The organism is Capnocytophaga sp. oral taxon 336 str. F0502, assembly GCF_000411575.1.
GTDB classification, from domain to species: Bacteria; Bacteroidota; Bacteroidia; order Flavobacteriales; family Flavobacteriaceae; genus Capnocytophaga; species Capnocytophaga ochracea.
The window spans coordinates 223623-281293 of the sequence record NZ_KE150491.1; the positions used below are offsets into that span (position 1 = coordinate 223623).

The 57671-nt window shown below is 38.0% G+C and carries 56 protein-coding genes (1 of these 56 only partly in view); 32 read left to right on the forward strand and 24 right to left on the reverse strand.

Translation table 11 applies throughout. The annotated features are described in order from the left end of the window. Positions 1-250: 250 nt before the first annotated feature. The gene (locus HMPREF1528_RS08900; protein ID WP_016479490.1) at positions 251-2374 is read left to right on the forward strand and encodes a Tex family protein; all 2124 of its coding nucleotides are present in this window, start codon (positions 251-253) and stop codon (positions 2372-2374) included. Positions 2375-2526: 152 nt separating this feature from the next. On the opposite strand, the gene gltX is transcribed toward HMPREF1528_RS08900, so the two are convergent. The 4 genes from gltX to gyrA form a co-directional block, all read right to left on the reverse strand. Further along, complete coding sequence (gene gltX / locus HMPREF1528_RS08905) at positions 2527-4029, reverse strand: glutamate--tRNA ligase (RefSeq protein WP_016479491.1); 1503 nt, start codon at positions 4027-4029, stop codon at positions 2527-2529. 6 nt (positions 4030-4035) lie between these two features. Beyond that, positions 4036-4698 carry a hypothetical protein gene (locus HMPREF1528_RS08910; protein ID WP_009411092.1) on the reverse strand — a complete coding sequence of 221 codons (663 nt, stop codon included), beginning with the start codon at positions 4696-4698 and terminating at the stop codon, positions 4036-4038. Between the two features lie 50 nt (positions 4699-4748). Next, positions 4749-5108 carry a YraN family protein gene (locus HMPREF1528_RS08915; RefSeq protein WP_016479492.1) on the reverse strand — a complete coding sequence of 120 codons (360 nt, stop codon included), beginning with the start codon at positions 5106-5108 and terminating at the stop codon, positions 4749-4751. Positions 5109-5514: 406 nt separating this feature from the next. Further along, the gene (gyrA, locus tag HMPREF1528_RS08920; RefSeq protein WP_016479493.1) at positions 5515-8040 is read right to left on the reverse strand and encodes a DNA gyrase subunit A; all 2526 of its coding nucleotides are present in this window, start codon (positions 8038-8040) and stop codon (positions 5515-5517) included. Positions 8041-8395: 355 nt separating this feature from the next. Between gyrA and HMPREF1528_RS08925 the strand changes: the two genes are divergently transcribed. The 3 genes from HMPREF1528_RS08925 (at position 8396) to nagB (ending at position 13046) form a co-directional block, all read left to right on the forward strand. Further along, positions 8396-9340, forward strand: a complete 945-nt coding sequence (locus HMPREF1528_RS08925; RefSeq protein ID WP_016479494.1) for a glycosyltransferase family 2 protein — start codon at positions 8396-8398, stop codon at positions 9338-9340. Between the two features lie 33 nt (positions 9341-9373). Beyond that, positions 9374-10852 (forward strand): cysteine--tRNA ligase, encoded by a 1479-nt coding sequence (gene cysS, locus HMPREF1528_RS08930; RefSeq protein ID WP_016479495.1) that lies wholly within the window; start codon positions 9374-9376, stop codon positions 10850-10852. Positions 10853-11102: 250 nt separating this feature from the next. After that, positions 11103-13046 (forward strand): glucosamine-6-phosphate deaminase, encoded by a 1944-nt coding sequence (gene nagB, locus HMPREF1528_RS08935; RefSeq protein WP_016479496.1) that lies wholly within the window; start codon positions 11103-11105, stop codon positions 13044-13046. A 160-nt stretch (positions 13047-13206) separates the two neighbouring features. Here the strand turns inward: nagB and HMPREF1528_RS08940 are convergent, their stop codons facing one another. The 8 genes from HMPREF1528_RS08940 to gltS all read right to left on the reverse strand — a co-directional run bounded on the left by HMPREF1528_RS08940 (position 13207) and on the right by gltS (position 18505). Continuing rightward, entirely contained in the window at positions 13207-13605 is a 399-nt protein-coding gene (locus tag HMPREF1528_RS08940; protein WP_016479497.1) for an immunity 53 family protein, read from the reverse strand. A 155-nt stretch (positions 13606-13760) separates the two neighbouring features. Beyond that, positions 13761-14195, reverse strand: coding sequence for a hypothetical protein (locus HMPREF1528_RS08945; RefSeq protein ID WP_016479499.1), 435 nt, complete (start codon positions 14193-14195; stop codon positions 13761-13763). A 100-nt stretch (positions 14196-14295) separates the two neighbouring features. After that, positions 14296-14538, reverse strand: a complete 243-nt coding sequence (locus HMPREF1528_RS08950; protein ID WP_002672242.1) for a hypothetical protein — start codon at positions 14536-14538, stop codon at positions 14296-14298. A gap of 82 nt (positions 14539-14620) precedes the next feature. After that, on the reverse strand, positions 14621-15343 hold the full coding sequence (locus HMPREF1528_RS12970) for an RHS repeat-associated core domain-containing protein (RefSeq protein WP_232211470.1): 723 nt from the start codon (positions 15341-15343) through the stop codon (positions 14621-14623). A 66-nt stretch (positions 15344-15409) separates the two neighbouring features. Beyond that, the gene (locus HMPREF1528_RS08965; RefSeq protein WP_016479501.1) at positions 15410-15826 is read right to left on the reverse strand and encodes a hypothetical protein; all 417 of its coding nucleotides are present in this window, start codon (positions 15824-15826) and stop codon (positions 15410-15412) included. 3 nt (positions 15827-15829) lie between these two features. After that, positions 15830-16390 carry an RHS repeat-associated core domain-containing protein gene (locus HMPREF1528_RS12435; protein ID WP_232211471.1) on the reverse strand — a complete coding sequence of 187 codons (561 nt, stop codon included), beginning with the start codon at positions 16388-16390 and terminating at the stop codon, positions 15830-15832. 295 nt (positions 16391-16685) lie between these two features. Then, positions 16686-17165, reverse strand: coding sequence for a hypothetical protein (locus tag HMPREF1528_RS08975; protein WP_016479503.1), 480 nt, complete (start codon positions 17163-17165; stop codon positions 16686-16688). 101 nt (positions 17166-17266) lie between these two features. Then, entirely contained in the window at positions 17267-18505 is a 1239-nt protein-coding gene (gltS, locus tag HMPREF1528_RS08980) for a sodium/glutamate symporter (RefSeq protein WP_016479504.1), read from the reverse strand. 281 nt (positions 18506-18786) lie between these two features. Between gltS and HMPREF1528_RS08985 the strand changes: the two genes are divergently transcribed. The 5 genes from HMPREF1528_RS08985 (at position 18787) to HMPREF1528_RS09005 (ending at position 26121) form a co-directional block, all read left to right on the forward strand. Continuing rightward, entirely contained in the window at positions 18787-19749 is a 963-nt protein-coding gene (locus HMPREF1528_RS08985) for a transketolase family protein (RefSeq protein WP_034567997.1), read from the forward strand. Between the two features lie 54 nt (positions 19750-19803). Continuing rightward, a complete protein-coding gene (locus tag HMPREF1528_RS08990) occupies positions 19804-20658 on the forward strand; it encodes a hypothetical protein (protein ID WP_016479506.1) in 855 nt (284 codons plus the stop codon). A gap of 331 nt (positions 20659-20989) precedes the next feature. After that, complete coding sequence (locus tag HMPREF1528_RS08995; RefSeq protein ID WP_016479507.1) at positions 20990-22435, forward strand: SWIM zinc finger family protein; 1446 nt, start codon at positions 20990-20992, stop codon at positions 22433-22435. Positions 22436-22445: 10 nt separating this feature from the next. Then, positions 22446-24272 carry a HEAT repeat domain-containing protein gene (locus tag HMPREF1528_RS09000; RefSeq protein WP_016479508.1) on the forward strand — a complete coding sequence of 609 codons (1827 nt, stop codon included), beginning with the start codon at positions 22446-22448 and terminating at the stop codon, positions 24270-24272. Between the two features lie 355 nt (positions 24273-24627). Then, positions 24628-26121 carry a sulfatase gene (locus tag HMPREF1528_RS09005; RefSeq protein WP_016479509.1) on the forward strand — a complete coding sequence of 498 codons (1494 nt, stop codon included), beginning with the start codon at positions 24628-24630 and terminating at the stop codon, positions 26119-26121. Here HMPREF1528_RS09005 and HMPREF1528_RS09010 read toward each other — a convergent pair. The 7 genes from HMPREF1528_RS09010 to tig form a co-directional block, all read right to left on the reverse strand. Continuing rightward, the gene (locus HMPREF1528_RS09010; RefSeq protein WP_016479510.1) at positions 26118-27746 is read right to left on the reverse strand and encodes an AMP-binding protein; all 1629 of its coding nucleotides are present in this window, start codon (positions 27744-27746) and stop codon (positions 26118-26120) included. The two genes, HMPREF1528_RS09005 and HMPREF1528_RS09010, sit on opposite strands and share 4 nt — an antisense overlap. Positions 27747-27772: 26 nt before the next feature. After that, positions 27773-28447, reverse strand: a complete 675-nt coding sequence (trmD, locus tag HMPREF1528_RS09015; protein WP_016479511.1) for a tRNA (guanosine(37)-N1)-methyltransferase TrmD — start codon at positions 28445-28447, stop codon at positions 27773-27775. Positions 28448-28451: 4 nt separating this feature from the next. Then, on the reverse strand, positions 28452-29090 hold the full coding sequence (locus HMPREF1528_RS09020; protein ID WP_016479512.1) for a hypothetical protein: 639 nt from the start codon (positions 29088-29090) through the stop codon (positions 28452-28454). Between the two features lie 30 nt (positions 29091-29120). Then, complete coding sequence (locus HMPREF1528_RS09025) at positions 29121-29723, reverse strand: thioredoxin family protein (RefSeq protein WP_016479513.1); 603 nt, start codon at positions 29721-29723, stop codon at positions 29121-29123. Between the two features lie 63 nt (positions 29724-29786). After that, complete coding sequence (gene clpX, locus HMPREF1528_RS09030) at positions 29787-31019, reverse strand: ATP-dependent Clp protease ATP-binding subunit ClpX (protein ID WP_002672217.1); 1233 nt, start codon at positions 31017-31019, stop codon at positions 29787-29789. Next, positions 31019-31678: an ATP-dependent Clp endopeptidase proteolytic subunit ClpP gene (gene clpP, locus HMPREF1528_RS09035; RefSeq protein WP_016479514.1), complete on the reverse strand. Its 660-nt coding sequence runs from the start codon at positions 31676-31678 to the stop codon at positions 31019-31021. The genes clpX and clpP overlap by 1 nt, the downstream gene beginning before the upstream one ends. A 233-nt stretch (positions 31679-31911) precedes the next feature. Beyond that, positions 31912-33240 (reverse strand): trigger factor, encoded by a 1329-nt coding sequence (gene tig / locus HMPREF1528_RS09040; RefSeq protein WP_016479515.1) that lies wholly within the window; start codon positions 33238-33240, stop codon positions 31912-31914. A gap of 526 nt (positions 33241-33766) precedes the next feature. Here tig and HMPREF1528_RS09045 point away from each other — a divergent pair. The 12 genes from HMPREF1528_RS09045 (at position 33767) to HMPREF1528_RS09100 (ending at position 43330) form a co-directional block, all read left to right on the forward strand. Beyond that, the gene (locus HMPREF1528_RS09045; RefSeq protein WP_016479516.1) at positions 33767-34612 is read left to right on the forward strand and encodes an NADAR family protein; all 846 of its coding nucleotides are present in this window, start codon (positions 33767-33769) and stop codon (positions 34610-34612) included. A 103-nt stretch (positions 34613-34715) separates the two neighbouring features. After that, positions 34716-35330: a uridine kinase gene (gene udk, locus HMPREF1528_RS09050; protein WP_002672209.1), complete on the forward strand. Its 615-nt coding sequence runs from the start codon at positions 34716-34718 to the stop codon at positions 35328-35330. Further along, positions 35330-35638 carry a septum formation initiator family protein gene (locus tag HMPREF1528_RS09055; RefSeq protein WP_002672207.1) on the forward strand — a complete coding sequence of 103 codons (309 nt, stop codon included), beginning with the start codon at positions 35330-35332 and terminating at the stop codon, positions 35636-35638. Before udk ends, HMPREF1528_RS09055 begins: the two co-directional genes overlap by 1 nt. Before the next feature lie 30 nt (positions 35639-35668). Continuing rightward, the gene (locus HMPREF1528_RS09060; RefSeq protein ID WP_002672205.1) at positions 35669-35986 is read left to right on the forward strand and encodes a DUF4298 domain-containing protein; all 318 of its coding nucleotides are present in this window, start codon (positions 35669-35671) and stop codon (positions 35984-35986) included. Positions 35987-36036: 50 nt separating this feature from the next. After that, the gene (locus HMPREF1528_RS09065) at positions 36037-36453 is read left to right on the forward strand and encodes a PaaI family thioesterase (RefSeq protein WP_009419677.1); all 417 of its coding nucleotides are present in this window, start codon (positions 36037-36039) and stop codon (positions 36451-36453) included. A gap of 17 nt (positions 36454-36470) precedes the next feature. Continuing rightward, positions 36471-37091 (forward strand): L-threonylcarbamoyladenylate synthase, encoded by a 621-nt coding sequence (locus HMPREF1528_RS09070; RefSeq protein WP_016479517.1) that lies wholly within the window; start codon positions 36471-36473, stop codon positions 37089-37091. A 12-nt stretch (positions 37092-37103) separates the two neighbouring features. Beyond that, the gene (gene ettA / locus HMPREF1528_RS09075; protein WP_016479518.1) at positions 37104-38795 is read left to right on the forward strand and encodes an energy-dependent translational throttle protein EttA; all 1692 of its coding nucleotides are present in this window, start codon (positions 37104-37106) and stop codon (positions 38793-38795) included. 86 nt (positions 38796-38881) lie between these two features. Continuing rightward, the gene (locus HMPREF1528_RS09080) at positions 38882-39460 is read left to right on the forward strand and encodes a flavin reductase family protein (protein ID WP_009412825.1); all 579 of its coding nucleotides are present in this window, start codon (positions 38882-38884) and stop codon (positions 39458-39460) included. Positions 39461-39648: 188 nt separating this feature from the next. After that, complete coding sequence (locus HMPREF1528_RS09085) at positions 39649-40188, forward strand: RNA polymerase sigma factor (RefSeq protein ID WP_016479519.1); 540 nt, start codon at positions 39649-39651, stop codon at positions 40186-40188. A 5-nt stretch (positions 40189-40193) separates the two neighbouring features. Then, positions 40194-40526 (forward strand): hypothetical protein, encoded by a 333-nt coding sequence (locus HMPREF1528_RS09090; protein WP_009750552.1) that lies wholly within the window; start codon positions 40194-40196, stop codon positions 40524-40526. 13 nt (positions 40527-40539) lie between these two features. After that, positions 40540-41130 (forward strand): hypothetical protein, encoded by a 591-nt coding sequence (locus HMPREF1528_RS09095; RefSeq protein WP_016479520.1) that lies wholly within the window; start codon positions 40540-40542, stop codon positions 41128-41130. 136 nt (positions 41131-41266) lie between these two features. Continuing rightward, positions 41267-43330, forward strand: a complete 2064-nt coding sequence (locus tag HMPREF1528_RS09100; RefSeq protein ID WP_016479521.1) for a M13 family metallopeptidase — start codon at positions 41267-41269, stop codon at positions 43328-43330. On the opposite strand, the gene HMPREF1528_RS09105 is transcribed toward HMPREF1528_RS09100, so the two are convergent. From HMPREF1528_RS09105 to prmA, 3 genes are read right to left on the reverse strand one after another with little or no spacing between them, the layout of a single operon-like run. Next, the gene (locus HMPREF1528_RS09105; RefSeq protein WP_016479522.1) at positions 43294-44793 is read right to left on the reverse strand and encodes a phytoene desaturase family protein; all 1500 of its coding nucleotides are present in this window, start codon (positions 44791-44793) and stop codon (positions 43294-43296) included. The two genes, HMPREF1528_RS09100 and HMPREF1528_RS09105, sit on opposite strands and share 37 nt — an antisense overlap. Positions 44794-44796: 3 nt before the next feature. Next, complete coding sequence (locus HMPREF1528_RS09110) at positions 44797-45483, reverse strand: SMUG2 DNA glycosylase family protein (protein ID WP_016479523.1); 687 nt, start codon at positions 45481-45483, stop codon at positions 44797-44799. Further along, positions 45483-46319, reverse strand: coding sequence for a 50S ribosomal protein L11 methyltransferase (prmA, locus tag HMPREF1528_RS09115; RefSeq protein WP_016479524.1), 837 nt, complete (start codon positions 46317-46319; stop codon positions 45483-45485). Before prmA ends, HMPREF1528_RS09110 begins: the two co-directional genes overlap by 1 nt. Before the next feature lie 498 nt (positions 46320-46817). Between prmA and HMPREF1528_RS09120 the strand changes: the two genes are divergently transcribed. The 4 genes from HMPREF1528_RS09120 (at position 46818) to HMPREF1528_RS09135 (ending at position 49957) form a co-directional block, all read left to right on the forward strand. Continuing rightward, positions 46818-47468 (forward strand): phosphatidylserine decarboxylase family protein, encoded by a 651-nt coding sequence (locus HMPREF1528_RS09120; RefSeq protein ID WP_009422183.1) that lies wholly within the window; start codon positions 46818-46820, stop codon positions 47466-47468. An 8-nt stretch (positions 47469-47476) separates the two neighbouring features. After that, the gene (locus HMPREF1528_RS09125; protein ID WP_016479525.1) at positions 47477-48589 is read left to right on the forward strand and encodes a CapA family protein; all 1113 of its coding nucleotides are present in this window, start codon (positions 47477-47479) and stop codon (positions 48587-48589) included. Between the two features lie 7 nt (positions 48590-48596). Next, the gene (locus HMPREF1528_RS09130) at positions 48597-49316 is read left to right on the forward strand and encodes a YebC/PmpR family DNA-binding transcriptional regulator (protein ID WP_016479526.1); all 720 of its coding nucleotides are present in this window, start codon (positions 48597-48599) and stop codon (positions 49314-49316) included. 92 nt (positions 49317-49408) lie between these two features. After that, on the forward strand, positions 49409-49957 hold the full coding sequence (locus tag HMPREF1528_RS09135) for an RsmD family RNA methyltransferase (RefSeq protein WP_015782985.1): 549 nt from the start codon (positions 49409-49411) through the stop codon (positions 49955-49957). Here the strand turns inward: HMPREF1528_RS09135 and HMPREF1528_RS09140 are convergent. Together HMPREF1528_RS09140 and HMPREF1528_RS09145 are read right to left on the reverse strand one after the other, a co-directional pair. Beyond that, a complete protein-coding gene (locus tag HMPREF1528_RS09140) occupies positions 49954-50643 on the reverse strand; it encodes a DNA alkylation repair protein (protein WP_016479527.1) in 690 nt (229 codons plus the stop codon). The two genes, HMPREF1528_RS09135 and HMPREF1528_RS09140, sit on opposite strands and share 4 nt — an antisense overlap. Before the next feature lie 19 nt (positions 50644-50662). After that, entirely contained in the window at positions 50663-51154 is a 492-nt protein-coding gene (locus HMPREF1528_RS09145; protein ID WP_016479528.1) for a DUF2271 domain-containing protein, read from the reverse strand. A 145-nt stretch (positions 51155-51299) separates the two neighbouring features. Here HMPREF1528_RS09145 and HMPREF1528_RS09150 point away from each other — a divergent pair, with 145 nt between their 5' ends. From HMPREF1528_RS09150 to mgtE, 7 genes are all read left to right on the forward strand, one after another. Then, positions 51300-52337, forward strand: coding sequence for a DUF445 domain-containing protein (locus HMPREF1528_RS09150; RefSeq protein ID WP_016479529.1), 1038 nt, complete (start codon positions 51300-51302; stop codon positions 52335-52337). 85 nt (positions 52338-52422) lie between these two features. After that, positions 52423-53553: a tRNA guanosine(34) transglycosylase Tgt gene (gene tgt, locus HMPREF1528_RS09155; RefSeq protein WP_016479530.1), complete on the forward strand. Its 1131-nt coding sequence runs from the start codon at positions 52423-52425 to the stop codon at positions 53551-53553. A 97-nt stretch (positions 53554-53650) separates the two neighbouring features. Beyond that, entirely contained in the window at positions 53651-54727 is a 1077-nt protein-coding gene (locus HMPREF1528_RS09160; protein ID WP_015782981.1) for an LptF/LptG family permease, read from the forward strand. A 350-nt stretch (positions 54728-55077) separates the two neighbouring features. Continuing rightward, positions 55078-55731: a hypothetical protein gene (locus HMPREF1528_RS09165; protein ID WP_016479531.1), complete on the forward strand. Its 654-nt coding sequence runs from the start codon at positions 55078-55080 to the stop codon at positions 55729-55731. Positions 55732-55877: 146 nt separating this feature from the next. Continuing rightward, the gene (locus HMPREF1528_RS09170; protein WP_016479532.1) at positions 55878-56321 is read left to right on the forward strand and encodes a hypothetical protein; all 444 of its coding nucleotides are present in this window, start codon (positions 55878-55880) and stop codon (positions 56319-56321) included. A 23-nt stretch (positions 56322-56344) separates the two neighbouring features. Beyond that, positions 56345-57118, forward strand: coding sequence for a 16S rRNA (adenine(1518)-N(6)/adenine(1519)-N(6))-dimethyltransferase RsmA (gene rsmA, locus HMPREF1528_RS09175; protein ID WP_016479533.1), 774 nt, complete (start codon positions 56345-56347; stop codon positions 57116-57118). Positions 57119-57145: 27 nt separating this feature from the next. Then, positions 57146-57671, forward strand: the beginning of a protein-coding gene (gene mgtE, locus HMPREF1528_RS09180; protein WP_016479534.1) for a magnesium transporter. It continues 830 nt past the right edge of the window; 526 of the gene's 1356 nt are visible here — the first part of the coding sequence; the start codon lies at positions 57146-57148; its stop codon lies beyond the right edge, outside the window.

Genomic DNA, 57671 nt, shown 5'->3' on the forward strand with positions numbered 1-57671 from the left:
TTTGTTCGTCATTTGTTCGTCATTTGTTCGTCATTTGTTCGTCATTTGTTCGTCATTTGTTCGTCATTTGTTCGTCTTTTGTTCGTTAATTGTTTATATGCCTGTCGTGCTACGACCTCGCACTGTCATTGATTTAGTATTATTGGCATTATTGACATTGTGGTATTAAAAGACATTTGCTAATCTGCTAATTCTTCAATATCTTTGCACCTTCAATTTAAAAACACTGTTAAATCGATAACACATTAGTATGACAAACATTCAATATATAAAAGCCCAAACACAACTACCTGAAAAAGCTATTGAAAACACACTTTCACTATTAACCGAAGGCTGTACTATTCCTTTCATTGCACGCTATCGAAAAGATAGCACTCAGAATTTAGATGAAGTAGCCATTGAGCATATAGCCAAATCCCAAGCTGATTACGACAATATCTGTAAGCGCAAAGAAACAATTCTCTCTTCTATTGAAGAACAAGGAAAGCTTACAGACGAATTGCGCAAACGTATTGAGAACTCTTTTGAGCTCAATGAATTAGAAGACCTATACCTGCCTTACAAAAAACGGCGTAAAACAAAAGCCGATGTAGCCAAAGAAAACGGCTTAGAGCCTCTTGCAAAACAGATAATGAGTCAGCGTGTAACCGACTTGGAACTATTAGCAGGGCGTTATCTTTCCGATAAAGTACCTACTGAAGAAGAAGCTTTACAAGGGGCTTCGGATATTATAGCTGAATGGATTAACGAGAATACGTTTATACGTCGCACTCTTCGCCGAATATTCCAGCGCAAAGCAATCATCAGTAGCGAAGTAGCCAAAGGTAAAAACGAAGAGGAAGAAGCTCAGAAATACGCTCAGTATTTCGATTGGGAAGAAGCCCTTAACAAAGCGCCCTCTCACCGTGTATTAGCAATGTTGCGTGCTGAAAAAGAAGGATTTGTAAAACTAAAAGTACAAGTAGATAGTGAAGAAACCTTACCTTTTATGGAAGAGAACATCATAAAGAGTAGGGGAGAAGTAGCCGATTTCTTGAAGAAGACGGTAAAAGACAGCTACAAACGCTTATTAGAGCCTTCTATTTCCAACGAAACACTACAAGAGGCAAAAGATAAAGCCGATGCGAAAGCTATCAGTGTGTTTGCCGAGAACCTCTCACAGTTGTTATTAGCGTCTCCTTTGGGTGAAAAGCGCATTTTGGCTATTGATCCAGGATATCGTACAGGTTGTAAGGTAGTGTGTTTAGATGAAAAGGGCGACCTTTTGCATCACGATGTTATCTACCCTCACGCTCCCCAAAATGATATGACTATGGCTACCAAAAAGCTCAGCACAATGGTCTCTCAATACAATATCCAAGCTATTAGTATAGGCAATGGTACTGCTTCTCGTGAAACAGAGTCGTTTGTAAGAAGTATTGCTTTCCCTAAAAAGGTAGAAGTATTTGTGGTGAGTGAAGCAGGAGCATCGGTTTATTCAGCTTCTAAAATAGCTCGCGATGAGTTCCCCGATTATGATGTAACCGTACGTGGGGCAGTATCCATAGGCAGGCGTCTTGCCGACCCATTGGCTGAATTAGTGAAGATAGACCCTAAGAGCATAGGAGTAGGTCAATACCAACACGATGTAAACCAGTCGTTATTGAAAGAGGAGCTCGATGCAACCGTAGTGCGTTGCGTGAACAAAGTAGGGGTAAACCTCAACACAGCAAGCAAATCACTACTCAGTTATGTATCAGGAATAGGAGAGAAGATGGCTGAAAACATAGTAGCTTACCGCTCGGCTAATGGTGCTTTTAGTAAGCGAGAAGACTTAAAAAAGGTACCTCGTTTGGGTGATAAAGTATACCAGCAGGCAGTAGCTTTCTTACGTGTACATAATAGTGAGAACCCGCTCGACAATTCAGCAGTACACCCTGAAGCCTATCCTATCATCAAACAAATGGCAAAGGACACGGGTATCTCAGTTGCACAACTTATAGGTAACAAGCAAGCTATTGCCACTATTGATATTCAAAAGTACAAAACAGATAAGGTGGGTGAACTTTATTTGAAGGACGTATTAAAGGAATTAGAAAAACCAGGGCTCGACCCTCGTACTACTGCTAAAGCCTTTGCCTTCGACCCTAATGTAAAAACCTTTGATGATGTACGTATAGGAATGATATTACCTGGTATAGTAAACAATATTACTGCCTTTGGTTGCTTTGTGGATATCGGTGTTAAAGAAAGTGGATTAGTACACATCTCTCAACTGAAAGATAGTTATGTCTCTGATGTAAATGAAGTAGTTAAACTCCACCAACAAGTGCAAGTAAAAGTTATAGAGAAAGACGAAGTGCGCAAACGTATTTCATTAAGTATGGTGTGGTAATGATTAACAATGGGAACACTCACAATTTGCAGTAGATACAAACGCTATAAAGTACCTCATCAAACACGGTTCGTATTATCAGAATAAAATAAGCCTGTATGAAAAACTTTTCATACAGGCTTATTTCAAATTGCTATTCTGCTCTATATATGTTACTTTTCAGCTGAAAGAAGTGTGTCTAAACGGCGTAGTGTTTCCTCTTTGCCAATCACTTCTATAATATCGAATACGTGAGGTCCTTTGAGTTCACCTACTAAGGCTAAACGCAACGGAGGCATCACTTGTCCGAAGCCTAAGCTTTTAGTTTCCATATATTGTTTTACTGCTTCTTCTAAGGCTACTGAGGTGAAGTTAGATGTGTTTTTAAGTACCTCATTTACTTCTTTTACGATTTCAGGAGTTTGCTCTTTCCATTGTTTTTTGAGTACCTTTTCGTCGTACTGAGCAGGAGCTTCAAAAAAGAATTTGCTAAGTTCCCAAAAATCACTCACAAAGGTAGCACGCTCTTTGATAAGACCAACTACTTTCTCTATCGTAGCCATCGGAACTGTAATGCCTCTTTGGGTAAGGTCTTTTTGGAAAAGGATAGCTAATTCTGCATTAGGCTTCATTTGTAGGTATTGGTGGTTGAACCACTTTATCTTTTCAGGGTCAAAGCGAGCACCTGCCTTATGTACTTTTTCCAAATCGAAGAGTTGCACGAGTTGCTCGATAGTGAAGATTTCTTCATCGGTACCAGGATTCCACCCCAAGAGTGCTAAAAAATTGATAAGTGCTTCGGGGAAATACCCTTCTCCACTAAAACCTTTGAGGGTTTCGCCATTCTCTGTCCAATCCATTGGGAAGACAGGGAAGCCTAATTTGATACCGTCACGCTTGCTGAGCTTACCATTACCCACCGGTTTGAGGATAAGAGGTAAGTGTGCAAAAGCAGGGGCTTGCCAACCAAAAGCACGATAGAGCAAAAGGTGCAATGCCATAGAAGGCAGCCACTCTTCACCGCGTATCACGTGAGTGATTTCCATTAAGTGATCGTCTACGATATTTGCCAAGTGGTAAGTGGGCATTCCGTCGCTTTTAAAGAGCACTTTATCGTCTAAGGTACTTGTATCAATAGTTACTTCACCACGAATCATATCGTTCATTTTTAGCTGTTCGTTATGTGGCATTTTAAAGCGAATCACATACTCATCGCCACGCTCTAAGCGTTGTTGTACTTCTTCTTTGCTAAGTGAAAGTGAGTTTTGCAATGCATCACGTGTAGCCCAATTGTATATAAAGGTCTCTCCTTTGGCTTCTGCTTCCTTGCGAGCTGTATCTAATGCCTCAGCAGTATCAAAAGCGTAGTATGCCCAACCGTTATTGATAAGGGTATCGGCATATTGTTTGTATAACGGTTTACGTTCACTTTGGCGATAAGGGGCGTGTTTGCCTTCTTTGCCTACTCCCTCGTCGTAAGTAAGACCTAACCAATTGAGGGAATTTATGATGTACTGTTCTGCGCCTTCAACATAGCGATTTTGGTCGGTATCTTCTATGCGAAGTAAAAAATCACCGCCGTGCTTTTTGGCGAACAAATAATTAAATAGGGCGGTACGTACGCCTCCGATATGCAATGCTCCCGTAGGACTGGGAGCAAATCTAACTCTAACCATTTATTTTTATAATAATTTTAAATCTTTAATTACTTTGAAAGCTATATCGATGTGGTTTTCGGGGATTACGATAGTAAATTCGTTGGCGGTAGAAATCACCTCGTTCATATTCACTCCCTCCCAAGCCAAACGTTGAAATATAAAATAATAAATGCCCGATACTGAGACGTTTTCTTCGGGAAGTTTTACACTGATAGCTCCTAAATCGGTGAATTTGTGCAAAATGCGTTCCTTCTTAAAGATATTCTCAACAATAGACTCCATTGAGTTACTGACAATAATATTTGCTTCATTTACCCCACGAGTAGTAGCGTAGAAGATATCTCTATTATTTTTGATTTTATTGAGTAGCTGAGCCTGAGCATTCATAAAGGTTTCAGAGGTTAAGAAAGTATAGTCGGTTAAATTTGAACGAACAATAATATCGCCTATATTCTTCAATACTTTTACAATACGATGAGTAGAGCGAAACTCCATATCTACTGAAAGGCGTTTGAGAGCCATAACAATAGCTCCATTGCGCACTTCACGCTGAGTAGTTTCAGCTTGTATATCCTTACGTATGATACGAGCTAAAGAAGTAAGGTTAATAATCCCTTCTGAAAGAGCGGTTTGTAAGAAAGGTTTTGATTTGATATAGTGCTCGACGGCTGATGCTATTGTTTTCATTTGCATTGGATATTATAAATTTATTTAAAAGTGATTGGGGGCATAAATCATTAAAAAGGATAAAAAGCGTCTTCTATGTAGTTTAAGCTAAATTCTGCATTGTTTTTTACGATGGATATAATATCGAATTGTATTTCTACATCTAAGTCTTTTTTCTTTATATAAAAATCGGTAGCTTTCACTAATAGTTCTATCTTTTGCTGATTTACAAAGCTCTCGGGTTCACCATAAGCACTTGAGCTACGTGTTTTTACTTCTGTGATATGCAAAATATTTCCTTTTTGCGAAATGATATCAATCTCGGCGTGTTCAAACCTAAAATTGCGTTCTAAAATAGTATGACCTTTTTCTATTAGGAAGTTTACGGCATCTTGTTCTCCTTCATTTCCTAAATCGTTGTGCATTGCCATAATAAGCGTTGGTTTTATAATTTAACGCCAAAAGTACAAAATATTAATATATGTAACAAAAAAATATTAGTTTTTTTTCATTTCTATAAGTTGAGAGGGACTAAGCTATTTGATATCACAATACTAATTATAGGTAAAAGGTAAAAGGTAAAAGGTAAAACAATGCGAGGTCGTAGCACAACAGGTAGATGAACAAACAAAAGACGGTGCGAGCCGCACGGGCAGATAAAGAAATGACGAACAAAAGACGAACAAAAGACGGTGCGAGCCGCACGAGCAGATAAAGAAAAGACGAACAGTGGTTAAAGGAATAGCGGAGGTAAGGTGGGTAGATTAGGGTAGAAAAAAAGCCCGTAATATGCAGTATTACGGGCTTTTTTAATTTAATTAATTATGAACACAAATTTTATTCCTGAGTATTTAAAGGTTCATTATCATTAGTAGGAACTTCTTCAGTGCTCTCATCGTCATCTTCTTTCATTACCTTAGTAACGGCGGCAATAGAGTCTTTACCTTTGATATTGATGAGTTTTACGCCTTGAGTAGCACGTCCTAAAATACGAAGGGTATCGATTGATAAACGAATAGCAATACCTGATTTATTGATAATCATCAAATCTTCACCTTCTAAAACGCTTTTAATGGCTACTAACTGACCTGTTTTCTCGGTAATAGAAATGGTTTTTACCCCTTTACCACCGCGGTTAGTAATACGATATACGGCTTCGTGTGTTTCGGGGTCATCAATATAGGAACGTTTACCATAACCGTTTTCTGATACTACCAATACAGTCTCTTCGCGTGGGTTTTCAATAGCAATCATACCTACTACCTCATCATTTTCAGTATCTAAGTCGATACCACGAACCCCTTGCGAATTACGCCCTACGGCACGCACTTTGTCTTCGGCAAAACGAATCGCACGACCTGATTTCACGGCTAACATCAACTGGCTACTGCCTGAGGTAAGTTTTGCTTCGATAAGTTCGTCACCTTCTTTAATAGTGATGGCATTGATACCATTCTGGCGTGGACGAGAGTATTCTTTGAGAAGCGTTTTCTTAACAATACCCTTTTTAGTAGCCATAATAAGGTAATTGTTGCTGATGTAGTCTTCATCTTTGAGGTTTTGTACACTCACGAAAGCCTTAATCTTATCATCGGATTCGATATTGATAAGGTTTTGTATAGCACGACCTTTGGCAGTTTTGCTACCTTCTGGTATTTCGTATACACGCATCCAGAAACACTTACCTTTTTGAGTAAAGAATAATAAATATTGGTGATTAGAACTTACAAAGAGGTGTTCTAAGAAATCTTGGTCGCGTGTGGTAGAGGCTTTTTGTCCTACACCGCCACGGCTTTGGGTCTTATATTCACTAAGCTGAGTCCGTTTGATATAGCCTGCGTGTGAAATGGTAATTACCATTTTATCATCAGGAATCATATCTTCTACACTGAATTCGCCCCCTGCGTATTCAATGGTAGAACGACGCTCATCGCCATACTTCTCTTTTATTTCTAGTAGTTCTTCCTTAATAATTTCGGTACGACGTTCTTTGCGAGCTAAGATATCTTCTAAATTGCGTATTTCAGCTAGCTTTTCTTCGTATTCTTCTTTTGTTTGTTGGATAAGAACCTTATTGATACGACGTAGTGCTAACGCCAAGATAGCTTCGGCTTGTACATCGGTAAGGTCGAATTCGGCAATTAAATCTTCTTTAGGTTTATCGTGGAAACGGATAATCTCAATAGCTTTACCCATAGTGTCCTCGGTTGCCATCACCTTCATATACCCTTCTAAAATATGAATACGCTCTTTGGCTTTGCGAAGTTCATAGTCGGTACGCCTATACACTACGTCATAACGGTGTTCTACGAAGTGAAAGATAAGGTCTTTAAGGTTTAACAACTGAGGGCGCCCTTTTACTAAGGCGATGTTATTAACACTAAATGAGGTTTGTAGCTCGGTATGCTTAAAGAGATTGTTGAGCACTACATTAGGCACTGCATCGCGTTTGAGAATATAAACGATATGTATTTTACCACGAGCTGATTCATCGCGTACATCGGTGATACCCTCTAACCTACCTTCTTTTACGAGGTCAGATGTTTTTTTCAAAAGCACAGATGTATCGACTTGATAAGGGACTTCGGTTACTACAATACAATCTTTACCTTTTATTTCTTGAAACTCAGCTTTGGCACGAATGATTACTCGTCCGCGTCCTGTTTTGAAGGCTTCTTTTACGCCTTCATAGCCATAGATAATACCTCCCGTAGGAAAATCAGGAGCTTTGATGTATTTAATGAGTTCATCGATTTCAATATCGTTATTGTCGATATAAGCAATAGTTCCATCGATAACTTCATTAAGGTTATGAGGAGCCATATTGGTAGCCATACCTACTGCGATACCTGCTGAACCGTTCACCAATAGGTTAGGGATGCGTGTAGGGAGTACGATAGGCTCTTCACGAGAGTCGTCATAAGTAAGTTGGTGGTCAACTGTCTCCTTGTCGATATCTGAGAGCATTTCTTCGGAGAATTTACGCATACGGGCTTCGGTATAACGCATTGCGGCAGGGGGGTCACCACCCATTGAACCGAAGTTACCTTGTCCGTCTACAAGCATATAGCGTAAACTCCAATATTGTGCCATACGCACCATAGTATCGTAAACAGCTGTATCGCCGTGAGGGTGGTATTTACCGAGAACCTCACCCACAATAGCAGCCGACTTTTTATAAGGGCGATTGCTGAGCACTCCCATATCGTACATACCGTAAAGTACACGGCGGTGTACAGGTTTTAAACCATCACGAACATCGGGCAATGCACGTGAAACGATTACCGACATCGAATAATCGATATAGGCAGATTTCATTTCATCGCTGATGTCTACAGGAATCAGTTTTTCTCCTTCTGTCATAATATATTAATAGGTATCTGTTATATAAATTAGCGTGCTAAGATACAACCTTTTTTTATATTGGCAATAAAAAAATGTTTGTTTTTTCATCATTAAACTGTAAGTGTTTGATAGTAAGTGTAAAAATAACTTATAAAAAATTAATAGGAAAGAAGAAAAATAGTGCTATAGATTAAGTAAAAGAGCCTCTGATAGGTGAAAATGCGGTGTTATTATCTATGAAATAGTATTTTAAAGTGATTAACTTTATATCATTCATATAAACAAGTTATATGGTGATAAAAATGAATTTATTTGCTACATTTATTGGTATTCATTATTAATTTATTACTTTTGCACTTCAAATTGTTATAAGATGCAAATATCAATCGTTATACCGCTTCTCAACGAACAAGAATCGCTACCTGAACTTTATCAGTGGCTACACAAAGTACTCACTGAACACCGTTATTCTTATGAAATTATCTTTGTAGACGATGGTAGTATTGATAATTCTTGGCAGGTAATCAAAGAGTTATCGGGTAAAGATACTAATGTACAGGGTATTCGTTTTTTACGCAATTATGGCAAATCACAAGCACTGCACGCAGGATTCAGACAAGCACAAGGTGAAGTGGTGATTACTATGGACGCCGACCTGCAAGACAGTCCAGATGAGATTCCTGCTCTTTATAATATGATTACCCAAGAGGGGTATGACCTTGTATCGGGTTGGAAGAAAAAACGTTATGATTCGGTATTGGCAAAAAATCTGCCTTCTAAACTCTTCAACTGGGCAGCGCGCAAAACCTCTGGTCTCACCCTCCACGATTTCAACTGCGGACTTAAAGCCTACAAACAAGAGGTTGTAAAGAATGTTGAAGTATCAGGTGAGATGCATCGCTATATTCCTGTATTGGCAAAGAACGCTGGTTTCAACCGCATTACCGAGAAAGTTGTACAACACCAAGCCCGCAAATACGGTGTGACTAAATTCGGTATGAATAGGTTTATCAATGGTTTTTTAGACCTTATCACCATTAGTTTTCTATCCCATTTCGGTAAACGCCCGATGCACTTCTTTGGAGCATTGGGAGTACTGATGTTTTTTATAGGTTTTTTGTTTTCGGCTTACCTTGGTATTGATAAATTATTTATCAATCCACACGGTCGCCTTATTGCTGATAGACCTCAGTTTTACCTTGCCCTTACCACTATGATTATCGGCACACAACTATTTATTGCAGGCTTTCTGGGAGAAATTATTTTAAAGACTAAAAGTAACGAAGAGAGATATAAAATTAGGGAATTAACAAATTAGTAAATTAGCAAATTAGTAGATAATATAACAGTAATGGAACATCAATTAAAAATATTTAATTCCTTAACAGGAGAAAAAGAAGTGTTTGTACCCTTACACGAAAACAATGTAGGAATGTACGTATGTGGCCCTACTGTATACAGCAATGTGCATTTAGGCAATGTGCGCACCTTTATGTCGTTTGATTTTGTGTATCGTGCGCTTAAATTCTTAGGTTACAAAGTGCGCTATGTACGCAATATTACCGATGCAGGTCACCTTACAGATGATGGTGATGTGAACAACGACCGCTTTGTAAAACAATCACGTCTCGAAAAACTCGAACCTATGGAAATTGTACAGAAATACACTGTAGATTTCCACAAAGTATTAGAGATATTTAATTTACTGCCTCCTACTATTGAGCCTACCGCTACAGGGCATATATTGGAGCAAATACAGCTTACCGAAAAACTCTTAAAAGACGGATTCGCTTATGAAAGCAATGGTTCTGTATACTTCGATGTACTTGAATACAACAAACGCGGGCTCAATTATGGGGAGCTCTCTCGACGCAATATAGAAGAGCTCTTTGCCAATACTCGTGATTTAGATGGGCAAGGTGAAAAACGCAATCCTCAGGACTTTGCGCTCTGGAAGAAAGCTTCTCCTGCCCACATTATGCGTTGGGCATCACCTTGGGGCGACGGCTTCCCAGGTTGGCACTTAGAATGTACGGTGATGAGTACCAAATACCTCGGTAACCAATTTGACATTCACGGAGGCGGTATGGACTTAAAGTTTCCACACCACGAATGCGAAATTGCACAAGGTAAAGCAGGTCATGGCGAAAGTCCAGTACGCTACTGGATGCACGCCAATATGCTCACAATGAACGGGCAACGTATGAGTAAATCTACTGGTAACTATATATTGCCTATGCAACTCATCAGCGGAGAGAATACTTTTTTTGAGAAACCTTTTGCTCCTGCTGTTATTCGCTTTTGCTTTATGCAAGCACACTACCGTAGTGTACTTGACATTTCTAACGAAGCTATGCTCGCTGCCGAAAAAGGCTTTAATAGACTTATGGAAGCGATGAAGATATTGAATGAACTTACTACTGATACAGAGCTCCCAACTTCGCTCCCTATAGCCGAATGGAAACAAAAATGCTACGATGCATTGTTAGACGATTTCAATTCACCTATACTCATAGCCCATCTTTTTGAAGCTGTAAAGTGGATATTCCAAGTAAAAAACGGCGAAGAAAAGATTTCAGTAACAGAACTCAAGGAATTGAAAGAACTGATGAATGCTTTTGTTTTTGATGTATTGGGGTTACAAAGTGAGCAACAAACGGCTAATAACAACGACAAGCTCGACGGCGTGCTCCAGTTGCTTATCAATATGCGAATGGAAGCTCGTGCCAATAAAGACTGGGTGCTTTCTGATAAAATTCGTGATGAACTCCTTGCATTGGGTATTCAGCTCAAAGACGGTAAGGAAGGAACGAGTTATAGTGTAAATTAAAACAACTGTTGCGGTTCAAACAAAGAGCTTAGTAGTACTTAATTCAGAGAATGTAGAGATTCGTCTTTATGGTGATTATTAGGTGTTTAATAATTTGATTTATGAACCAAATTATCTATGCTTTTAAGTTCTTAGAATGCTGTATAAAAAGGTACTATAAAGAAATGTTAAATTTATTTGTGTAATTTGTAAAAAAGAAATACTTTTGCAGGGTCAAAACTGAAATTATAATAATTATTCATTAACAAAAATGAGAACACATATCAGAAAAGAAGTTTCATCAATCGCTCATCAGCCTGCTGGCTCCGTTGAGGAAACCCGTTTCGAGAAAATCCACAACATCGTTTTCTCGAACTCCGTAACCGCTTCAATTAGTGTGGCACACGAAATCGCCGACCTTATCAAAAAGAAACAAGCCGAAGGCAAAAAATGCATATTAGGCTTAGCCACTGGCTCCTCTCCAGTAAAAGTTTACGACGAACTCGTGCGTATGCACAAAGAAGAAGGTCTTAGCTTCAAAAACGTAATTACCTTCAACTTAGACGAGTATTATCCAATGGAAAAACAGGATATACAAAGTTATTGGTACTTTATGCACGAGCACCTCTTCAACCATATTGATATTCCTAAGGAAAATATCAATATCCCTGACGGAACAGTACCTCACGACGAATTAGAAGCTTATTGTGCTAATTACGACAAAAAAATCGAAGAATGTGGCGGACTTGATTTCCAACTACTCGGTATCGGTCGTACCGGTCACATCGGCTTCAACGAACCTGGTTCTAACCGCAATTCTGGTACCCGCATCATCACTCTAGACCACATCACTCGTTCCGATGCTGCCGAAACCTTCCACGGTATCGATAATGTGCCTCGCCAAGCCATTACAATGGGTATCCGCACAGTGTTAAAAGCACACCGCATCGTATTGCTCGCTTGGGGTAGCAGTAAAGCCTCTATCGTAGCCAAAGCTGTAGAAGGCGATATCACTGCCGAAGTACCTTCAAGCTACCTCCAACTTCACGAAAACGCTACTTTTGTATTAGACGAAGAAGCTTCTGCCGATCTTACTCGTATCAAAACCCCTTGGCTCGTTACCGATGTTCAATGGGATGAAGACCTCAAAGCTAAAGCTATTGTTTGGCTTTGCGAACACTTGGGTAAAACAATCCTCAAACTTACAGATTCTGATTACAACGAGTACGGTATGTCCAAACTCTTGGCAGAATCAGGTCCTGCTTACGATTTGAACATTGCTATGTTCAACCGCTTGCAACACACCATTACTGGATGGCCAGGAGGTAAACCTAATGCCGATGATACAAACCGCCCCGAACGTGAACATCCTCATAAAAAACGCGTGATCATCTTCAGTCCTCACCCCGATGACGACGTGATTTCTATGGGAGGTACTTTCGACCGCTTAGTTTCTCAAGGTCACGAAGTACATATTGCTTACCAAACTTCCGGTAACTTTGCCGTATCTGACCACGAAGCGCTTAAATTCGCCGAAGTATTCAAAGATATAGCCAAAGAAAATAAAACTGAAGTAGCTGTAATCAACGAGATTATTAGCAACATCACCAACAAAAAATCCAACGAAATTGATAGTCTTCTCGTACGCCAACTCAAAGGTAACATCCGTCGCCACGAATCATTGGCAGCTACACGCTACGAAGGTGTGCCTGATAAACACGTACACTTCCTCAACTTACCTTTCTACGAAACAGGTGGTGTGAAAAAGAACCCTATAGGCGAAGCCGATATCAAAATCATTATGGATTTGATTGAAGAAGTAAAACCTCACCAAATCTATGCTGCTGGTGACCTCGCCGATCCTCACGGAACTCACAAAGTATGTCTCGATGCTATCTTTGCTGCTTTGAAAAACTTAAAACACAAAGATTATATGAAAGACTGCTGGGTATGGTTGTACCGCGGTGCTTGGCACGAATGGGATATCCACGAAATAGAAATGGCTGTACCTATGAGCCCCGCACAAGTACTCAAAAAACGTCAAGCCATCTTCTTCCACCAATCTCAAAAAGACGGTGCTATGTTTCAAGGAGATGACTTGCGCGAATTCTGGCAACGCGCAGAAGCTCGTAACAGCGAAACCGCTCGTCGCTACCGCAATTTAGGCTTCGCTGACTATGCCGCTATCGAGGCTTTCAAACGTTACTTCTTCTAAGAATTTGATAGGTTTTTATAGAAGTAACTTTTCTAAAAAGTTTTAAAAGATTGTTATCAATCTAAAAAATAATGAGGCTATCTGACAGATAGCCTCATTTTATTCGGTGTTTTATCACAAATCTTGATATAATGGACAAAATTGAAATTGGAAAATCCCATCAACTTTTATTTTCCAATGATTTTGATACAGAATCTATTATTTCTTTTATTCTTTGAGATGAAAGTATTCCTTTTCCTTTTTTCTCCATTTCTTCTAATTCTTCGATAATTGCTTTAAAAGAGTGAAGTATTTGATTCAGCTTGTTAATATCCCCAAAAATTTCAATGTATACATAAGTTTTAGCAATTATTCTTATTTCAAAATCTATCCAATCCTCATCATTATCTCTGCCCAAAGGCTCGCTTGCTTTTAAAAAATCGCCATAATTACTTATATCAGCCCTTAAAATCCAGCCAGGATTATCTAACATACCAATAGAAATACCCTGCTCGTGTTCCCAGTCGCCGTCAATTTGAGTTTTTGTCCAGTCTTGTAACCAATCTACTATACTGTGCATATCTTATTCTTTACAACTATTTCTATTTTTAAATCGTTCATTATTTGGAAATTCATCATCATTAGGTTCTCGAACATCTCCATTTTTAAAATTTACGTGAGGAGTAGAAATTATCCGTTACACAACTTGCTTAATAATATTTCTTCTTTTATACATCACCTCATTATTTCAATAATTTGAAGCTGCTTGAAATCTATAGTTACTTTTTGACCGTTTGCAAAAACAAATTCATATGTATATATTTCTTTTGATTTAAATAAAAATTGATGAATAATCAGATCATTATTTTTAAATGTTTTGTCATCTGTTTTAAAGCTGATATTTATAATATTCTTAAACATAAATTTATAACACCTGTCTCGGTAAGGAGATAAAAAACTTATAAGCAGTTTATCTTTATTCTTTGATATATTAAATTTAAATTCGGTCAAAACAGCATCGTGAAGAGTTTCTTGTGTGTTAAATAAATATCTTTTAGAATCCAATACAAAATGTTTTATCGATTCTGGTATTTCTTTTTCTTTTTTATGAAGAAATTCAAAATAATCGTCAAAATACCATATATTCTTTTTCTTTTTTATCTTTGCCATAATCATTTATTACATAGTTTTTTCACCTTTTTCATAACTGCTGCAGGTAATTCCGGTGAAGAAGTATGACCTCTAATTCACTATCTCTAATACATTACTTTTATCTGATTAACCATTTTATACCCTTGGTTAATTCTATTATTTGAATTGCAACGTTTTTTTTCTCTGCCATAGTAAGATTTATATTTTTATTGATGTTTACTATATCCTCAACATATATTACCATATCGTAATCTTTTGATGCAAGCATTTCCGTATTGACTTTAAATATATTTCCACTTTCGTCAGTATAGAGAAGCCCTGCACGCCCAGTAAACTGTATTGTTCTTTTATTTTTATTCACTTTTTATCATCCTTATGATTTGCACTTGACTCTATGATACTTGATTGGAACTCCATTTTCTTTTAAAATTTTCATTTCCAAGCTATTCCAAATACTTTTTTTTCTTCTGATATTTAGAACTATCTATAAAAACATCTACGTGTGTTATTTTACCTAATTTATAATCCTTTACCGCATTATAAGCAAAATCACTTGATGCTTGTTTCCAAACGGGTTTTCCTTTTGTTTCCCAATTTGCATTTGTCCACTCTCCAGATGAGAATTTTTCATTAGTCAAATCTTCCAATAAATATCCCCTGGGAGTCATTTCTAATGTAGTTCGTCCATGATTATTTTTGGCAAACTGTTCAGCCGCAATTTTAGCATTACTACCACCAGACCAAAATACATTTAAGCCAAAAACGTCCACCCAACTATTACTATCGTGAACGTAGGCATATAGCGTCGGGTTATTTCCCGCCAACCCTATCGGGTCTTGGCTGATGTAACAGCCTGTCTCTGAATTATACCATCTGTACCTGTTGTAGTAAAGTCCTTCTAATTCACTATCTTCTATCTGCCCAACTTGCCTGAACGGTATGAAAGTCCGTTCGCCTTTTACATTTTTCAGCCTGCCGTAAATGTCATAATCGGCACTCCAAACAAGTTCGCCATTGTCATCTATCGAACGTATAGGTCTACCTATATGGTCGGTTATTATGCTGTACGATTTACCGTTTGCAAGCTTCGCCGTCGGGGTAAATCCTTCAAATATCCACATCGTTATTTCATCTCCTCGTTTTCCCTCCCTTTTTATTTCGTGCAAAGGTACGTTTTTATCCCAAATGTACAAAAATTCCCGGCTGCCGTAGCTCTTACAGATACGTCTGCCTTACTCCTCTTGCTTCCATAAAGATTCTATGGTATACAATTTAGCTACTTCAGGATAGATATCATAACAAGAGTTTATAAATTCTTCAATTTTTGAGGTTACCTCTTTAATAGTTCCAATCAAAGCAAATTCTCGGAAGACTTTACCATCAGAGGGATATAGCCATCCTTCTATATTTATTATCTCTTTATTAACGGTATACATTAATTCAATATCTATTAAGTCAACATCTTTTTCATTGAGATAAGTATTGTATAGAAGAAATTCTAGATATTTAACCTGTATTGTTCGTCCTTTTTCATCTATCTCTTCCCTATTTATAATTTCAATATTTTTAATTTCCTTATTAAATTTGAATTTCTCTATACCTTTTCTAAAAAATTCTTCTAATAATAGGTCTAATTTATTTATAATCATTGATTATTTCCTTTTAATACATGATTTTGCTACTTTCTTAAGAGTCTTAGTATATTCGTGTTCTTTTTCAGAACCTCTTGTTTCTGCCCATTCGGTTAGTTTTGTATAGTCTGTATCATTTTCAGGCCTTATAGAAACATGTTTACCATAATCATTTACAGCTTCTAAACCTGTTCCCTCTAACTTACTTACATCAATAGATAAATATTTAGTATCTACTGGTACTTCTAAAGAAGCTGATAGTCCTGACGATGTATCTTTTTTAGGACGAGGTGTGAGATTATTTCCAGTAAGTGAACCTGTCCTATAAACTGTCCCTTCTGTAAGTTTAACTTCATCTAGCCCAAATACATCAACTTCCGTATTCAAATTTTTTACGAAAGCGTATAATGTAGGATTATTTCCCGCCAACCCTATCGGGTCTTGACTTATGTAGCAGCCTGTCTCTGAATTATACCATCTGTACCTATTATAATATAATTTTTCTATTATAAGTTCTTCTTGATACCCTCTGGACTTCAATTCTACCCCTCCAAACCTCAATTTTACTCCTTTGGACTTCAATTTTACTCCTTCGGACTTCAATTTTACCTCTCCAGACTTCAATTCTACCTCTCCGAACCTCAAATGCACCACAACGGAGCATTACAAGACTGCAACGGAGCATTACAAGACCGCAACGGAGTATTACAAGACTGCGACGGAGGGCTTCTGAAGTGGTAATTTGGTGTAAAATTATCCTATGGAGGACTAAAAAACACCTACGGAGGGCTAAAAAAGAGGTTCGTACTACTAAAAAACTCCATCGGAGTTGTTTTATAGCGGTTCCGATGGAGAGCAAAAAAAGAAAACAAATACTTTATACTTCTTTAGAGGAGTCTTTATCTCTATTTTTGGTAAAAAACTGCTTGAGGTCTTTATACTTCTTTTCAAAATTAGGGTCGAGAGTACCTGCTTTGTAAGAAGCGAACGAATAATCGGTGAGGGCTGCCTGATAATTGTCGTTGTCGTGCATTATCTTGGCGTTATAAAGCCCGATGTTTAGCCTTTCTAAAACGGCAACAATGGCTTCCAACCGCTGGCGTGAAACATAGTCCTTTTCGAACTCTTCCCAGTTCACTTCGGGGGCTTGCAGTTCGGGCTGATTCTTGTGATAATCGTATGTTTTATTCACAAGTAGCTTGTTTTGCTCGTTTACCCTGCCATACTTTTTTCTTTCTTCAGGAGAAAGATTCTTCAAGTATTTTTCACAGATTTGCTTCATAGAAGTGAGAGCCTCTTGAATTTTTGTGTACTCCTCATCAGTGAGGTGCTGATTATTATAATTAGTAACAGACATAGTTATATAATTTTAAAAATTTATGCGACAAAGATAGAGAATTATTTTTAGCTCGCCAAAAAAAGTATAAAAATATTTATTCTTTGAGAAAAAGAATTTTGTTAAGTTAGTATGCTAATAAAGGTAGTTAAAATAAAAGCATTGATGAAGTCGATAAAGAAAGCCCCTACCATTGGCACTATCAAGAAGGCTTTGTGTGAAGGTCCAAAACGCTCGGTTACCGACTGCATATTGGCGACTGCCGTAGGGGTGGCACCCATACCAAAACCACAGTGTCCTGCTGAGAGTACAGCAGCATCGTAGTTGCTACCCATCAGGCGAAAAGTAACAAAATAGGCATAAGAGCACATCACAAAGGTTTGCACTGCCAAAATAATGAGCATCGGGAGGGCTAAATCAAGCAATTGCCACAGTTTGAGGTTTAAGAGTGCAATGCCTAAAAACAAACTCAGAGAAGCGTTACCAAACACATCGATAGCGCGGTCGAACATATTTACACTAAAGCCTCTGGTAAGCACATTGCGCAAGAGTACCCCAAAGAACAATGCCCATACAAACTGAGGAATAGTGAATCTCTCTGGAAAGAAGGCAGTTACTGTGGGTGATACCATTATAGCTGAAAACGATAGGCAAGCGGCAAATAGTGCCATTGTTTCTATCGCTGATTTAGAAGTGATGAGGCGTTGTTTAATTGCATTTTCAAAAACTTCTACTACGTTATCGGCTACGGTGTCAGTACTTTGTTTTTCAGTAATAGGCTTTTTTCCTATATTGTTCACTAACTTGCGTGCTATGGGACCACCAATAAGTCCGCCGAGTACCAACCCGAAGGTAGCCGAAGCCATTCCTAGGTCAGTAGCTCCCTTTATACCGTAGTCGGTTTCTAATATTTTACCCCAAGCACCTGCCGTTCCGTGTCCGCCAGTAAGTGTTATAGAGCCCGTGATGAGTCCCATAACAGGGTTTTGCCCCAAGGCACTTGCTAAGCCCACCCCCACAGAGTTCTGTACTACAATAAAGAGGGCGACCACCCCCAGGAAAATAATCAGCCCTCTACCACCAGCTTTTAGTCGAGAGAAATCGGCACTCAAACCTATGGACGAAAAGAAAAATAGCATAAAAGCATCTTGCAAGCTGTTATTGAACTCTAAGGAAATGCCTGTGGTAGTATACAGCAGATAGATAAATACTGCTGCTAACAATCCGCCCGCTACAGGTTCGGGTATATTGAAGTTTCTTAAAAATTTGATTTTATGCACTAATAGTCGCCCTACGAGCAACACTATTGTAGCGACTATCAGGGTGTAATAAGGGTTGATGATAATGGTTTTCATATCCATAATAAGCGAGATATAGATTTAATGAGGGGCTAAAAGTACAAAAGATTATTTTACTGAAGAAATAAATAAACAAAAAAAACTGTAAGTAATGAATGTTTACTATCTTTACTCTTAATTTAAAACGATAGCTTGTGATAGAACTAATTAGTTTTCTTCTTATGCTTATAGAGGCGTTTCTGCTATTCATTTATTTTGTTTATGTAGAAATAGATAGTTTTGTTAGGAAGAAAAGATAAAAAGTATTACTTTTGTCGCTCAAAAAGAATAACACTCATTTACCGATGAAAAAATATATTGATACAGGAAAAAAAGACACCCGAAGTGGTTTCGGGGCAGGACTTGCTGAGTTAGGACGCAACAACCCTAATGTAGTTGCTCTTTGTGCCGATTTGATTGGCTCATTGAAGATGGAAAAATTTATCGAGGAGAACCCTACGCGCTTCTTTCAAATAGGTATTGCTGAGGCAAATATGATGGGTATTGCCGCTGGGCTTGCTATTGGGGGTAAAATACCTTTTACAGGCACCTTTGCAGCTTTCTCTACAGGGCGTGTGTATGACCAAATACGTCAATCGATAGCTTATTCAAATAAAAACGTAAAAATTTGTGCCTCTCACGCTGGGCTTACTCTCGGAGAAGATGGAGCTACCCATCAAATATTAGAAGATATTGGTTTGATGAAAATGCTTCCTAATATGGTAGTTATCAATCCTTGTGATTACAATCAAACGAAAGCTGCTACTATTGCTATTGCTGATTATGTAGGTCCTGTTTACCTGCGTTTCGGTCGTCCTACGGTAGCAAATTTTACTCCTGAAGACCAAACCTTTGAAATAGGAAAAGGTATTTTGTTAAACGAAGGGAAGGACGTTACTATTATCGCTACAGGGCATTTGGTATGGGAAGCTCTTTTGGCTTGTGAGGAATTGGAGCAAAAAGGTATTTCAGCAGAAGTTATCGATATCCACACTATTAAACCGTTAGACGAAGAGCTTATTCTTACTTCAGTAAAGAAGACTAAAGCAGTAGTAACTTGTGAAGAGCATAATTACTATGGTGGATTAGGTGAGAGCATAGCTCGTGTGCTTACACAGCGTTATCCTGTTCCACAGGAATTTGTGGCTGTAAACGACACTTTTGGTGAAAGTGGAACTCCCGCTCAGCTAATGCAAAAGTACGGTTTAGACAAAGAAGGTATTTTGAAAGCTGTTGAGAAGGTACTCAAAAGAAAAATGACCCATTAAGTAAAAGTTAAACTTCAATACATTATTTATAAAACTAATAAAAGCAAATTATTTATGATAGATTATTTACAAACCAAGAATCCTTATTTTAATGCTTCTGGACTTACCTCATCAGAGGCTAACTATGTATGTGAGCGTATCAAAGAACGACTTAAACCCATTCAAGACCTTGTTAATACTATTGAAACTCATACTTCAAGTATTGATGGGGAACCTTTGGATAACTTTGAGAAGGTAGATGATATCGGAGAAAAGCTCACTGAAATAGGGTCGCTATATGCAATCTCAGCTTATTTGCGTACGGCAATTAAGGAGAAGGAAGCCCGATTAGATGTGCTAGCAAAAAAGCTAACCAATATACAACTTGAAGCAGAAGCTGAAGTAAAACCAATTGACTATGAACACCTCAATCGGCTTAGAGAGGTTACCATAGAGGATTACCTCAAAACTTTATCACTTGAAGAAGTAGTACGATATAAGGAAGCTGAAGCTAAAGCAGCCCACATCGGGAAGTATATTCATAATTTTGATGAAGTACGAGCAAATCTCACTAAGAAAGAACTTATTACCTTAAAACAAGTAGGTGAGCAGGTATTTAAAGTAAAGAATGTACCCTTGTATGACCTCGCTGATCTACAAGAATTGCAAGAACAGCTATTAGCTCAGCATCGCGAGGTTGAAAGTGAAGTAAACTTTTATAAGGCTCAGTTTCGTACGTTCCAGAATAACGCTCAATTGCAATATGAACAAGAACTTCAAAAGTTGCAACAAGAACGTCAGAAAAAGGTAACTGCTCTGGTTGTAGAAAAAACATCCGAATTGATGAAAATAAAGGAAACGGTTGCAGGTTTTAGAATCGTAGTGCCTAACAGTTATAAAAGTACTATTGAACACCTTTTAAAGAAATAGGGGTTGGTGCGGTGTAAAATAGTTGACCTATAACAGATTTACATCATACCAATTTAGAAAGCTACAAAACGGATTTTTCATTAGATAGCAAACACACTCATTGACATTTCGCTCTATACCCAAACAGTTTTTAATAAGGGGAATGTGTGTTACCCCCGCTGATGTTTATCACATCATAATTAAAACTTTGCTATAGTCTTTGCCTTTGTGGGTATAGAGGTCTTGAACTTAAACATTGCCATCGACTGCGTTCCGTTTTGTAGCTTTCACTTTTATAAAAGGATAATAAGTTGTTTATGTTTCGATAAAACCATATAATTCACAATACAATATGATAGAAGTAACACAACAAAAGATTGAAGAACTCGCTCCTAATGCCGAAGCAGCTAAAAAAGGGCGAGATTTACAAAAGAAAGGAAAATTTACTAATCTAAAAATCAATGCTGAAAAGAACCTTATATGGGGTGAATGTGCAGGAAGTGGTAAAAATCCCTATTATTGCTCAGCTGACTATATAGATAGCCATAACCCAGTGTTTCGTTGCAATTGTCCTAGTCGTCAGTTTCCTTGCAAACACGCTATTGGTTTATTGTATTGCTTTGAGGCAGATAAGAGTCAATTTAGTGAAGGTGAGGTGCCAGAAGATATTACTACTAAGCGTGAAAAGATAGAGAAAAGACAGGAAAAGAAAACTCAAGAAAAAGAGTCTATCAAAGAGAAAGCTGATAAACCTAAGAAGGTAAATAAAACGGCTTTTGTTAAGAAAGTAGACACTCAGCTTATAGGTATTGATACAGCTCAGAAACTTTTGCGCGATATAGTCAGTACAGGACTTTCTTCAATAGATGCTAAATTACGCGCCACCCTTAGAACTCAAATAAAAGAATTAGGCAATTACTATATAGGCGGTATACAAACAGCTTTCAATAACCTACTTTTGTCACTTGAAGAAGTAGAAGAGGAAGAATATACAGAGGTAGTAAATAACTTAAATTATCTTTCAGCTTTACTGAAAAAAGCCTCTGAATATCTAAAAGTCCGCAAAGAGGATCCAGAAGGATTGCCTGAACTATCCTCAGCTATTGAAGAGCAAATAGGCTATGTATGGAAGTTAGTAGAGCTAATGCAATATGGACTTTATGAGGAAAATGCAAGCCTTGTACAGCTTTCGTTTAATAGTTATGACAATGAAGCGCGCAAAGAATATGTAGACGAAGGATTATGGCTTAACCTAACCACAGGCAAGATATTCAAGACGATGAATTATCGTCCTTATAAGGCAGCAAAGTACATCAAGGAAGAGAACACTATGTTTGGTGTTTTACAACTGAAAGACCTATATATTTACCCTGGTGATACAAACCCTCGTATTCGTTGGGAAGCTGACAGTATAACAGAACGCCCTCTACAAAAAACAGACCTTACTACCATTAAGCAATGGGCATCGACTCAGTTTGCTGATACTATCAAGAGTGTAAAGAACACTATAAAAAATCCACTGATGGATAAGCATCCGGTAGTACTTTTGGCACTGCATAAAGCTTATAGAGTAGGGGAGGATTTGGTTGTAGAAGATGCCAATGGTTTTGCTATCACCTTGAAAGATATAGGAGAAGGGGCTGTATCGCCAACGGGCAATCTGAAAGCTTTTTTGCCCTCCAACGCCGAAGGGCTCACCCTCACAGCAATGATGCATAATGATGTAGCCAGCGGACTTTTGTCTGCCCAGCCAATGTCGCTCATTACCCCTGATAAAATTATCCGTTTATTATATTAGCATATTAGATATGAAACCTTTATACGATTTACAACAAGAACTTAATCGTCTGTTTATAGCAGGAAGTAAGTTTGCTAAAAATGACCCTCGCTTGCAGAAGTACATTCCTATACTGAAAAAATTGGGAGAAAAGGCTCCTGTATTTAATAAATTAGCCCAAGAAGTAGAAGCATTGCTACAAGTTGAAAGCCAGCAATCTGCCGAAAAGCTATTAAATGTTTCCACTTTGCTCTATTCGGTGCTCTATACACAAGGTGTTACTATACAAGCAGAAGCTACAAAAGTCCTACAAGAACCTAATGTATCTATAGCCGATGTGAATACAACCTATTCGTATTTACAACTGAAACCTGTATTGCAAGCTCTTACCCAAAGTAACTCAGGACGTTTAGAAGTACTTAAAGACGCTTTTGAACGTGGTATATTTAAAGATTCTCGTACCTTTGGTTATTTGAGCTATGCCTTGGCTGATAAGTATACTGAACTCGCCGATTATGTACTCCAAACTATTATTCCCACTTGTGGTCAAGCAATGCTCCCTTTCCTGCTATCGGATTTTCGTTTAGAGGATAGGACTGAAAATGTACGCCGATTGCGATTATTATATCAGTTAGGGTATACCGAGATGGATAGCCTAACGGATAAGATATTCGGTGAGAGTTTACCTAACCTACAAGCTGAAGCTATTAGCATAATAGCTGAGAGGAAAGATACACAAACAGAAAACTTTATTATGAGTCTTACAGGTGACAAGAATAAGTTGGTACGGGAGGCTTCTTATAAGGCATTAGCAATATTGGGCACACAACGTAGCATTGATAAGTTACTTGCACTTTATGAAACTAATAAAGCAAAAGGAAATGCAAAAGCTTTGGCTGAAGCTATTTCTTTATTAGCAATACCTTCACATTATCAACCTTTTCTTAAAAAGGTATACGAGCAATTTAACATACTACTTTCAATAGAAAAAACAGATAACAATGCAGCAGTAACTAATGCTTTTGAACGTTTTGCTATTGATTTGAATATTTTGGAGAATAAGGATTGTAATGAAGTATATGAGTTCTTATCTGAATTACTACAATCTCAGAAATTCAACAATCTTCGCAGAAGTTTATTTAAGAACACTTATGACCCTATACCTATGAAAATCGTGGGTATTCTCAATAGCTTTGAAGCAGATAAGGTGGTGGCATTCTATGATAAGCATAAGCAATATCTCACTTTTAACAGTGGTTATAATGATTTGTGGATAAACTTTTTTTGGAGAGCTTTTAATAATGATAATTTTAGTAAGGAACAACTATTTGATACATTTAGCACTACACTTGGAAAATCACTTGCAACAGGAAGTATGTTAGAAGCATTTAGTGGAACTAATGGTTATTATACTTATACAATTCGTAAATGTTCAGAGGTGAGAGTAGATAGAATAGACCCTCGTTGGATACCTGTGTTTTATTCATTCCTCCGTAGTCTTAAAAAGCTCCATAACAATTATGCATTAAATACTTTTATTATACTTGATGCCTTAGAAAAAGATGGGAAATCATTAGATGAATGGCTTTTGAAAGCGCTCTCAGAAACTTTTTCAGAAGACACCATATGGTTGTACCACCTTATTTTAAAACGAAACTTACCCAATAAATATGAGCTTGTTTATCACTCATTAGAGAAAATTAAGGCTGGAAATGCTTATTATTTTCTGTATAACCTTTCTGACACAGATTTTTGGAAGCAGTTTCCTAAGGAATACGCACAGAAGTTCAGAATTTTGGCTGAGAAGAATAAGTTAAAGATATTTAAAGAAATAGCAGAAGAGATAGAAAGAGGATAACAAAAAGGGTGTGATATGAAAGCACAAATGAATGGTTAATGATTAATGGTTAGTGATTAGTAGTGAATTAGAATAAAGATTTTTATGCAAAGCTTATAGGATAGACGGTGCGAATTACACGGTCAGTCGTAGCACGACAGGCAGATAATGAAAAGACGAACAAAAGACGAACAAAAGACGAACAAATGACGGTGCGAGCCGCACGGGCAGACGAAGAAAAGACGAAGAAAAGACGAAGAATAAATATATCTAAGATTAACTTGCACTCTATCTAAGATGAAATTTAGTTATTATTTTAGTTACATATAATTTTGTTTAATTGAAAAGTTGTATCTTTGCTGAAACTTTAAATGAAATGAGAACACTCTTTTTACTTGCTTCAACACTTCTTTTTCTCACGGTTGAAGCACAACGCCCTAATATAGTAGTTTTTATAGTAGACGATATGGGATGGGAAGACACTTCTTTGCCTTTTTGGAGTGAACGTGTTCCTAATAACGATATTTATCACACACCTAATATGAAGCGATTGGCTTCGCGAGGGGTGCAGTTTACGCAAGGTTATGCGGCGTCAATTTGTTCGCCCAGCAGAGTGAGTTTACTTACAGGTAGCAATGCGGCGCGCCACCGTGTTACTAACTGGACGTTGCACTACAATACCCCTACCGATGTGGAAGATGCTGTACTCACGCCACCCGATTGGAATGTAAATGGCATTTCACCCATACCTAATGTGTCTCACGCTTATTATGCTAAAACGCTTCCTCAGTTATTAAAAGAAGCTGGCTATTACACTATTTGCATAGGAAAAGCACACTTTGGGGCAACTCAAACCTTAGGGGCTAATCCGTTGAATTTAGGATTTGAGAAGAATATTGCAGGACACGCGGGAGGAGGACCTGCAAGCTATTCAGGGCTTACTAATTTTGGCAATCGTACTGATGGACAACCTTCGTCGGCTTTTGCGATTCCTGACCTCGAAAAATATTGGGGAAAAGATATTTCGGTTACCGAAGCACTTACGTTAGAAGCGCTTGAAACATTAGATAACCGACCTAAAGACTGTCCGTTTTTTCTCTACCTCTCACATTATGCAGTGCATATTCCTATTGAGGAAGATAAGCGTTTCAGTGCTAAATATCAGCATTTAAACCCTATTGAAGCCCGTTATGCCTCGATGATAGAAGCTATGGACAAGAGTTTGGGCGATGTGTTGGATTACCTCAAAGCACATCAGTTAGAAAATGATACTTTTATTTTGTTTTTATCGGACAACGGAGGGCTGAGTACAGTAGGTCGTGGTGGAAAGCCTAATACACATAACTATCCGCTACAAGCAGGTAAAGGCTCGGCTTATGAAGGAGGTGTGCGTATTCCTATGATAGCCTCTTGGCAAGGGCAACTACCCACGAATAAGTGCACGGAGCAACCTGTAATTATAGAAGATGTATTTCCGACGCTTTTGGAAGTGGCGAAGATCAGAGACTATAAAGTACCTCAAAAGGTAGATGGGAAAAGTTTTTTGACAACCTTAAAAGGTAAAAGAGTAGGAGAGGAGCACCGTTGCTTTTATTGGCATTGTCCTAACAATTGGTATACAGTAGAAGGCTATGGTTATGGAGCTTCGAGTGCTATAAGGCAAGACGATTGGAAATTAGTATATATGCACAAAACGGGTGAAAAACAGCTGTTCAATATTAAAGAAGATATAAGCGAAGCTCATAACTTAATTAAGCAGTACCCTTGTAAGGCAAAGCAACTTACAAAAAAAATGCGCCATTACCTCAAAGAAGTAAAGGCGCAGATGCCTATGAATAAAGAGACAGGAAAAATAGTTCCCTTACCTTAATCTTCGTCCTCTAACCCAAGTTCTCTCGCTGATATTTCACGCATTTCTACCTTGCGTATTTTACCCGAGATAGTCATCGGGAACTCTTCTACAAATTTCCAATAATGAGGCACTTTGTAATGAGCAATACGCTCTTTGCAGAAGTCGTGGAGTTCTTCTTCAGTGAGGGTAACCCCTTCTTTAGGTTTGATCCAAGCCATAACTTCTTCACCGTATTTTTTGCTAGGGACACCAATTACTTGCGCGTCCATTACTCCTTTATAGGTATAGAGGAAGTCTTCTATTTCTTTAGGAGAGATATTCTCACCTCCGCGAATAATCAAATCTTTAATGCGACCTGAGATATGAATATAGCCATCCTCGTCCATCATAGCCAAATCGCCAGAGTGCATCCAGCGTTGTTCGTCTATCACCTGCTGTGTAGCCTGCGGACTATTCCAATATTTCAACATTACTGAATAGCCACGGGTACATAGCTCACCGTTCTCACCTCGTTTGACGATAGCTTTGGTCTCAGGATTGATAATCTTAATCTCTAAGTGGTCGTGAATAGTTCCTACCGAGTGGATTTGTTTCTCGAAAGGCGCTCCTATTTTAGTTTGTGTAGAGACAGGTGAAGTTTCTGTCATACCGTAGCAAATAGTTATTTCGTGCATATTCATTTGCTCTTTCACGCGTTTCATAATTTCAGGAGGACACAAAGCTCCTGCCATTACTCCTGTGCGTAAACTTGATAAATCATAAGGTTGTTTGTCTAATACATACAGTTCTGAGATGAACATCGTAGGCACACCATAAAGCGAAGTACATTTTTCTTTCTCTACAGCTTCGAGTGTTTTAGTAGCATCGAAACTGTCATTAGGGATTACCATTGTAGCCCCGTGAACTGTACAAGCGAGATTTCCAATAACCATTCCGAAACAGTGGTAAAAAGGTACAGGAATACACACTCTGTCTTTTTCGGTATAATTCATTCGGATACCGATAAAATAACCGTTATTGAGGATATTGTGGTGAGAAAGTGTAACACCTTTGGGGTTGCCCGTAGTTCCTGAAGTATATTGTATATTTACGGGGTCGTCAAACTGCACTCTCTCTTCAAAAGAAAGTAGTTTTTCGTCAGTGACTTTTTCACCGCGTACTAAGAAATGTTGCCAGCTCTCTCCCCAATACACTTCTTTACGCAAAGTTTCAGTAAACTCACGCGCATCGTCTATCATCTTTTTATAATTACTACTTTTAAACTGAGGGGCAGCAAAGATGTATGATATGCCTGATTGATTGATTACATAAATCAGTTCACTGGTACGATAAGCAGGATTGATATTCACCATTATCGCTCCTATTTTGGCGGTAGCATACTGCAAGAGCGTCCACTCATAGCAATTAGGAGACCAAATACCTACCCTATCGCCTTGTTTAACACCTAAGGCGATAAGCCCTTTGGCTACTGCCGTTACTTGTGCATAAAACTCGGCGTAAGAAACTCTGTAGTTTTGATGTACGGAGATAAGAGCCTCTTTATTAGGGTATTTTTCCACTGTTTTACGAAGGTTCTGGTCGATAGTTTCCCCTATAAGAGAGATATCGGAAGCTCCGTAGGTGTAAGCTAAGTTTTTATTCATAAGGATTATTTTAAGTTATTCTTTTGTTATTTCAGTAAGTCAGGTCGTTTGGCTTTGGTATGTTCATAAGCCATATTTTCCCGCCATTGTTCTATTTTAGGGGTATTGCCACTGGTAAGAATTTCGGGTACTTCCCAACCCTTGTAGTTAGCAGGACGTGTATAGACTGGTGGAGCCAACAAATTATCCTGAAACGAATCGGTAAGGGCTGAGGTTTCATCGGAGAGGACACCAGGGATGAGGCGAATAATTGCATCACAAAGTACCGCTGCGCCTAATTCTCCACCTGAAAGCACATAGTCACCTATGGATATTTCTTTGGTGATAAAGTGGTCGCGTACGCGTTGGTCTACCCCTTTGAAGTGCCCACACAAGATGATAAGATTTCTAGCCAATGACAGTTGGTTAGCCATCTTTTGTTGCAGTGTATCACCATCAGGGGTGAGGAATATTACCTCGTCATAATCTCTTTCAGCTTTGAGAGCTGAAATACACTTATCGATAGGCTCTATCATCAGCACCATACCTGCCCCTCCACCAAACTGATAGTCATCTACTTGTCGGTAGGCATTATTGGCATAGTCGTGTAGATTGTGGAAATGTACTTCTACTAATTGTTTATCAATCGCACGCTTTATAATGGAGTAGCCAAAAGGACTCTCCATTAGTTCAGGAACAACTGATATAATATCAATACGCATCAGTCTAACGATGTTTGTTTATTTCGTCTTGCAACTGGCGACGCACTTTCTGTTCGCGTTCAATAGCTGCTTTGCGATAGCTCTCGTATTCCTCTTGTAATTCTGATAATTGATGAAGAGACTTTCTTGTAACAATATTTCCGTTAGAGTATTTGTAAATATATAGCACTAATAGAACTCCTAAAGCAATAATAATTCCCCACATAATGGTATTGTATAAGCCTTTGGATAGTAAAGCTCCAAACAGATTCATACTATCTTTTTCATTGCGGGTCTGGTCTAAGGTAGTTTGTAAAGAGGCTATATTATCATTTAGTGTCTTAATAGTTTCTTCGTGAGTTTTTACTGTTTCCTTTTCAGCAGCAAGACGTGATTTTATATTATTCACACTGTCTGCCATACTGCGTTGAAAGCTGGCAAGCTTAACTTTGTCAAACATTTTGTAGTTTTGCCAAGACCCTGCTCTGTCTATCATACGTTGGAACTGTTCGGGTAGGCTTGTGGGCTTTGGTTCTTCAGGTTGTACTTCTACAGTAGTTGAAGCAGTTTTCTGCGAATTAAATGAAGTTGTTGTCGCATCTTGTGCTTTAATTGATACAGCAGGAAAGGCACTAAGTGCCATCATTATTATTAGTTTTTTCATATAACTTATATTTTAAATTAATAATTGAGGTTACAATGTTTTCATTATCTTCATAAAATCGTCTACAATGGTAACTCCTTTGTCCTGGTTGTACCATTTTTGTAGTTCTTCTTTGAATTCAGGGGTGAGTTTACCATTCTTAGCCTTCTCTTCTTCTACCATTTTAGTAGCTACTGAGGGACGAGAGCCCCAATGTGCTAACACCTTATCTTCTAAGTCTAAAAACACTACTACAGGAATGGCTTTACCTCCATTGGTAAGAAAAAGATTCATCAGCTCTTCATTCTCATCTCTAAAAACAAGTTTCATAGTGATTTTAGGGTTGAGGGTCGCTATTTTATGTACTACGGGTACAATTTGAGCCGCATCAGCACACCAACTTTCGGTAATCACTAATAAACAAACACTCTTAGGGTAGTTTGCAAAGAATTGAGCCTTATCTTCAGGTATTTCTATGGTCTTATCTAAACGTTTGTAGCGTTTTTGGTTTAAAGCAGTGTAATATATGCGTTCTTCGGTTTGTTCTTCTCCGCTCGATTTTCCTTCTGTTGCATACTTGTCTATCAGGTTGCGATAGGTCTCGTAAGAAATAGCTTTTAGGAGACTATTGCGAATGATTTGTGTTGTATCCATATTCAATTAATTAACAATTAAAAGGTAAGGCACGAGCTACAAGCTCGCACCTGCTTTTGTAATTTAAGAAGCTATTTGCAAAGCTGATTTGTTCAGTTTTTCCTCAGCGTATTCTTTGGTTATTGTCAGTTCTTTTACGCCTGAATTAGGAAGCTCAAACATCGCATCAGTGAGTATATTCTCGCATAGTGAACGCAAACCACGTGCACCGAGTTTATACTCTAAGGCTTTCTCAACGATAAAGTCGAGTGCTTCTTCTGTTATATCAAATTTAATGCCATCCATCTCAAAGAGTTTTTTATACTGTTTGATGATAGCGTTCTTAGGTTCGGTAAGAATCATACGCAAAGTGTGTTTATCTAATGGATTCATATAGGTAAGCACCGGCAAACGACCTATAATCTCGGGTATCAAACCGAAGTCTTTTAGGTCTTTGGGTATGATGTATTGCACCAAGTTTTTCCTATCTACTTGTGTATTTTTAGACGAATTGTAACCCACCGCTTGCATATTCAGGCGTTTAGAAATAACACGCTCAATGCCGTCGAAAGCTCCTCCGGCAATAAACAAGATGTGTTCGGTGTTTACTTCTATATACTTCTGATCGGGGTGCTTGCGTCCGCCCTTGGGAGGTACGTTCACCACAGAGCCTTCGAGGAGTTTTAGCAGTGCTTGCTGTACCCCTTCGCCCGATACGTCACGAGTGATAGAGGGATTGTCGCTCTTGCGAGCAATCTTGTCGATTTCGTCTATGAACACGATGCCTCTTTCAGCTTTTTCCACATCGTAGTCAGCAGCTTGTAACAGGCGTGAGAGAATACTCTCTACATCTTCACCTACATAGCCTGCCTCAGTAAGTACTGTAGCGTCTACAATGGCAATAGGTACATTTAGCATCTTAGCAATGGTGCGTGCTACTAAGGTTTTACCTGTACCCGTTTCGCCTACCATTATCACGTTACTCTTTTGTATTTCCACTTCATCGTCGGCATCGGGTTGTTGCAAACGCTTGTAGTGATTGTATACCGCCACTGAGAGTATTTTTTTAGTAAAGTCCTGACCTATTACATACTGGTCGAGGAATTTTTTAATCTCTTGTGGGGTTTTCAGGGTCATATCACCCGATACTACAGGCTTACCTTTTTGAGCTTTAGTACCGAATGCCTCTTCTATAATGATATTAGCTTGTTCAACGCAATAGTTGCATATATTACCAGCCATACCGCGAATTAGCATCTCGGTTTCGGGTTCTGCACGACCGCAGAATGAACAATATTCTACTTCTTTTTTAGCCATTATTTTCTTTCTAACACTTCGTCTATCATACCATACTCTTTAGCTTCGCGTGCTATCATCCAGTAGTCACGTTCTGAGTCTTTATACACTTTAGCAAAAGGTTGCTTAGAGTGCTTGGCAATGATTTCGTAGAGTTCGTTTTTGAGTTTCAACATTTCTTTTAGATTTATTTCCATATCGCTGGCTACCCCTTGTGCACCTCCCGAAGGTTGGTGAATCATCACACGAGAGTGTGGCAATGCCGAGCGTTTGCCCTCAGTTCCAGCACATAGCAATACGGCAGCCATCGAAGCAGCAATACCGGTGCAGATAGTAGCCACATCAGGTTTTATAAACTGCATCGTATCATAAATACCTAATCCGGCATACACGCTACCCCCTGGCGAATTGATATAGATTTGAATATCTTTAGCGCTATCCACACTTTCCAAGAAAAGCAATTGCGCAGTAACAATATTCGCTACTTGGTCATTTACATCGGTGCCCAAGAAGATGATTCTATCCATCATCAAGCGCGAAAATACGTCCATTTGGGCTACATTCAGCTGGCGTTCTTCCATAATGTAAGGAGTCATACTGCCGATAATCTTATCGTAGTAAAGACTATTTACACCGTGCTGTTTAGTAGCATATTTTTTAAATTCGTCTGATAAATTCACTTTTTTAATGATTAATTGTTAATAATTAAAGGTTATCTTTTTAGGAAGTATGGTTAGAATAATGATTAACAGACTTCTACAAAATATCAAACTTTGTCTAAGTGTAGCTGTTTTTACCTTTTATCTCTTACCTTTTACCTAAAAAGGGTAGTCCAAAATTGCCAAAGTAAGATACAGAAATGGTATTTATCATTAGCAATTTTGGACTGGTTTTTTATGTTTTTTGTGAAGTTCTATTCAGGGAAAGCTAACTTTACAAATTCATCGAAAGTAACTTTCTTTACATCAGTATTTACATTTTCTTTGTAAAACTCAATGAGTTTCTTAAATACCAATTGTTGCTGAATGCGTTGTACTTCTTCTCGGTTTTGTAATACACGGTCTACAATGCCGTCTACATAACTATCGTCATCGGTAGGCATACCGTATTGAGATAACTGTGCTTTGATATAAGTGCGCGCAAAGTCTTTTAACTCTTCAAATTTAGGGTGCAAGTTATTATCTTCCATTACCTTGCCTTCGATAAGCTGATAACGCAATCCTTTTTCTGAATGCTCATATTCTTTTTCAGCTTCTTGCTCAGTAAGTTCTTTTTCACCAGCGGTGCGCAACCATTTTTTAAGGAAAGCAACAGGGAGGTCAAACTGAGTATTGTCTACCAAATAATCGGTAACAGTGTTTAAGAAATGCTGGTCGGCTTGCTCATTGTATTGTTGTTGAGCACCTTCTCTTATCTTGTTGCGTAATTGCTCTTCGGTGGTAACAGAACCATCAGGGAAAAGTTTATTAAACAATTCTTGGTTTAAAGCAGCTTTTTCGCGTTCATTCACTTCTTCCAGCGTAAAAGTAACTTCTACATCTAAGTGATGAGCTTCGTCGTGCGATACTTTTAAGTAGTGCATTAAGCTGTGTGCATCTTTGAACAACCCTTTAGTTTGCAACTGAAATTGGTCACCTATCTTTTTGCCCACAAACTCTTTGTGCACAGCATTGCTGAGTTCTTCTAAGGTGAAAGTAGCTTGTGAGTCAATACCTTTTTCCTCGTTAAAGAAAGTACCAGTCACTTCAAGACTGTCATCATCTATAACTTCGCCTTTGGCAACGAGTTTGCCAAATTGTTTCTGAATGCGTTCTATTTGTTTGTCGATTTGGTCATCAGTAACGGTAATTTCGTAGCGAACGATTCCTTTTTTAGGTTGCAAGTTTACTTCGATAGCAGGAGCCAAGCCTATTTCAAACTCAAAAGTAAAGTCATCGGTATCTAAGTCGATGTCTTTTTTCTCTTTGGGGAGAGGGTTACCTAAAATATTGAGTTTTTCATCGCCTATGTATTTGTATAACGAGTCTTGTAACACTCGGTTGATTTCGTCAAACTTCACAGCTTTTCCATACTGTCTTTTAATCATACCAGCAGGTACGTGACCCTTTCTAAATCCAGGAATAGAAGCAGTTTTTCTGTAATCGTTTAGTACTTTCTCTACTTTATCGGCGTAGTCGTTTTTTTCAATAGCTATCTTAATGACAGCATTCAAAGCATCTACTTGCTCTCTGTTTATATTCATTTTTTAAAAAATATTAATCCAAATTTTTCAGTTTGCAAAAGTAGTACATTTTTTTTATATAGCAAAACTTTATGCTAATTCTTATATTTTAAAAGCATCAATTTTACTTTTTTCTTCACCCTAAATTTTTAATCATTTTCATCTCACAATATTCTTTGCGTTGCTACATTCCTCAGAGAGGAAGTTTGCTCCAGCTCAGTATGTGAATAGGGAGAGGTTTCTTTTACCTTATCTTCATTCATTGTTCGTCATTTGTTCATCTGCCCGTGCGACTCGTACCGTCTTTTCTTCGTCTTTTCTTTATCTGCCTGTGCGGCTCGCACCGTCATTTGTTCGTCTTTTGTTCGTTCTTTCATTATCTGCTCTTGTGGCTCGCACCGTCTTTTTATTACCTGCCCATCGTGCTATGATTGCCTGTCGTGCTACGACTGCCCGTACGACTCGCACTGTGGTATTAACAGCGCATTTGCTAATTATCTAATTATTTACTATCTTTGCCCCATTGTTAATGATTAATTATTCAATTATGGATTATATGACTCCGCAGTGGATTAAATATCCTGAACTTTCTGAATTTACGATGGGCTGGCGTATGGGCTATGGCGAAGAGTACCGTTACCATTTTTGGGATTGGTACGACACGCTTACATCTAAACAGCAACAAGAGTATCAAAAGCTTTTTCCTTATCCTGTTTTTTGGCATCACAACAATTGGAAAATGATTAATAATGACGGTAAATTATCTCAAGATATTGTTGATAATGAAGAGGATTATTACTTTGGAAGTATTTCCTTTTGGCAACCTAAGGGAATGTGTAAATATTCCAAAGAAACTTTTATCAATTCATCTAAAAAGCTCAAGTTCCTTTTCTTTTGGAAACCTAATGCCGATGCCATAGATGAATCCTGTTTTTCACAATGGCAACTTTCGCCTTTTAATGTAAATGCCGATGAATATTCGTGTACTGAGCAGTATATGATGGCTGAAAAAGCACGTTTGTTTGACGATGAAGAAGTAGAAAAGGAAATAATGAACATCACTGACCCTAAGCTGATAAAGGCTTTAGGCAGAAAGGTACGCAATTTCGACCCTGCCGTATGGGATAAGGTGAAATACAGTATTGTACTTAATGGCAATTACTATAAATTTACCCAAAACCAAGCAATGATGGATTTTCTTTTATCTACGGGTGATAAGATATTAGTAGAAGCCAGTCCGTTAGACACCATTTGGGGCATTGGTTTAGGTAAAGATAACGAAAAAGCGTTCAACATCGCTTCGTGGCGTGGTAAGAATCTCTTGGGGTTTGCCCTAATGGAAGTACGAGATGAACTACGCAAACTTTATAAGAACGCACACTTGTTGCTGTAGTATATAAAGACCAATCACTAAAAGAACTTCTCATTGACGATTTTTAAGTTTTACTTTGTCAATTGAGTAGTATTTTATACTTTTGCCCCAAAATACATCAAAGATGCTTATCATAGGAATTACAGGAGGAACAGGTTGTGGTAAAACAACTGTTGTTAATCAAATTATTAAAGAACTCTCAGGCGAGGAAGTTACCGTTATTTCACAAGATTCTTACTATAAAGATTTGAGTTATCTTAGCTTTTCTGACCGCACCAAAATCAATTTCGACCATCCCAACTCTATCGATTTTGATTTGCTTAAAGAACATTTATTAGCATTAAGAGAAGGAAAAGATATTCAAAGTCCTACTTATTCATTCGTAGAACACAACCGTACTAACGAAACCATTTTAGTTAAACCTACCAAAGTAGTAATTGTAGAAGGTATTCTTATCTTTGCACACCCCGATATCCGTGAGCTTTTTGATATTAAAATATTTGTACACGCCGATTCTGATGAACGACTTATACGTCGTATCAAACGCGATACAACCGAGAGAGGTCGTGATGTGAATGAAGTGCTCAATCGCTATCAAACCACCTTAAAACCTATGCATTTAGAGTTTATTGAACCAGCTAAAGAATTCGCCGATATCATTATTCCTAATAATAAGCGCAATAAAGTAGCTATTGATATCATTAAAACAATAGTGCATAACCGTATATTTCAAAAATAATGAAAAAGTTACTTGAATATCTATCTTTATTGAAGGGCTATAAACTATATCTCGCCATATTATTCTTTTTTATAATATGGATGACTTTCTTTGATGCTAATTCTATATTAACTCACCACGAACTCAATAAAGAAAGAGAAAAACTCAATAAGCAAAAACAGTTCCTTAAAAGGGAGATTGAAAAAGATAAAAAAGAACTTCAATCTCTTTACACCGAAGAAGGTAAAGAGAAGTTAGGACGTGAAATATACTATCTCAAACACGACGACGAAGAAGTGTTTATCATCGAATACGATAGCATTAATTAAAACAATAAACTAACTTTTTTTGAATTAGCTATGAACAAACGATATGAGAATATTAGCAAGATGAACGACATTCTTGCTAAATTAGAAAATACTCTTACCAAAGCTCAAGAAGTATTGGAAGAATGGAAAGCAATCCAACCTGAGTATGACCAGTTGGTAGCTTATTACGATAGTAAACAGTGGCGCCAAGACTATTTTGATAGCAACGATGGTAAAATACCTGACGAAGTACCGCAATGGGTACTTACACAAGATGCTATTTTTGATGCTATTGGTACTCAGTTTTATTTAGCTGATGAATATCGCACTTTATTGGATAAAATTAAAGCAAAAGAAATGAATCCTTAGGAAATCACCGCTTATACTTTTGTAAACTCTTAAAGTTTTTACCAAATCATATGAATAAAGAAACCTTGCAACAACTGTGGGAAACACTACCGCCTAATAATTTAATGCGTGATTGGCAAATGGAAATTGCTGAAATTACTGAAAGTACTATTACTCTTAGTATGCCAGTTACCGAACGCGTTACTCAGATAGACGGGGTTCTTCACGGAGGGGCTACACTTGCGCTGGCAGAAACAGCAGGGAGTTTAGGAGCTTATTTGCTCTATCGAGAAGAAGGAGAGCAGATACGAGGTATAGAACTAAGTGCTAATCACGTGCGAGCAGGTAGGGTAGGAGATACACTCTATGCTAAGGCAATATGTGTGAATGCAGGTAGAACGCTCCAGTTATGGGAAATAAAAGTAACAAATCAAGACGAAAAGCTTATCTCTTACTGCAAATTTACCACTATACGAATTAATTACTAACTGTTAATCATTGAAAAATGGCTGAGTTTATAAAACTATATAATGAAAATCCCAATGAAAAAGATATAAGTAGGGTAGTAGAAGTCCTTCGCCGTGGAGGATTGATTATTTATCCTACCGACACAGTTTACGGATTGGGCTGTGATATTACTAACACTAAAGCTCTTGAAAAGATTGCTCGTATCAAAGGTGTAAAGCTCGAAAAAGCAAACTTCTCTTTTGTGTGTTCTGATTTAAAGAACCTATCAGATTACGTAAAACAAATAGATACAAGTACTTTTAAGTTGTTGAAACGTACGTTACCTGGTCCTTATACTTTCATTATGCAAGGTAATAATAATTTACCTAAAGATTTTAAGAAGAAAAAAACAGTGGGTATTCGTGTCCCCGATAATTTAATAGCTCGTACAATTGTAGAGAAATTAGGGAATCCTATTGTATCTACCTCTATTTATGATGAAGATGATGTGATAGAATATACCACCGATCCAGAACTTATTTTCGAGAAATGGCAAAACAAAGTGGATTTAGTGATTGATGGAGGTTATGGCGATAATGTAGCTTCCACAGTTATAGACCTTTCAGGAGATACTCCCGTGGTGCTACGAGAAGGGAAGGGAGATATTGATATTTTCTAAACAAATGAAATAATGGCTGACGATAAAAAGATAATCTTTTCGATGAATAAGGTAAGCAAAACCTATTCATCTACTAATAAACAGGTACTCAAAGATATTTACCTAAGTTTCTTCTATGGAGCCAAAATAGGTATTTTAGGGCTTAATGGCTCTGGTAAATCCTCTCTCCTAAAAATTATTGCAGGGATAGATAAAAACTATCAAGGAGAAGTAGTATTTGCTCCTAATTACACCGTAGGCTATCTCGAACAAGAACCTCATCTTGATGATGATAAAACTGTTATTGAAGTAGTACGCGAAGGAGTAGCCGAAACAGTAAAGCTCTTAGAGGAATTCAATCATATCAACGACCTTTTTGGACTCGAGGAAAACTATTCTGACCCCGATAAGATGCAAAAGCTGATGGATAAGCAAGCCGAGTTACAAGATAAGATAGATGCCTTGAATGCTTGGGAGCTCGACAATCAGTTAGAAGTAGCGATGGAAGCCCTCCGTACCCCTGAGCCCGATACGCCTATCAAAGTGCTTTCGGGAGGAGAACGCCGTAGGGTGGCACTCTGCCGTCTGCTCTTGCAACAACCTGATGTTTTGTTACTCGACGAGCCAACTAACCACCTCGATGCAGAATCGGTATTGTGGTTAGAACAGCATCTGCAACAATATGCAGGTACAGTCATAGCCGTTACCCACGACCGTTATTTTTTAGACAATGTAGCGGGTTGGATATTAGAGCTCGATCGTGGAGAAGGTATTCCTTGGAAAGGCAATTACTCTTCTTGGCTCGAACAAAAAGCTAAACGTTTGGCTCAAGAACAGAAAACTGAAAACAAACGTCAAAAAGTATTGGAGCGTGAGCTCGAATGGGTACGTCAAGGAGCTAAAGGACGTCAAGCTAAACAAAAAGCACGTTTGCAGAACTATGACCGTCTGCTCAATGAAGACCAAAAACAATTAGAAGAAAAGTTAGAAATATATATCCCCAATGGACCTCGTTTAGGAACTAATGTAATAGAAGCACGTCACGTAGCCAAAGCTTTTGGTGATAAGCTACTCTATGATGATTTAAACTTTGTGCTTCCTCAAGCAGGAATAGTGGGAGTGATAGGACCTAATGGAGCAGGTAAATCTACTATCTTCCGTATGATAATGGGTGAAGAACAGCCCGATAGCGGTGAGTTTCTGGTAGGTGACACGGTGAAGATAGCTTATGTAGATCAAACTCACAAACAGATAGACCCCGAGAAGTCTATATGGGAGAATTTCTCTGGTGGACAAGATCTCATTATGATGGGGGGTAGACAAGTGAACTCTCGTGCTTATCTCAGTAGATTTAACTTTGGAGGTAGCGAACAAAATAAAAAAGTAGCCACTCTTTCAGGTGGAGAACGCAACCGTTTACACTTGGCAATGACTCTTAAAGAAGAGGGTAACGTATTACTGTTAGATGAGCCTACCAACGATTTAGACGTAAATACTCTTCGCGCCTTAGAAGAAGGTTTAGAGAACTTTGCAGGTTGTGCAGTAGTGATTTCACACGACCGTTGGTTTTTAGACCGTATTTGTACTCATATCTTAGCTTTTGAAGGTGACTCACAAGTGTATTTCTTTGAAGGTAGCTTTTCAGAGTATGAAGAGAATAAGAAAAAACGACTTGGCAAAGAAGTAACACCTACTCGTATTAAGTATAAGAAATTAGTACGGTAAGAATAATAAATATGAAAACTTTTTGATAAATATTTATTGTTTTTCCAATTAGATTTTGTACTTTTGTGCCAAAATAAAAAAATAGTATGAAGTCTTTTTTACCAACTATGTTTTATTACGGGTTTCCTGTAGTACTTCTTACTACTACCGATAAAGATGGAAACGCCGATGTAACGCCTATTTCAAGCACCTTTACTTTAGGTGCGAATGCTGTGATAGCACTTGTAAAACTAAACAAGGCTTATCATAATGTGATGGAAGTGCCCGAGGTAGTTTTTAACCTCCCTACGGCAGCTATGTGGGAAAAAGTAGAGGCTATTGCCCCTTATACCGCTCAAAACCCTGTGCCCCCTCAAAAAATGGGTAAATACACTTATACTGACGACAAGTTTAGTATTGGAGGATTTACCCAATTACCTTCAGAAAAAGTACGCCCTCCGCGTATTGCCGAATGCCCTATTCAGGCAGAAGCTAAAGTGAAAAACGTGAATGACCGCGATGCTTATGTACTTGTAGAATTGGAATTTGTGCAAGTACACGCTGAAGACCATTTGGTAATGGAAGGTAATAAAATCAATCCATTAGAGTGGGAACCACTTATCTATAATTTTAAACATTATTACGGATTGGGAGAGCACAAAGGTTTGAATTTCAGTATTAAGTAATGGCTCATCTAAGATAAGAAAAAAGAAAGCTTTGCTAAAAATCTTACAAGGTTTAGCAAAGCTTTTTTGATTTACAGAAAAAAAAATCACCTATCAATTTTACTTTTACTCATTTGGTAGGTCTTTATTTACAGAACGTTTGTTTAAATAAATCTATTGAAAAAACAAACCAAAAAACAGTTATCGCAATGATAATAGATGATAAAACCATAATAGTTGCGATGAACGAGCACCCTGAAAACGGATTCCGATTGCTGATGAATAAATACAAAAAAGTAATATATTGGCATATTCGGCGAATTGTAGTTGAGCACGAAGATGCACAAGATGCCGTACAAGAAACCTTTATACGAGTGTTCCGGTCATTTAATACATTCAAAAATAAAGATTCTTTTAGAGCTTGGATTTACAAGATTGCTACTAATGAAGCCTTACGCCTTTTAAGCCGAAGAAAAGAGGAACAACTCTCGTTAGATAGCTTGGAAATATATGCCAATAGTATAATGAGTGCTAACTATGTTGATTACACCGATTTAGAAAGCGTGAAATTGCAGAAAGCCATCTTATCATTGCCTACAAAACAGCAATTGGCATTCAATCTTCGTTATTACGACGAGTTAAATTATAATGAAATAGCCCAAATAACCAACTCAACCATAGCAAACGTAAAGGCTAATTATCATAATGCCAAAAATAAAATTGTAGAATATATGAAAACCCACGATTAACAGCTATGAAAACAGATTTTAATTTTAGCAAAATAGGTAAAAAAATGCCTTATACAGTGCCTGATGATTTTTTTGAACAAATAGAAGATACTATTTTGGAAAAAGTAAAAAATCATCAACCTATATCCTCCAAACCTAAGAAAAATTTTAGGTTGATAACCTTCAAGGTTACTCTCGCTATAGCAGCAACTATTGCTTTGTTTTTTATCGTAAAAAATGTGTTTTTTGAACAGCACACTACTATTTCGGATGTTGAACAAGCTTTTAGTAAGCTCAGTGAAGAAGACCAAAATTATATCATCACAGTCTTTGAAGACGACGTATTTATTAACGAGTAAAAACAACAAACGTATGAAAAACAATTTTTTAAAACTATTTCTGTTAGCTATTGTAACAATAGCTTTTAGAGGAGCTCTGTCAGCTCAAAGTACTGATAAACAGCATTTATCACGTGAAGAATTGGCTATTGCACAAGCCAAACAAATTGCTAATGAACTTGCTTTGAGCGATGTCGCATCCAAACAGTTCATTGAAACTTTTTGTCAGTATCAAAAAGAATTATGGGCACTTCGTTCTGAAAAAAGGACTGATACCCCAGCAGATATGATAACTGAAGATCAGGCAAAGAAGGCCATACAAGAACAGTTTGAACATAGCCAAAGGATACTTGACCTCAGGAAAGATTACTACGCCAAGTATAGTAAGTTTCTCACCCAAAAACAAATAAAACGGGTTTATGATTTGGAAAAAAAAGCAATGAACCGCTTCCAAGAAAATTTTTTTTATCTTCACAAACAACGCGCCGACCTTTACCAGCAGAGATTAAATGAACGGAAACAGAAAATGGATGAACGGAAACAGAAAATGGATGAAAAGAGACAAAAAATAAATGAAAAGAGACAAAAAATAAATGAACTGAGGAAGGAAATAAGCAAACTATAAACCTTTCTTTATCCCATTCTTTGCTAAGCTTTTCGTAAGGCTTAGCAAAGTTTTTTATGTTAAAATTCTTCATCCTTCTTTGCTAATTGTTAATTATTTTTTACCTTTGCTTCATTAAACAAAAACATTATACAAGATGATGAGAAAAACAGTAAAAACCGCACTGTTGTTTTCGTCGGTAGGGCTAATGGTTGCCTGTGGCGGGAATAACAAAAAATCAGAAAATGTAATGACAGACAAAAATGCTGACAAGGGGATTGCTCTTGCTGAAATGGACACTACGGTGCGTCCGCAAGATGATTTCTACAATTATGTGAACGGCACTTGGGCTAAAACTGCCAAAATACCAGCCGATAAACCTACGTGGGGCTCTTTCCATATCTTACGCGAGAAAACCGATGAGAATTGCTTGCTCATCTTGGATAATCTCCTCAAGGAAAACTTTGCTCAAGGTACTGAAGGTCAGAAAATAAAAGACCTCTACGAATCGTTTATCGATTGGAAAAAACGCGATGCCGAAGGGCTCAAACCTATTGAAGGTTATTTGAATAAGATTGAGGGTATTAAAAACCTCACAGATCTTCAAAAGTATTTGGAAGAGGTAACTCGCGAGGGCGAAAACCCAATCTGTGCTTGGGGGGTATATGCCGATATGAAGGATTCTAATATGAATACTGTGTATCTCGGCAACTTTAGCATCGGTATGGGGCGCGATTACTACCAAAAAGACAACAAGGAGAATACTGAGGCTTTACAAAAGTATCAAGATTATGTAAAGGCTATCTTCAAAGTGCTTAAAGACGATAAAGCTGCTGAGAAAGCTAAACAAATGGTAGATTTTGAACGCTCGGTAGCCAAATTGATGCTCACCAATGAGGAAGACCGCAACCCTAACCTTAGCTACAACCCTCAAACAATGGCTGAGCTCAGCAAATTAGTGAAGAACCTCAATCTACCTCAGTTTCTTAAAAACGTAGGGGTGAACACTGATAAAGTAGTTGTTTCTGAAATTCGTTTGTACAAACAATACGATAAGTTTATCAACGAAAAGAACTTGCCTCTTATCAAAGATTACCTTAAATATCAATTAGTAGCTGATAATGCGAGCAACCTTACCAAAGAACTCGATGAGCTTTCTTTTAACTTCTACAACAAGGAGTTGCAAGGACAACAAGAACAACGCCCAATGAACAAACGCGCTCTAAGTGTGATCAATGGTATTTTGGGTGAAGCCTTTGGTAAATTGTATGTAGAAAAGTATTTTCCACCTAAAGCTAAAGAAGAAATGGTTACTTTGGTAGATTATCTCAAAAAGAGCTTTGCACAACATATTAAAGATGTAACTTGGATGTCAGATGCTACTAAGGAAAAGGCTTTGGCTAAACTCAATAAATTTACTGTGAAAGTAGGTTACCCTGATAAGTGGGAAGATTACTCTAAACTGACCATTGAACCGGCTACTAAAACGGTGTATTTTGCTAACTTGCAACGCGTGAGTGAATGGGCTTACCAAAAGAGTTTGGAAAAAGTAGGCAAGCCTGTAGATAAAACTAAATGGGGTATGTCGCCTCAAACAGTGAATGCGTATTACAATCCGTTGTATAATGAAATTGTGTTCCCTGCGGCTATCTTACAACCTCCTTTCTTCAATTTCGAAGCCGACCCTGCAGTGAACTTCGGTGGTATTGGTGCTGTAATAGGTCACGAAATGACACACGGATTTGACGATAGTGGCGCTGAATTTGACGGCGATGGTAATCTAAAAAATTGGTGGACTCCTGAAGATAAAAAGAACTTTGAGAACGCTACCAAAGCCCTTGCTAAACAATACGACCAATACGAACCTGTAAAAGGTGTATTTGTAAATGGTACTTTCACCAGTGGTGAAAACATAGCTGACCTCGGTGGGGTGAACATCGCTTTTGATGCTTTGCAAATGTACTTAAAAGACAAAGGCAATGTAGCTAAAATAAGCAACTTCACTCAAGAACAACGTTTCTTTATCTCTTGGGGTACCGTATGGCGTACACTTTCTACTGATAAATACCTTACAAACCAAGTAAAAACCGACCCTCACAGTCCAGGATATTTCCGTTCATTTGGTCCGCTTGTGAATGTAGATGCTTGGTATAAAGCCTTTGATGTAAAAGAAGGTGATAAACTCTATAAAAAACCTGAAGACCGCATCAAAATTTGGTAGGTGAGCACCGCACTGATAGTAACTCCTACTAATCCGTGCATTGCAACACTCTGCCCTGTAACATACAAATTTTTGATGTGAGTTTGTGGCATAAAAACGCTTTCCATTATATGGTTAGCGTTTTTTTTGTAGCCGTACAATGCTCCCGTAGGGTTTCCTATATAATCGCGGTAAGTGAGTGGGGTAGAGGTGTAGTAATGAGCAATAGCACTTTTGAGTGTAGGAAATTGTTGAGCAACTACATCTAATAAATCCATAGTACGCTGACTTTTGAAAACTTCATACTGGTTGCCTCTTGGGTTGCCCTCGGTGTTGGTCGTAAAACTATTTTGCCAGCGTTGCAGTTCATCAGTGTTCATATAGGTGAGGATAGTAACATTATCAGTATACTCCCTGCTGTCCTTTGGTGGATTCATAGAGAGCATATACGAAAGCGGGAAGTTGTTAGTAGGGTAATTAGTAGCGTGGTAAACACTGTTATTATCCTTAAACCAATACACATTATAGGGCAAGTAGCGAAAAGAATTTGGCTTGAGTACCAAATGCAATGAAAAGGCAGCAACCGTAGGTTGTAAGCTCTGCACGCGTTTGCAAAAAGAAGGCTTAAAAGGCGTTTTGCCTGTGATGTTGAGTAGTTGCTTTACATCTATAGCCGAGATGATTTGTTTTGCAACAAACTGCTCTCCTTGTTTGGTGAGTACTGTGTTGATAGTATTCCCTTCACTGTATTCAAAGCCTATGACCTCCCTTTGGTTGAAAAGGTCAGCACCATATTGGCGCAATTTTTCAATAAGCAAGTTGGTGATTTGGCTACCCCCTTGTGTGAGTCGCCAAGCGCTTTCTATATATGAATTGACCGATAGCGCGTGCACGTATAAAGGTGTCTGCTCATCAGCGCCTCCATAGAGAAAGTTAGAGCCCAAGAGCACAGCTTTGAGTCGGTCGTTGGTAGTAATACCGTTGAGGAAGTCTAAGAGTTTTAGGGAAAGTGTATATACATCGTAATCGGCTACTGCTTTTTTATGGCGGTAGAGTGGAAACTTATCGCAAATAGATTGCATTGTGTGGGCGTACGCTTCTAAGGCTTTCTTTTCATTGGGAAAGTAGGAGAGGAGTTGTTGTACAAAGTTCTCATAACCTTGAGCGTGAGGATACATCACGTTAGGTGTATCGCCAAAACAAATACGGTCGTAGCCGTTTATATCAAGGCGTTCTACCGAAAGATGATTGGCAATACCTACATCTTTAAAATACTCGTATAACACCTGACCTTCAGCAAGACTTCCTATGTAATGCACTCCTGTATCAAACAGCGTATTATTGCGCACAAAAGTTTGCAGGTTACCCCCATACTGCTCATTTTTCTCCAATATACACACTTTCTTTCCTGCTTTAGCCAAGAGCAAAGCCGAAAAGAGCCCCGAGAGTCCGCTACCTATCACCAAAACATCGTATTGCTTCATTGTCTATATTCCAAAACTCGTCAAAAACTTATCGATATACAACTGTTTTTCTTTTGATTTATACTGTTGGATAAAGCGAGGATGCTCTAATACTACCATTTCACCAAATAAAGCAGCTTCTTTATTCAATTTTTGTAAAAAAGTAGCGTTCTTTTTGCCTAATACGAACACCTTTTGAGTATCTACTCCTAAGGCGATATGCTTTTTTAAAGTTTCTATCATATAATCCTTTAATGATTTGAAGAGTGCCTCTTCATCGTAATAATTAGCATTGAGCCATTTGCCGTCAGAGGCTTTTCGCACAATAGCCAAAGGAAAAGGAGAATTGATATAAAAATCATTGTAGAACTTAGTAACTCCACCGTATGCTTTTATCATATCATACATAAAAACCGATGATACTTCGTGGGTATGTGCAGACTTCATTACAATACCACACTCGCTTTCTAATCGCTTGGTATCAGTAAAAGGAACGCCTGTAACCCCTGCCCCGTGTCGGCTGGGATTGATACCTATAATGAATTTCCGCTGACGGTTATCGTTGTAGAATTTGTGATAAAAAGCACGCATTACCTCCATAGTTTCAGGGTTATCTATATAAGGATTGAGCACATCAAAACCCTTAGGCAAGGATTGGTTATACTCTAAATGTGTGTTGAAGTTGATAATTCTATCGGCAAAAGTACTCATTAGGCTTGTTTTTTGAATTTTACTGCTACCCAGTTGTTGCGTTCTAAGTTCTTGATGTATTGCAAACCGTATGCTTCCGCTTTTTCGCGGATAAGAGGTATATCTTCCTTGTAAAAACCACTGAGCAAGAGAGTGCCTCCTGTTTTGAGAGCTGGCACATACTGCGGTATATCGTTTAAGAGAATATTACGGTTGATATTCGCAATAATAAGGTCGAAGTCTTTTTCATTAGCCAGTGAAGAAGCATCTCCCAACTGTACTTTGATGTGCTCACAGCCATTGCGTTCTACGTTTTCTGTGGAGTTCTCTACACACCATTCGTCTACATCAATAGCGAGTACCTCGGTAGCACCGCGTTTGGCTGCCATAATAGCGAGTACGCTTGTGCCACAACCCATATCGAGCACCTTTTTGCCTTTGAGTTCCTCTTTTAAAAGAAATTGCAACATCATATAAGTAGTTTCGTGATGACCAGTACCGAAACTCATCTTAGGGTCGATAACAATTTCATAAGGGGTATGTGCTTCGGGGTGAAAGGTAGCACGAACGGTACACTCATCGTCTATGGTGATAGGTTCGAAGTGTTTTTCCCATTCCTCATTCCAGTTCACCTGTTCAATAGTTTGATGTGTGTAGGTAATTTGGAACTCCTCGCTGTGAAGTATCTGTATGTCAGAGAGTATATCAGCATTCCAAAAGGGTTCTTGTATATAAGCCTGCAAACCGGTTTCGGTATCTACAAAGCTCTCAAAGCCTACTTCGGCGAGTTCGGCAACTAATATTTCAGAAGCAACCCCCATAGGGGCAATGGTAAAAGTGTATTCTATGTAATTCATTAAATATAATTGATTATCAGTATTATTTATTTAAGTGGAGTACTGATTAGAAAACTGAGAAAAAAATGTTAAAATATATAAAAACCGTGCATTTTCTTCAAAAAAATTGATTAAAACACTTCTTTATCTTTATTGCTATGAAAAATATTAAATATTTATTAATCAGTTATATAAGAGTTACAGCTACTCTGCCGTTTAGATGGTGTTAGAGCGAAGCTAAGACGAAGGAAAGACGAACCTAAGACGAAGGTAAGCCGAAGCTAACGTCTTATTAAGCTGTATTTCAATTGGTAAAAACTTCAATTTTCGACATTGAGGAAAAAATGTTAAAATTGCCGATATGCCAAAAAAAATGCAATAGTTATTAAAGTTTTAATGTCAGAGGGCAAAAGTAGTAAAAAAATAGGGAAGACCAAGAATTATGGTTGAAAAATATTTATTGTGCGTTGCAATTTGTTAATTCTTTCGTATCTTTGCACCCTAAAATAATTGCATACAATGTTTCACAAGGAAGGTTTTAAGATTATTCTCATTACGCTATTCGCCGTGATAGGTATATCGCTTATAGCGCATTATTTTGTTGATATACCGTGGCTTAAGAAGCTTATACAGATAGTAGCTTTTTTATTTTTGATAGCTATATTGCAGTTCTTTAGAAATCCTAAACGCATTACGCCTAAAAATGACCAGCATATTATCGCTCCCGTAGACGGTAAGGTGGTGGTGATAGAAGAAGTGTTTGAGAAAGAATATTTTAAAGATAAACGTTTGCAGGTATCGATTTTTATGTCGCCTGTGAATGTGCACGTAACTCGTTATGCTTTAGGCGGAAAGGTTACTTATAGCGAGTATCACCCGGGAAAGTATTTGGTAGCGTGGCACCCTAAGGCTTCGGAAGAGAATGAACGTACTACCATAGTGGTAGATAACCCTGTGTTCGGTGAAGTGTTATACCGACAAATAGCGGGAGCATTGGCTAAACGCATTGTGAATTATGCCAAAGTGGGTGAAACAGTGGTACAAGGCGAAGATGCTGGATTTATCAAATTCGGGTCGCGTGTAGACGTGTATTTGCCTTTGGGGACGAAAATAAATGTACAACTCAATCAGACCGTAAAAGGAGGAATTGATGTGATTGCCGAAAAATAAAGGATAAGATGCAGAGAATCTTATTGTTAATAGCATTAAGTTTTAGTGGATATGCTACAGCCCAAATAGATAGTTTGGTGCATACTACTGTTGATACCTTACTCGTTCGTACCAAAGATACGCTTACCATAGTAGCCGTTGGCGATGTGATGATAGGCTCGGGTTTTCCTGCTGGTTATTTGCCTAAGGACGATGCGGTGAACAGTTTTAAATACGTAAAACCCTATCTGAAAGGTGATATTGTGTTCGGAAATTTAGAAGGAGCGATACTCGATAGTGGCGATTCGGAGAAGTGCAAGGATACAGAAGAGAGTCCTTGCTATGTTTTCCGTATGCCCAACCGCTATGGGAAAATCATTAAGGAAGCAGGTTTTAACCTGATGAGTACCGCTAATAATCACGCCAATGACTTTGGTGAAAAAGGACGGCGCAATACGGCTAAAATACTCGATAAGGTGGGTATATACCACGCAGGACCAGTAGAAAAAAAGTCGGTTGTATTTGAGAAAGAAGGCATAAAGTACGGTTTTTGTGCTTTTTCGCCCAATAGCAATATGCTATCGATAAACAACATAGAGCAGGCTACCAATTTGGTAAAGGAATTGCGCCCACAGGCGGATATCCTTATTGTTTCTTTCCACGGAGGTGCTGAAGGCTCTAAAAATACACGCGTGCCGAGAGCTGATGAGTTTTTTTTCGGTGAAAATAGGGGGAATGTGTATAAGTTTGCGCACTCGGTAATAGACGCAGGTGCTGATATTGTATTGGGGCACGGGCCTCACGTTACCCGCGCGGTGGAAGTGTACAATAGGAAGTTTATCGCTTATAGTATGGGAAATTTCAATACTTATGGGCATTTTAATCTGCAAGAAGTTAATGGTATTGCTCCTTTGCTTGATATTAAGATTGACCGCAAAGGCAATTTTCTTTATGCCAATGTGATTTCAGTGAAACAGACGAAAGTGAAAGGATTAAAACTCGATAATGATTGCAAGGTGTTTAATGAGATGAAACGGCTTACTCATCTTGACTTTCCTGAGACACCTTTACACTTTGTGAATAACCAAATTTTGATTAAAACAACAGAACAGACAGATAACAAACTAATAACTAATAACTGAAATAAAAATGGGAAGAGCATTTGAATTTAGAAAAGCCCGTAAATTTAAGCGTTGGGCAGCAATGGCAAAAACATTTACCCGTTTAGGGAAAGACATCGTAATGGCAGTGAAAGAAGGAGGTCCTCACCCTGAGAGTAACTCGCGTTTGCGTGCCGTGATACAGAATGCCAAAGCCGCCAATATGCCTAAAGAAAATATTGAGCGTGCCATCAAAAAAGCAACTGAAAAAGATACTGCAAACTATAAAGAAGTCCTTTTTGAAGGTTATGCTCCTCACGGTATTGCTGTACTCATAGAAACGGCAACCGACAATAACAACCGTACCGTAGCTAATATCCGCAGTTATTTTAACAAGTGTAATGGTACTTTAGGCACATCGGGGTCAGTGGAGTTTATGTTCGACCACACTTGTAACTTCCGTATTAATGGCAATGGGATAGACCCCGAAGAGTTGGAACTCGAAATGATAGACTTCGGGGCAGAAGAAGTGTTTGTAGACGAAGACGGTATCCTCATCTATGCGCCTTTTGAGAGCTTTGGAGCTATCCAAAAAGAGTTAGAAAGCCGTAACATAGAAATCTTATCGTCAGGCTTTGAGCGTATTCCACAAGTAACGAAAGAACTTACCCCTGAAGAACAAGCCGATGTGGAGAAACTTCTCGAGAAGATAGAGGAAGATGAGGACGTGCAACAGGTGTACCACACAATGAAAGAAACGGAAGAATAATTAATGAGTTTATCCTTTACCCAAGAAGCTATGAACGAGGTAATGCAGAGTTTAACAGTGAGGGAAACTGTTCAATAAAAAGGTTAATCTTTATGAGAATAATATCAGGGAAGAATAAAGGGAAACAGCTTATAGCACCTAATAAATTGCCAGTTCGCCCTACTACCGATTTTGCGAAGGAAGCTCTTTTTAATATACTCAATAACTATTATTATTTTGAAGAACTTTCTGTACTCGACCTTTTTGCAGGAACAGGAAATATTAGCTATGAGTTTGCCAGTAGAGGTTGCCCCTCAGTATTATCAGTTGATAACCATAACGGTTGTGTGCAATTTATCAATAAAATAGCACGTGAATTAGTCTACCCTATTACAGCACTTAAAGCCGATGTATATGAATATTTAAAACGTACTACTCAGCAGTTTGATGTTATCTTTGCTGACCCTCCGTATGATTTCCCGATTGAAAAGTTTGTTACTATTGCCGATATTGTCTTCAATCAAAACTTACTTACTGAAAATGGAATGCTCATTATTGAACATTCGTCTAAAACAGATTTATCAGAACAGCCATTCTTCTCACAAGCGAAGAAATATGGAGGGAACGTATTTAGTTTTTTTGAAAGAGAAGAACAAGATTAGAGTTTAAACTGCAACAAATATTTTTTAGTATCTTCGGAAATACGACGGCTTTCTCTTGCTTTTTGTATACTCTTATTTTGAACAAAAGGAGAAAGTGTTTTTGATTCTATGTAAGGGATTGTTGCTTCATATTGTTTTGTTAAAGCAGTAGCAAAGTACCACGCTATCATCATATTTATGTAATATTCATCTGAGGTAATTTTTGCTACCCAGGTTAAGTATTCTTCCTTAAAAAGAGCATCTAAATAATTAGACAATAACAACCCAATTCCGTAACGTACTGTATAGGTTTCTTTGCTTGTAATCCATTGTTTGATGTGTTTTAATGTCTCTTCGGGGTATTTCAAGAAGATTTTAGGAGCAAAAGTATCACACGTAGCCCAATTATCAATATAAGGGAGGAACCGCTCTGTATATTGCATCGCTTTATCAAAATCTTTTAACTGTTCAATGATAAAACCGTGTAGATTATTCTCCTCATAATAATAATGAGGTAACTCTTCTAAGAAAGACATTGCTTCAGTGGGGTAATGCTTTACTAATTCTTTAGCCAACGCTCGCATTGCAGGTATTCTAACCCCTATAATACGAGATTTCTCCATAGTGGGAATCAAATTCGCTGTAAAATCTCTATAAGGAGAGTCTTCTAATGCCCATAAACGGTCTAAAATAATTTCTTTACTCATAATTTCTTTAAGGAGATTGTCAATCGTTAGGCATTAATCTCACATAACGGATATATCCTTTACCTTCAACTTTAGTGTTAAGATTTTCGGTTTTAAATTCCATTTCAGCATCTTTAGCGTAGTAATATTCATCTTCAACGGCAGTCTCAAAACGTATTTTGTAGCCCTTGTTCAGTTTACTATCATCAATTGTAAGTATCTTTACAGCGCGTTCACCTCCGCTAATGGTAGCTCCCGTAATCCCATCAATTGTCTGGCGTTTGCCATAAAACTTCCACCATTGAGTAAGATCGTCGTACCATTCAGGATCATCTCCAAGAATTTGTAGTGTTTGCTCATATTTACCTTCGGGATTGATGAGTGAAACTACTATGTAGGCTCCTTCACCCTTGTAATTGGTGAGTTGTATGAGGCATTTGTATTTTTTAACAGTTGCTTGCTGTACAAATGAAAGAGTAAGTAAAGCAATTATTCCTACGGCTAATGTTTTTAAAAAGTGCTTTTTTATCATCTTTATTACAAGTTTTAAAATACTACTATTTAGAATAAACTGATGCAAAGATAGGCAATAATTACTATCTGACAATTTATATTACTCAACTTTTTTATTTTTCCCACTTTTCTTCGTACCTTTGCGCCTGAAAAACTGATAATTTATGAACAGTTCCAAGCGCCAAAAACTACAACACCACAAGAATATAGCTACGGGGCTCTTTGTTTTGATGCTCATCATTTATATGGCTATGATGGTATGGCATAAAAAAGCTCTCGAACTCACTTTTATAGGTTATATAAAGGCTTTTTCCGAAGCCGCTATGGTAGGAGCGCTTGCCGATTGGTTTGCAGTAACAGCGCTCTTTCACAAACCATTAGGATTAAACATTCCACATACCAATCTCATTGAGGAAAGAAAGAATGACATCGGGGAGAATTTAGGTGATTTCGTGGTGGAGAACTTCCTTAAACCTAAACAGATACGCCCTTACATCACCGATATTAAAATATCATCATTTATAGTTGAGTGGCTCTCGAAAGAAAGTACTCCTCACCAGATAGAAACTTTTGTAAGAAAAATACCTCTCAATGCAAAAGTAAGCGAAGTTCTCACCACTTTTTTAGACGAGAATAAACATCAGAAATTCCTTCGAAGAGCTTTTGAAAAGGTAGCTACTTATCTCGCCGAACATCAAGAGCTGGTGCAACACGAAATTGACAGCCAATTTTCTCCTCTTGTTCCATCGTTTATTAAAGATACAATTACTCGGAAGGTAAGCAATGGGCTCTATCAGTTAGTTGTAAAAGCATCGGAAGATGAAACACACCCTATCAGGGCTGAAATTACAGCGCAATTATATGAATTTGCTGAAAAACTCAATACTCCTGAGTGGGAACAACATCTTGCAAAGCTATTGCGCACCGCTACGGAGCGCCTCACCGATGAACTCCGCCAAAATGCCCAGCTGCAACATCAAATAGACGCTTGGGTACAGAAAACTGCCTATCAGTTTGTGCTAAAAAACAAAGAAGAAGTGGGGAAACTCATCAGTCATACGGTGGAGAACTGGGAGGGACGCGAATTGAGCGAAAAACTTGAATTGGAAGTAGGTAAAGACCTCCAATTTATCCGTATCAATGGCACTTTGGTAGGCGGATTAGTCGGTTTGGCTATTTACGCCTTTACTCAGTTATTCTGAAAGAGATATTAGCCTATTTGCTAGCTTTTCTAATTTGCTAATTTGCTAATTCTTCCCTACCTTTGCGCCCGAAAATGTTTCAACTATGGATTTTGAAATACTAAAAACAGACGAACATACTAAAGCACGTGCTGGGAAGATTACTACCAGCCACGGCGTGATTGAAACCCCCATTTTTATGCCTGTGGGAACGGTGGGAAGCGTAAAAGGAGTGCACCAACGCGAACTGAAAGACGATATTAATGCCGATATCATCTTGGGAAACACCTATCACCTCTATTTGCGACCTCAAACACCCATTTTGGAAAAAGCAGGAGGCTTACATAAGTTTATTAATTGGGATAGAAACATACTTACCGATAGCGGTGGTTATCAAGTATATTCATTGGCTGCCAACCGAAAGATAAAAGAAGAAGGTGTAAAGTTCAAAAGTCATATCGATGGCTCTTTTCACGTTTTTTCACCCGAAAAAGTAATGGAAATAGAGCGCAGTATAGGTGCTGATATTATGATGGCTTTTGATGAATGCACGCCTTATCCTTGTGAATACGGTTATGCAAAACGTTCAATGCATCTCACGCATAGGTGGCTCGATAGATGCATTGCTCACCTCGAAAAAGTACCTCCTAAATACGGTTATCATCAAAGTTTATTCCCGATAGTACAAGGGTCAGTCTATAAAGACCTTCGTACACAGTCTGCCGAATATATTGCAAGCAAAAATGCCGACGGAAACGCTATCGGGGGGCTATCAGTAGGTGAACCCGTAGAACAAATGTATGAAATAACCGAACTTGTATGCGATATTCTCCCCAAAAACAAGCCCCGATACCTTATGGGAGTAGGTACACCTGTTAATATATTGGAAAATATTGCTTTGGGAGTGGATATGATGGATTGTGTAATGCCCACGCGCAATGCTCGCAACGGAATGCTCTTTACTGCAAAAGGAATTATCAATATTAAAAACAAAAAATGGGAAGATGATTTCTCGCCCATAGACCCTGATGGGCATACTTACGTAGATACCTATTACACGAAAGCCTATTTACGTCATTTATTCGCTGCTAACGAGTTTTTGGGCAAACAAATCGCTTCAATTCACAATCTTGGTTTCTATTTATGGCTTGTGAGGGAAGCTCGCCGACAAATTGTAGCAGGTACTTTTCTTACGTGGAAGACAAAAATGGTTACTGATATGTCAAATCGTCTTTAAACAAATTAAATTAATTAATATACTTCTGATAAAAACGCTTTTGCGTCGCTAATTCCCCCTTTGGAGGGGGATAGAAGGAGGTTTAAAAAACAAAAAAATGAAAATACTCGACTGGTACATCTTAAAACGCTATCTTCTTACCTTTTTTATGATGATAATTCTCTTTATTCCTATCGGAATTATCGTAGATTTATCTGAAAAAGTAGATAAGATGATACAAAAGGGCGCTCCGATGAACGAAATACTGTGGTATTACCTCAGTTTTATCGTTTATTTTGCCAATATATTGTTTCCCATCTTGCTATTCCTCTCTATCATCTGGTTTACATCGAAGTTAGCCAATAATACCGAGATAATCGCTATCCAGAGCTCAGGTGTATCGTATATGCGCTTTTTGCGTCCGTATATCGTGGGTGCGAGTATCATTTCGGTGATAGTGTTTTTTATGGGAATGTTTATTGTACCCGCTGCCAGCACTGTGTATAATGATTTTTGGAATAAGTATATACGTTCTTCGAAGGTGGAAAGCGTTTCAGACCTTTACAATCAGTTTTCTGACAACGATTATCTTTATGTAAGCTCGTTTAACTACCAAGACAAACGCGGGTATAATTTTTCAGTAGAACATTTTAATGGTATTAAGATGACGGAAAAGATAAATGCCGAAACGATTCAGTGGATAGACAGCACGAAAACCTATCGACTTACCAATTACTCCAAAAGAAAGATAGGGGAGGGCGACGATGTGATAGTGAAACGCGACCAGTTAGACACGATATTCAATTTCAAGCCTGATGACCTAATGCCTATGGAATATACAGCGGAAAATAAGAACTTGTTTGAGCTAAACAAGTTTATTGAACGCGAAAAGATGAAAGGTTCACCCAATTTAAATATGTATCTATTGGTAAAATACCGCCGTTGGGGTGCTATAAGTACTGCCTTTATTCTTACGCTTATCGGCGTGGCTGTTTCATCGGTGAAAAAGCGCGGAGGAATGGGAATCAACCTAATGGTGGGGGTAGTCGTAGGGTTTAGCTTTGTATTTTTCGACCGTGTGTTTGGAACCCTTGCCCAAACCTCAGGGGGCTTATCACCTTTGATGGCTGTCCTCTTGCCTAACCTTATTTTCCTTACCTTAGCTATCTTGTTACTCCGGAAAGTAAGAAATTGATAGAACATTTTAACCCTTTGTAACACCAAAAGAAAGTGCTGCAGTTGTAAAACAAAAGAAAGTAAATTTAAAAGATAATAGAGTAATAAGATAACAAAACTAAGTAATAAGTAAAAAGCGTATTGTAATGCCAAAATAACCCACTGTAACTATAAACGAAAGTAGTGTAACAACTTATCGTCTTATTTTAAATTGATATGAGAAGTTTACAAAGAATGCTTTTCTACAAACAAAAACAATAATTTGTACAATGTTATTTGGCAGGATTTTTGCGGTATAAAAATGAATGTAAATCATAATGATTTAACATTTTTCAACTAATTTATAGACCTTTTAAAATATGTAATATTATGAAGGAAAAGAGCACAGAATTAAAAATACTTGAAAACAGGCGTTTGTTATTTACCAATTACAGTGAAATAGCCGAATTGAAAGCTCAGTTAGAGGAATATCAATACAATGAAGAGGCTATGAAAGTAGGTAAAGCGCTTTATGACAAAGCACAAGCCGCTTATAACGATAATTTGGCAAAAACAAGCCAAACGGTAGAGAAAAGAGCCTTGTTTGAAAAGGCTTATAAAGCGATGAGCGACAAATATAAAGAGCATCGTAAGGTCGCAAAAGTAGCGTTAAAAGCATCTCCCGAAGCGCTGGTATCATTTGGATTAAAAGGAACGATGTCGCGCGATTATCTGGAAGGTTTAGCCATCACGAAAAAGCTTTACGAGGGCATTAAAGCCACTACTACCCAGCGAGCAGCGCTCGACAGGTTCAAACTTACCGAAGCCGTCGCCGATGAACAGCTTTCAGCCATTGCGAAAGTGGAAGAGCTCCGTGCGCAATACGTGAAATTGCGCGGTATCGACCAGCAAGCCACTCAGGATAAGAACAAAGCCTTTGAGGCAATGAACAAATGGGTGAAGGAATTTTACGAAGTAGCCAAGATAGCCCTTTCTGACCGTCCGCAACTACTTGAAAGCATTGGTAAACTCGTAAAGAGTTAGTTGTAACGCAATAATATAAACATTTTAGCACAGAAGCCCACCCGCCACCAAAGTTAAGAATTTGTTCTTTTTCTTGTTTATAAATTTTTATTAGATTTTAGGGTGTGGCTTCTGTGTATTTTTAAGTTGCACAAAAGAATAATATTATGAAAACAGCTATAGAATTTAAAGAAACACAATTTTCTTATATATTACTGTCTTTTTTAGCTCTTTTTGTAGGGATTATAGCTTTTTCAGGCTATCAAAACAAAGGAGGTTGGGTAATAATTCTATTATTAGTGGCTATTTTAGTAGCTGTATTCTATAAACTCACTATTGTAATAGATGATTATGGTATTGTAGCTTCATTTGGTATCGGTTTTTTGAGTAGACGAATGAATTTTCAAGAAATGGACGTCTCTACTATTCAATTCATTGATATTCCTTGGTATTATGGCATTGGGATACGTTATACTTCGGCAGGTATCATCTATAATACGAAACATAATAAGGCAATCAGGATAGTGTCTAAGGACAGAAAGAAAGTGTTTTTGGTAGGAACTGACCATTATGAGGAAATAAAGTCGATACTTCTGCAAAAGAACAACTAAAAGCCTTGCTGAAAGGTATATAAATGGAATTAGTAAAAGCAAAAAAGCATTTAGGGCAACATTTCTTAAAAGATTTGAACATTGCACAGAAAATAGCTGATACATTATCGCTAAAAAACTATAAAAAAGTAGTAGAAATAGGAGCTGGAATGGGCGTGCTTACTCAGTTTTTGCTCAAAAAAGACGTTGATGTGCACATAGTGGAAATCGATAAAGAATCGGTAGATTATTTGGAGGCAAATTATCCTGCATTAAGAGGAAAAATAATTGCCGATGACTTTTTGAAATATGATGTAGCGGGTTATTTAGCCGAACCATTTGCCATTATAGGTAATTTTCCTTATAATATATCTACTCAAATCGTTTTTAAACTACTTGAACTGCGAGAATACGTTCCTGAGTTTAGTGGAATGTTTCAGAAAGAGGTTGCCGAACGTATATGCGAGCACGAAGGTAGTAAAACGTATGGAATTTTGTCAGTTTTAGTACAGGCTTTTTATGAAACGAGCTATTTATTCACAGTTTCGGAGAGTGTTTTTAATCCTCCGCCCAAAGTAAAGAGTGGTGTAATACGATTAGTACGCAAAACTGATTTCCATTTAGATTGTGATGAAGGATTATTCTTTACCGTAGTGAAAACGGCTTTTAATCAACGGCGAAAAACCCTTCGCAACAGCCTAAAACCACTACTTACAGATGAGAATTTAAAACAAGACCCTATATTTGATAAGCGTCCTGAGCAATTGTCTTGGCAAGAGTTTGTTTTTATTACTAAAAAAATCAGTAATCAAGTTTGATAGCTAACGATTTGACGTCTTAAAACTATGACAACTTTTAAAATAACAGATGAACTCATTGAGAAAATCCATAAACTCATTGAGGAAAAACAAAATAAAGAACTTACAACCCTCTTAAATGATTTGCACTATGCCGATATAGCTGAAATCATTCACGAATTGGATATTGAAGAGGGGGTATACATCATTCGTTTAATTGATGCTGAGAAAACATCAGATGTACTCACAGAATTAGACGATGATTACCGTGAGAATATCTTAAAAAACCTTTCTGCAAAAGAAATTGCCGATGAAATCATCGAGTTGGACACCGATGATGCGGTGGATATCATCTCTGAATTGCCCGAAGATAGAAAAACAGAGGTTATTTCGCATATTACGGACGTAGAACACGCCAAAGACATCGTAGAATTACTTCGTTATGGCGAAGATACTGCGGGAGGACTAATGGCGAAGGAACTTGTAAAGGTAAATGAGAATTGGAATGTGCTAAAATGCGTAAAAGAAATGCGCGAACAGGCGGCTCACGTTACTCGTGTGCATTCTATTTATG

What these genes read in the sequence shown, in the direction of transcription:
- HMPREF1528_RS09135 (WP_015782985.1), top strand. Translation starts at nt 49,409, where the DNA reads ATGAGAATAATATCAGGGAAGAATAAAGGGAAACAGCTTATAGCACCT.
- trmD (WP_016479511.1), bottom strand. Translation starts at nt 28,447, where the DNA reads ATGCGTATTGATATTATATCAGTTGTTCCTGAACTAATGGAGAGTCCT.
- HMPREF1528_RS09165 (WP_016479531.1), top strand. Translation starts at nt 55,078, where the DNA reads ATGAAGGAAAAGAGCACAGAATTAAAAATACTTGAAAACAGGCGTTTG.
- HMPREF1528_RS09125 (WP_016479525.1), top strand. Translation starts at nt 47,477, where the DNA reads ATGCAGAGAATCTTATTGTTAATAGCATTAAGTTTTAGTGGATATGCT.
- HMPREF1528_RS09080 (WP_009412825.1), top strand. Translation starts at nt 38,882, where the DNA reads ATGAAGTCTTTTTTACCAACTATGTTTTATTACGGGTTTCCTGTAGTA.
- HMPREF1528_RS09060 (WP_002672205.1), top strand. Translation starts at nt 35,669, where the DNA reads ATGAACAAACGATATGAGAATATTAGCAAGATGAACGACATTCTTGCT.
- udk (WP_002672209.1), top strand. Translation starts at nt 34,716, where the DNA reads ATGCTTATCATAGGAATTACAGGAGGAACAGGTTGTGGTAAAACAACT.
- gltS (WP_016479504.1), bottom strand. Translation starts at nt 18,505, where the DNA reads ATGGATATGAAAACCATTATCATCAACCCTTATTACACCCTGATAGTC.
- HMPREF1528_RS08975 (WP_016479503.1), bottom strand. Translation starts at nt 17,165, where the DNA reads ATGTCTGTTACTAATTATAATAATCAGCACCTCACTGATGAGGAGTAC.
- HMPREF1528_RS09085 (WP_016479519.1), top strand. Translation starts at nt 39,649, where the DNA reads ATGATAATAGATGATAAAACCATAATAGTTGCGATGAACGAGCACCCT.
- tgt (WP_016479530.1), top strand. Translation starts at nt 52,423, where the DNA reads ATGGATTTTGAAATACTAAAAACAGACGAACATACTAAAGCACGTGCT.
- HMPREF1528_RS08945 (WP_016479499.1), bottom strand. Translation starts at nt 14,195, where the DNA reads ATGGCAAAGATAAAAAAGAAAAAGAATATATGGTATTTTGACGATTAT.
- HMPREF1528_RS09025 (WP_016479513.1), bottom strand. Translation starts at nt 29,723, where the DNA reads ATGGATACAACACAAATCATTCGCAATAGTCTCCTAAAAGCTATTTCT.
- HMPREF1528_RS09120 (WP_009422183.1), top strand. Translation starts at nt 46,818, where the DNA reads ATGTTTCACAAGGAAGGTTTTAAGATTATTCTCATTACGCTATTCGCC.
- HMPREF1528_RS08995 (WP_016479507.1), top strand. Translation starts at nt 20,990, where the DNA reads ATGATAGAAGTAACACAACAAAAGATTGAAGAACTCGCTCCTAATGCC.
- HMPREF1528_RS08900 (WP_016479490.1), top strand. Translation starts at nt 251, where the DNA reads ATGACAAACATTCAATATATAAAAGCCCAAACACAACTACCTGAAAAA.
- HMPREF1528_RS09020 (WP_016479512.1), bottom strand. Translation starts at nt 29,090, where the DNA reads ATGAAAAAACTAATAATAATGATGGCACTTAGTGCCTTTCCTGCTGTA.
- HMPREF1528_RS08925 (WP_016479494.1), top strand. Translation starts at nt 8,396, where the DNA reads ATGCAAATATCAATCGTTATACCGCTTCTCAACGAACAAGAATCGCTA.
- HMPREF1528_RS09145 (WP_016479528.1), bottom strand. Translation starts at nt 51,154, where the DNA reads ATGATAAAAAAGCACTTTTTAAAAACATTAGCCGTAGGAATAATTGCT.
- HMPREF1528_RS09095 (WP_016479520.1), top strand. Translation starts at nt 40,540, where the DNA reads ATGAAAAACAATTTTTTAAAACTATTTCTGTTAGCTATTGTAACAATA.
- HMPREF1528_RS09010 (WP_016479510.1), bottom strand. Translation starts at nt 27,746, where the DNA reads ATGAATAAAAACTTAGCTTACACCTACGGAGCTTCCGATATCTCTCTT.
- HMPREF1528_RS09045 (WP_016479516.1), top strand. Translation starts at nt 33,767, where the DNA reads ATGGATTATATGACTCCGCAGTGGATTAAATATCCTGAACTTTCTGAA.
- HMPREF1528_RS09100 (WP_016479521.1), top strand. Translation starts at nt 41,267, where the DNA reads ATGATGAGAAAAACAGTAAAAACCGCACTGTTGTTTTCGTCGGTAGGG.
- rsmA (WP_016479533.1), top strand. Translation starts at nt 56,345, where the DNA reads ATGGAATTAGTAAAAGCAAAAAAGCATTTAGGGCAACATTTCTTAAAA.
- gyrA (WP_016479493.1), bottom strand. Translation starts at nt 8,040, where the DNA reads ATGACAGAAGGAGAAAAACTGATTCCTGTAGACATCAGCGATGAAATG.
- HMPREF1528_RS09005 (WP_016479509.1), top strand. Translation starts at nt 24,628, where the DNA reads ATGAGAACACTCTTTTTACTTGCTTCAACACTTCTTTTTCTCACGGTT.
- nagB (WP_016479496.1), top strand. Translation starts at nt 11,103, where the DNA reads ATGAGAACACATATCAGAAAAGAAGTTTCATCAATCGCTCATCAGCCT.
- clpX (WP_002672217.1), bottom strand. Translation starts at nt 31,019, where the DNA reads ATGGCTAAAAAAGAAGTAGAATATTGTTCATTCTGCGGTCGTGCAGAA.
- HMPREF1528_RS08965 (WP_016479501.1), bottom strand. Translation starts at nt 15,826, where the DNA reads ATGATTATAAATAAATTAGACCTATTATTAGAAGAATTTTTTAGAAAA.
- HMPREF1528_RS09090 (WP_009750552.1), top strand. Translation starts at nt 40,194, where the DNA reads ATGAAAACAGATTTTAATTTTAGCAAAATAGGTAAAAAAATGCCTTAT.
- HMPREF1528_RS09070 (WP_016479517.1), top strand. Translation starts at nt 36,471, where the DNA reads ATGGCTGAGTTTATAAAACTATATAATGAAAATCCCAATGAAAAAGAT.
- HMPREF1528_RS09170 (WP_016479532.1), top strand. Translation starts at nt 55,878, where the DNA reads ATGAAAACAGCTATAGAATTTAAAGAAACACAATTTTCTTATATATTA.
- HMPREF1528_RS09000 (WP_016479508.1), top strand. Translation starts at nt 22,446, where the DNA reads ATGAAACCTTTATACGATTTACAACAAGAACTTAATCGTCTGTTTATA.
- ettA (WP_016479518.1), top strand. Translation starts at nt 37,104, where the DNA reads ATGGCTGACGATAAAAAGATAATCTTTTCGATGAATAAGGTAAGCAAA.
- HMPREF1528_RS08915 (WP_016479492.1), bottom strand. Translation starts at nt 5,108, where the DNA reads ATGGCAATGCACAACGATTTAGGAAATGAAGGAGAACAAGATGCCGTA.
- HMPREF1528_RS08910 (WP_009411092.1), bottom strand. Translation starts at nt 4,698, where the DNA reads ATGAAAACAATAGCATCAGCCGTCGAGCACTATATCAAATCAAAACCT.
- HMPREF1528_RS08990 (WP_016479506.1), top strand. Translation starts at nt 19,804, where the DNA reads ATGATAGATTATTTACAAACCAAGAATCCTTATTTTAATGCTTCTGGA.
- HMPREF1528_RS09065 (WP_009419677.1), top strand. Translation starts at nt 36,037, where the DNA reads ATGAATAAAGAAACCTTGCAACAACTGTGGGAAACACTACCGCCTAAT.
- cysS (WP_016479495.1), top strand. Translation starts at nt 9,374, where the DNA reads ATGGAACATCAATTAAAAATATTTAATTCCTTAACAGGAGAAAAAGAA.
- HMPREF1528_RS09110 (WP_016479523.1), bottom strand. Translation starts at nt 45,483, where the DNA reads ATGAGTACTTTTGCCGATAGAATTATCAACTTCAACACACATTTAGAG.
- HMPREF1528_RS09130 (WP_016479526.1), top strand. Translation starts at nt 48,597, where the DNA reads ATGGGAAGAGCATTTGAATTTAGAAAAGCCCGTAAATTTAAGCGTTGG.
- HMPREF1528_RS09150 (WP_016479529.1), top strand. Translation starts at nt 51,300, where the DNA reads ATGAACAGTTCCAAGCGCCAAAAACTACAACACCACAAGAATATAGCT.
- tig (WP_016479515.1), bottom strand. Translation starts at nt 33,240, where the DNA reads ATGAATATAAACAGAGAGCAAGTAGATGCTTTGAATGCTGTCATTAAG.
- prmA (WP_016479524.1), bottom strand. Translation starts at nt 46,319, where the DNA reads ATGAATTACATAGAATACACTTTTACCATTGCCCCTATGGGGGTTGCT.
- HMPREF1528_RS09140 (WP_016479527.1), bottom strand. Translation starts at nt 50,643, where the DNA reads ATGAGTAAAGAAATTATTTTAGACCGTTTATGGGCATTAGAAGACTCT.
- HMPREF1528_RS09055 (WP_002672207.1), top strand. Translation starts at nt 35,330, where the DNA reads ATGAAAAAGTTACTTGAATATCTATCTTTATTGAAGGGCTATAAACTA.
- HMPREF1528_RS09105 (WP_016479522.1), bottom strand. Translation starts at nt 44,793, where the DNA reads ATGAAGCAATACGATGTTTTGGTGATAGGTAGCGGACTCTCGGGGCTC.
- HMPREF1528_RS08985 (WP_034567997.1), top strand. Translation starts at nt 18,787, where the DNA reads ATGAAAAAATATATTGATACAGGAAAAAAAGACACCCGAAGTGGTTTC.
- HMPREF1528_RS08940 (WP_016479497.1), bottom strand. Translation starts at nt 13,605, where the DNA reads ATGCACAGTATAGTAGATTGGTTACAAGACTGGACAAAAACTCAAATT.
- gltX (WP_016479491.1), bottom strand. Translation starts at nt 4,029, where the DNA reads ATGGTTAGAGTTAGATTTGCTCCCAGTCCTACGGGAGCATTGCATATC.
- HMPREF1528_RS09160 (WP_015782981.1), top strand. Translation starts at nt 53,651, where the DNA reads ATGAAAATACTCGACTGGTACATCTTAAAACGCTATCTTCTTACCTTT.